This is a genomic window from Desulfolithobacter sp., assembly GCF_054025815.1.
In genome coordinates this window covers 57,672-114,135 of record NZ_JBPMMS010000010.1, presented here as the reverse complement: position 1 = coordinate 114,135, position 56,464 = coordinate 57,672, and the positions used below count along the sequence as shown (strand labels likewise).

General features: G+C 52.9%; 58 protein-coding genes and 4 tRNA genes (2 of these 62 only partly in view). 39 read left to right on the top strand and 23 right to left on the bottom strand.

Going from position 1 to position 56,464, the window contains the following annotated elements; all coding sequences use genetic code 11:
• From ACXJJY_RS02160 to bioD, 3 genes are all read left to right on the top strand, one after another.
• A protein-coding gene (locus tag ACXJJY_RS02160; protein ID WP_456385060.1) for an OmpA family protein crosses the window boundary here: on the top strand, positions 1-928 show its 3' portion. Its footprint begins 356 nt before the window's first position; the window shows 928 of its 1,284 coding nt (coding positions 357-1,284); its start codon lies off the left edge, out of view; the stop codon is at positions 926-928.
• A 114-nt stretch (positions 929-1,042) separates the two neighbouring features.
• Positions 1,043-1,858: a malonyl-ACP O-methyltransferase BioC gene (gene bioC / locus ACXJJY_RS02155; RefSeq protein WP_456385115.1), complete on the top strand. Its 816-nt coding sequence runs from the start codon at positions 1,043-1,045 to the stop codon at positions 1,856-1,858.
• 34 nt (positions 1,859-1,892) lie between these two features.
• Positions 1,893-2,582, top strand: a complete 690-nt coding sequence (bioD, locus tag ACXJJY_RS02150) for a dethiobiotin synthase (RefSeq protein ID WP_456385059.1) — start codon at positions 1,893-1,895, stop codon at positions 2,580-2,582.
• Positions 2,583-2,795: 213 nt separating this feature from the next.
• Here the strand turns inward: bioD and ACXJJY_RS02145 are convergent, their stop codons facing one another.
• Complete coding sequence (locus tag ACXJJY_RS02145; protein ID WP_456385058.1) at positions 2,796-3,116, bottom strand: nitroreductase family protein; 321 nt, start codon at positions 3,114-3,116, stop codon at positions 2,796-2,798.
• A gap of 193 nt (positions 3,117-3,309) precedes the next feature.
• On the opposite strand from ACXJJY_RS02145, the gene ACXJJY_RS02140 reads away from it, so the two are divergent.
• Entirely contained in the window at positions 3,310-3,708 is a 399-nt protein-coding gene (locus ACXJJY_RS02140) for a hypothetical protein (protein WP_456385057.1), read from the top strand.
• Positions 3,709-3,951: 243 nt separating this feature from the next.
• Complete coding sequence (locus ACXJJY_RS02135) at positions 3,952-5,397, top strand: DNA integrity scanning protein DisA nucleotide-binding domain protein (protein WP_456385056.1); 1,446 nt, start codon at positions 3,952-3,954, stop codon at positions 5,395-5,397.
• A gap of 39 nt (positions 5,398-5,436) precedes the next feature.
• On the opposite strand, the gene ACXJJY_RS02130 is transcribed toward ACXJJY_RS02135, so the two are convergent.
• The 3 genes from ACXJJY_RS02130 to ACXJJY_RS02120 form a co-directional block, all read right to left on the bottom strand.
• Positions 5,437-6,177 (bottom strand): amino acid ABC transporter ATP-binding protein, encoded by a 741-nt coding sequence (locus ACXJJY_RS02130; protein ID WP_456385055.1) that lies wholly within the window; start codon positions 6,175-6,177, stop codon positions 5,437-5,439.
• On the bottom strand, positions 6,164-6,952 hold the full coding sequence (locus ACXJJY_RS02125) for an amino acid ABC transporter permease (protein WP_456385054.1): 789 nt from the start codon (positions 6,950-6,952) through the stop codon (positions 6,164-6,166). The genes ACXJJY_RS02130 and ACXJJY_RS02125 overlap by 14 nt, the downstream gene beginning before the upstream one ends.
• Before the next feature lie 140 nt (positions 6,953-7,092).
• Positions 7,093-7,827 (bottom strand): basic amino acid ABC transporter substrate-binding protein, encoded by a 735-nt coding sequence (locus ACXJJY_RS02120; RefSeq protein ID WP_456385053.1) that lies wholly within the window; start codon positions 7,825-7,827, stop codon positions 7,093-7,095.
• A 368-nt stretch (positions 7,828-8,195) separates the two neighbouring features.
• Between ACXJJY_RS02120 and pal the strand changes: the two genes are divergently transcribed.
• The 22 genes from pal to ACXJJY_RS02010 all read left to right on the top strand — a co-directional run bounded on the left by pal (position 8,196) and on the right by ACXJJY_RS02010 (position 27,352).
• Entirely contained in the window at positions 8,196-8,825 is a 630-nt protein-coding gene (gene pal, locus ACXJJY_RS02115; protein ID WP_456385052.1) for a peptidoglycan-associated lipoprotein Pal, read from the top strand.
• Positions 8,826-9,008: 183 nt separating this feature from the next.
• Complete coding sequence (locus ACXJJY_RS02110; RefSeq protein WP_456385051.1) at positions 9,009-9,659, top strand: transcriptional repressor; 651 nt, start codon at positions 9,009-9,011, stop codon at positions 9,657-9,659.
• 17 nt (positions 9,660-9,676) lie between these two features.
• Entirely contained in the window at positions 9,677-10,252 is a 576-nt protein-coding gene (gene rbr / locus ACXJJY_RS02105) for a rubrerythrin (RefSeq protein ID WP_456385050.1), read from the top strand.
• 88 nt (positions 10,253-10,340) lie between these two features.
• Positions 10,341-10,940 carry a peroxiredoxin gene (locus ACXJJY_RS02100; protein WP_456385114.1) on the top strand — a complete coding sequence of 200 codons (600 nt, stop codon included), beginning with the start codon at positions 10,341-10,343 and terminating at the stop codon, positions 10,938-10,940.
• 127 nt (positions 10,941-11,067) lie between these two features.
• The gene (locus ACXJJY_RS02095) at positions 11,068-11,442 is read left to right on the top strand and encodes a desulfoferrodoxin (protein WP_456385049.1); all 375 of its coding nucleotides are present in this window, start codon (positions 11,068-11,070) and stop codon (positions 11,440-11,442) included.
• Between the two features lie 68 nt (positions 11,443-11,510).
• Positions 11,511-11,669: a rubredoxin gene (gene rd / locus ACXJJY_RS02090; RefSeq protein ID WP_456385048.1), complete on the top strand. Its 159-nt coding sequence runs from the start codon at positions 11,511-11,513 to the stop codon at positions 11,667-11,669.
• A gap of 161 nt (positions 11,670-11,830) precedes the next feature.
• Positions 11,831-12,181, top strand: a complete 351-nt coding sequence (locus ACXJJY_RS02085) for a cytoplasmic protein (protein ID WP_456385047.1) — start codon at positions 11,831-11,833, stop codon at positions 12,179-12,181.
• A gap of 23 nt (positions 12,182-12,204) precedes the next feature.
• Positions 12,205-13,425: an FprA family A-type flavoprotein gene (locus tag ACXJJY_RS02080; RefSeq protein WP_456385046.1), complete on the top strand. Its 1,221-nt coding sequence runs from the start codon at positions 12,205-12,207 to the stop codon at positions 13,423-13,425.
• A gap of 58 nt (positions 13,426-13,483) precedes the next feature.
• Complete coding sequence (locus ACXJJY_RS02075) at positions 13,484-13,807, top strand: hypothetical protein (protein WP_456385045.1); 324 nt, start codon at positions 13,484-13,486, stop codon at positions 13,805-13,807.
• 584 nt (positions 13,808-14,391) lie between these two features.
• Entirely contained in the window at positions 14,392-16,497 is a 2,106-nt protein-coding gene (locus tag ACXJJY_RS02070) for a molybdopterin-containing oxidoreductase family protein (protein WP_456385044.1), read from the top strand.
• Between the two features lie 58 nt (positions 16,498-16,555).
• On the top strand, positions 16,556-17,062 hold the full coding sequence (locus tag ACXJJY_RS02065) for a 4Fe-4S dicluster domain-containing protein (protein WP_456385043.1): 507 nt from the start codon (positions 16,556-16,558) through the stop codon (positions 17,060-17,062).
• 12 nt (positions 17,063-17,074) lie between these two features.
• Positions 17,075-17,449 carry an NADH-quinone oxidoreductase subunit A gene (locus tag ACXJJY_RS02060; RefSeq protein WP_456385042.1) on the top strand — a complete coding sequence of 125 codons (375 nt, stop codon included), beginning with the start codon at positions 17,075-17,077 and terminating at the stop codon, positions 17,447-17,449.
• The gene (locus ACXJJY_RS02055) at positions 17,437-17,958 is read left to right on the top strand and encodes an NADH-quinone oxidoreductase subunit B (RefSeq protein ID WP_456385041.1); all 522 of its coding nucleotides are present in this window, start codon (positions 17,437-17,439) and stop codon (positions 17,956-17,958) included. Before ACXJJY_RS02060 ends, ACXJJY_RS02055 begins: the two co-directional genes overlap by 13 nt.
• Positions 17,940-18,521 carry an NADH-quinone oxidoreductase subunit C gene (locus ACXJJY_RS02050; RefSeq protein WP_456385040.1) on the top strand — a complete coding sequence of 194 codons (582 nt, stop codon included), beginning with the start codon at positions 17,940-17,942 and terminating at the stop codon, positions 18,519-18,521. The genes ACXJJY_RS02055 and ACXJJY_RS02050 overlap by 19 nt, the downstream gene beginning before the upstream one ends.
• On the top strand, positions 18,518-19,744 hold the full coding sequence (locus ACXJJY_RS02045; RefSeq protein ID WP_456385039.1) for an NADH-quinone oxidoreductase subunit D: 1,227 nt from the start codon (positions 18,518-18,520) through the stop codon (positions 19,742-19,744). The genes ACXJJY_RS02050 and ACXJJY_RS02045 overlap by 4 nt, the downstream gene beginning before the upstream one ends.
• A gap of 139 nt (positions 19,745-19,883) precedes the next feature.
• The gene (gene nuoH, locus ACXJJY_RS02040; protein ID WP_456385038.1) at positions 19,884-20,852 is read left to right on the top strand and encodes an NADH-quinone oxidoreductase subunit NuoH; all 969 of its coding nucleotides are present in this window, start codon (positions 19,884-19,886) and stop codon (positions 20,850-20,852) included.
• Positions 20,853-20,865: 13 nt separating this feature from the next.
• Complete coding sequence (gene nuoI / locus ACXJJY_RS02035) at positions 20,866-21,477, top strand: NADH-quinone oxidoreductase subunit NuoI (RefSeq protein WP_456385037.1); 612 nt, start codon at positions 20,866-20,868, stop codon at positions 21,475-21,477.
• 5 nt (positions 21,478-21,482) lie between these two features.
• Positions 21,483-22,055, top strand: a complete 573-nt coding sequence (locus tag ACXJJY_RS02030) for an NADH-quinone oxidoreductase subunit J family protein (protein WP_456385036.1) — start codon at positions 21,483-21,485, stop codon at positions 22,053-22,055.
• Positions 22,052-22,354 carry an NADH-quinone oxidoreductase subunit NuoK gene (gene nuoK, locus ACXJJY_RS02025; RefSeq protein ID WP_456385035.1) on the top strand — a complete coding sequence of 101 codons (303 nt, stop codon included), beginning with the start codon at positions 22,052-22,054 and terminating at the stop codon, positions 22,352-22,354. Before ACXJJY_RS02030 ends, nuoK begins: the two co-directional genes overlap by 4 nt.
• Before the next feature lie 2 nt (positions 22,355-22,356).
• A complete protein-coding gene (gene nuoL / locus ACXJJY_RS02020; protein WP_456385034.1) occupies positions 22,357-24,276 on the top strand; it encodes an NADH-quinone oxidoreductase subunit L in 1,920 nt (639 codons plus the stop codon).
• Between the two features lie 71 nt (positions 24,277-24,347).
• Positions 24,348-25,859, top strand: a complete 1,512-nt coding sequence (locus tag ACXJJY_RS02015; protein ID WP_456385033.1) for an NADH-quinone oxidoreductase subunit M — start codon at positions 24,348-24,350, stop codon at positions 25,857-25,859.
• Positions 25,860-25,909: 50 nt separating this feature from the next.
• Positions 25,910-27,352 (top strand): NADH-quinone oxidoreductase subunit N, encoded by a 1,443-nt coding sequence (locus ACXJJY_RS02010; protein WP_456385032.1) that lies wholly within the window; start codon positions 25,910-25,912, stop codon positions 27,350-27,352.
• Positions 27,353-27,489: 137 nt separating this feature from the next.
• Here ACXJJY_RS02010 and cmk read toward each other — a convergent pair whose 3' ends face one another.
• The 8 genes from cmk to ACXJJY_RS01970 form a co-directional block, all read right to left on the bottom strand.
• The gene (gene cmk, locus ACXJJY_RS02005) at positions 27,490-28,224 is read right to left on the bottom strand and encodes a (d)CMP kinase (RefSeq protein WP_456385031.1); all 735 of its coding nucleotides are present in this window, start codon (positions 28,222-28,224) and stop codon (positions 27,490-27,492) included.
• The gene (hisC, locus tag ACXJJY_RS02000) at positions 28,211-29,329 is read right to left on the bottom strand and encodes a histidinol-phosphate transaminase (protein ID WP_456385030.1); all 1,119 of its coding nucleotides are present in this window, start codon (positions 29,327-29,329) and stop codon (positions 28,211-28,213) included. The genes cmk and hisC overlap by 14 nt, the downstream gene beginning before the upstream one ends.
• 150 nt (positions 29,330-29,479) lie before the next feature.
• Positions 29,480-30,937, bottom strand: a complete 1,458-nt coding sequence (gene gatA, locus ACXJJY_RS01995; protein ID WP_456385029.1) for an Asp-tRNA(Asn)/Glu-tRNA(Gln) amidotransferase subunit GatA — start codon at positions 30,935-30,937, stop codon at positions 29,480-29,482.
• A gap of 94 nt (positions 30,938-31,031) precedes the next feature.
• Positions 31,032-31,319 carry an Asp-tRNA(Asn)/Glu-tRNA(Gln) amidotransferase subunit GatC gene (gene gatC, locus ACXJJY_RS01990; protein WP_456385028.1) on the bottom strand — a complete coding sequence of 96 codons (288 nt, stop codon included), beginning with the start codon at positions 31,317-31,319 and terminating at the stop codon, positions 31,032-31,034.
• A gap of 76 nt (positions 31,320-31,395) precedes the next feature.
• Positions 31,396-32,451 (bottom strand): HD-GYP domain-containing protein, encoded by a 1,056-nt coding sequence (locus ACXJJY_RS01985; protein WP_456385027.1) that lies wholly within the window; start codon positions 32,449-32,451, stop codon positions 31,396-31,398.
• Positions 32,452-32,707: 256 nt separating this feature from the next.
• Positions 32,708-33,784: a histone deacetylase family protein gene (locus ACXJJY_RS01980; RefSeq protein WP_456385026.1), complete on the bottom strand. Its 1,077-nt coding sequence runs from the start codon at positions 33,782-33,784 to the stop codon at positions 32,708-32,710.
• Positions 33,772-34,368: a 5-formyltetrahydrofolate cyclo-ligase gene (locus ACXJJY_RS01975; protein WP_456385025.1), complete on the bottom strand. Its 597-nt coding sequence runs from the start codon at positions 34,366-34,368 to the stop codon at positions 33,772-33,774. Before ACXJJY_RS01975 ends, ACXJJY_RS01980 begins: the two co-directional genes overlap by 13 nt.
• A gap of 134 nt (positions 34,369-34,502) precedes the next feature.
• Positions 34,503-35,726 carry a YeeE/YedE thiosulfate transporter family protein gene (locus tag ACXJJY_RS01970; protein WP_456385024.1) on the bottom strand — a complete coding sequence of 408 codons (1,224 nt, stop codon included), beginning with the start codon at positions 35,724-35,726 and terminating at the stop codon, positions 34,503-34,505.
• 452 nt (positions 35,727-36,178) lie between these two features.
• Here ACXJJY_RS01970 and ACXJJY_RS01965 point away from each other — a divergent pair, with 452 nt between their 5' ends.
• The 4 genes from ACXJJY_RS01965 to ACXJJY_RS01950 are packed head-to-tail and all read left to right on the top strand — an operon-like array spanning position 36,179 to position 37,374.
• On the top strand, positions 36,179-36,436 hold the full coding sequence (locus tag ACXJJY_RS01965; RefSeq protein WP_456385023.1) for a sulfurtransferase TusA family protein: 258 nt from the start codon (positions 36,179-36,181) through the stop codon (positions 36,434-36,436).
• 40 nt (positions 36,437-36,476) lie between these two features.
• Positions 36,477-36,809 carry a hypothetical protein gene (locus ACXJJY_RS01960; protein WP_456385022.1) on the top strand — a complete coding sequence of 111 codons (333 nt, stop codon included), beginning with the start codon at positions 36,477-36,479 and terminating at the stop codon, positions 36,807-36,809.
• Positions 36,810-36,819: 10 nt separating this feature from the next.
• Positions 36,820-37,167, top strand: a complete 348-nt coding sequence (locus ACXJJY_RS01955) for a hypothetical protein (protein ID WP_456385021.1) — start codon at positions 36,820-36,822, stop codon at positions 37,165-37,167.
• Between the two features lie 15 nt (positions 37,168-37,182).
• Complete coding sequence (locus ACXJJY_RS01950; RefSeq protein ID WP_456385118.1) at positions 37,183-37,374, top strand: hypothetical protein; 192 nt, start codon at positions 37,183-37,185, stop codon at positions 37,372-37,374.
• 117 nt (positions 37,375-37,491) lie between these two features.
• On the opposite strand, the gene ACXJJY_RS01945 is transcribed toward ACXJJY_RS01950, so the two are convergent.
• On the bottom strand, positions 37,492-38,622 hold the full coding sequence (locus ACXJJY_RS01945) for a serine hydrolase domain-containing protein (protein ID WP_456385020.1): 1,131 nt from the start codon (positions 38,620-38,622) through the stop codon (positions 37,492-37,494).
• Positions 38,623-38,903: 281 nt separating this feature from the next.
• Between ACXJJY_RS01945 and dnaN the strand changes: the two genes are divergently transcribed.
• From dnaN to ACXJJY_RS01925, 4 genes are all read left to right on the top strand, one after another.
• Positions 38,904-40,037 carry a DNA polymerase III subunit beta gene (gene dnaN, locus ACXJJY_RS01940; protein ID WP_456385019.1) on the top strand — a complete coding sequence of 378 codons (1,134 nt, stop codon included), beginning with the start codon at positions 38,904-38,906 and terminating at the stop codon, positions 40,035-40,037.
• A 209-nt stretch (positions 40,038-40,246) separates the two neighbouring features.
• Entirely contained in the window at positions 40,247-42,658 is a 2,412-nt protein-coding gene (gyrB, locus tag ACXJJY_RS01935; RefSeq protein WP_456385018.1) for a DNA topoisomerase (ATP-hydrolyzing) subunit B, read from the top strand.
• 235 nt (positions 42,659-42,893) lie between these two features.
• Positions 42,894-45,383, top strand: coding sequence for a DNA gyrase subunit A (gyrA, locus tag ACXJJY_RS01930; protein ID WP_456385017.1), 2,490 nt, complete (start codon positions 42,894-42,896; stop codon positions 45,381-45,383).
• Positions 45,364-46,395, top strand: coding sequence for an NAD(P)H-dependent glycerol-3-phosphate dehydrogenase (locus ACXJJY_RS01925; RefSeq protein ID WP_456385016.1), 1,032 nt, complete (start codon positions 45,364-45,366; stop codon positions 46,393-46,395). The genes gyrA and ACXJJY_RS01925 overlap by 20 nt, the downstream gene beginning before the upstream one ends.
• Positions 46,396-46,451: 56 nt before the next feature.
• On the opposite strand, the gene ACXJJY_RS01920 is transcribed toward ACXJJY_RS01925, so the two are convergent.
• Genes ACXJJY_RS01920 through ACXJJY_RS01910 form a run of 3 tightly spaced genes read right to left on the bottom strand, consistent with a single transcriptional unit; the run spans position 46,452 to position 49,258 of the window.
• Positions 46,452-47,114 carry an XTP/dITP diphosphatase gene (locus ACXJJY_RS01920; protein WP_456385015.1) on the bottom strand — a complete coding sequence of 221 codons (663 nt, stop codon included), beginning with the start codon at positions 47,112-47,114 and terminating at the stop codon, positions 46,452-46,454.
• 21 nt (positions 47,115-47,135) lie between these two features.
• Positions 47,136-47,687: an epoxyqueuosine reductase QueH gene (locus tag ACXJJY_RS01915; RefSeq protein ID WP_456385014.1), complete on the bottom strand. Its 552-nt coding sequence runs from the start codon at positions 47,685-47,687 to the stop codon at positions 47,136-47,138.
• Positions 47,687-49,258 carry a sigma 54-interacting transcriptional regulator gene (locus ACXJJY_RS01910; protein ID WP_456385013.1) on the bottom strand — a complete coding sequence of 524 codons (1,572 nt, stop codon included), beginning with the start codon at positions 49,256-49,258 and terminating at the stop codon, positions 47,687-47,689. Before ACXJJY_RS01910 ends, ACXJJY_RS01915 begins: the two co-directional genes overlap by 1 nt.
• Positions 49,259-49,322: 64 nt before the next feature.
• On the opposite strand from ACXJJY_RS01910, the gene ACXJJY_RS01905 reads away from it, so the two are divergent.
• Both ACXJJY_RS01905 and ACXJJY_RS01900 read left to right on the top strand, forming a co-directional pair.
• A tRNA-Ser gene (locus ACXJJY_RS01905) sits at positions 49,323-49,408 on the top strand.
• A gap of 20 nt (positions 49,409-49,428) precedes the next feature.
• Positions 49,429-49,521: transfer RNA gene (locus tag ACXJJY_RS01900), tRNA-Ser, on the top strand.
• A 95-nt stretch (positions 49,522-49,616) separates the two neighbouring features.
• On the opposite strand, the gene ACXJJY_RS01895 is transcribed toward ACXJJY_RS01900, so the two are convergent.
• From ACXJJY_RS01895 to ACXJJY_RS01875, 5 genes are all read right to left on the bottom strand, one after another.
• A complete protein-coding gene (locus ACXJJY_RS01895) occupies positions 49,617-50,072 on the bottom strand; it encodes an SH3 domain-containing protein (protein ID WP_456385012.1) in 456 nt (151 codons plus the stop codon).
• 120 nt (positions 50,073-50,192) lie between these two features.
• A complete protein-coding gene (locus tag ACXJJY_RS01890; protein WP_456385011.1) occupies positions 50,193-51,101 on the bottom strand; it encodes a 4Fe-4S binding protein in 909 nt (302 codons plus the stop codon).
• Between the two features lie 150 nt (positions 51,102-51,251).
• Entirely contained in the window at positions 51,252-51,563 is a 312-nt protein-coding gene (locus tag ACXJJY_RS01885) for an MTH1187 family thiamine-binding protein (RefSeq protein ID WP_456385010.1), read from the bottom strand.
• Positions 51,564-51,848: 285 nt separating this feature from the next.
• Positions 51,849-52,727 carry a ParB/RepB/Spo0J family partition protein gene (locus ACXJJY_RS01880; protein ID WP_456385009.1) on the bottom strand — a complete coding sequence of 293 codons (879 nt, stop codon included), beginning with the start codon at positions 52,725-52,727 and terminating at the stop codon, positions 51,849-51,851.
• A gap of 3 nt (positions 52,728-52,730) precedes the next feature.
• Positions 52,731-53,498, bottom strand: a complete 768-nt coding sequence (locus tag ACXJJY_RS01875) for a ParA family protein (RefSeq protein ID WP_456385113.1) — start codon at positions 53,496-53,498, stop codon at positions 52,731-52,733.
• A 139-nt stretch (positions 53,499-53,637) separates the two neighbouring features.
• Between ACXJJY_RS01875 and nadB the strand changes: the two genes are divergently transcribed.
• Entirely contained in the window at positions 53,638-55,263 is a 1,626-nt protein-coding gene (nadB, locus tag ACXJJY_RS01870; RefSeq protein ID WP_456385008.1) for an L-aspartate oxidase, read from the top strand.
• A 171-nt stretch (positions 55,264-55,434) separates the two neighbouring features.
• On the opposite strand, the gene ACXJJY_RS01865 is transcribed toward nadB, so the two are convergent.
• Positions 55,435-55,512: transfer RNA gene (locus ACXJJY_RS01865), tRNA-Glu, on the bottom strand.
• Positions 55,513-55,530: 18 nt separating this feature from the next.
• Positions 55,531-55,606, bottom strand: a tRNA-Lys gene (locus tag ACXJJY_RS01860).
• A gap of 299 nt (positions 55,607-55,905) precedes the next feature.
• Here ACXJJY_RS01860 and rdgC point away from each other — a divergent pair.
• On the top strand, positions 55,906-56,464 hold the 5' portion of the coding sequence (gene rdgC, locus ACXJJY_RS01855; protein WP_456385007.1) for a recombination-associated protein RdgC. The gene runs 20 nt beyond the window's last position; the window shows 559 of its 579 coding nt (coding positions 1-559); it begins with the start codon at positions 55,906-55,908; its stop codon lies off the right edge, out of view.

Genomic DNA, 56,464 nt, shown 5'->3' with positions numbered 1-56,464 from the left:
CATCCAGGCCCTGGAAAAGGGACTGTCCATCGAGCCGGCCAACATCTGGGCCCGGCGCTCGCTGAAGCAGGCGCAACAAGAGGCCCTGGAGAGAGAGAAGAGTTCCCGGCCATCCCTTGCTGTCGGCAGGGGATCTGAAGAGGGTGCGGGACCACTGACCGGGGCAAACGGAGAAGAAAAAACCGTTTCCCGGACTCCGACCGGTTTGCCCCGGGAGCAAATCCGGCCCCCGGAAGAAAAAGAGCCTCCCCCTCCGGCAGGGCAGGACACCTATACGGATCCGGACCAGGTCGCCGTTGATGATCAGGTCCCAGCTCTACAATCCCCCCCTGCTTTGGCAGACCTCCCGCCGGCCGCTGCAACCGGAAGCGGGATACAGCGCGGGGACAAGGAAAAACCTCTGCCTCCCCACCAGGCAAAGGCGACGACTCCGACCCCGAAGACCGCTCCGGACACACCGGAAAGGAAAGAGCCGGAAAAAATGAACCGGATCGTGGTCCGGAGCCTGACCGAGGAGGAAATCGTCGGCTTCATGGAGATGCATCCGAGCCAGGAAAACAGTGACTTGACCGCAGATAACGCGAGTCTGCGCATGCCCATCCAGTTCGAACGAAACTCCGGAGAGTTGACCGATGAGGCCCGCAAAATAATCGACCAGGTTATCTGTCCGGCACTCAAGAACGACAGACTGGCCGGCGCTGTTTACGAACTCTCCGGACACACCGATGACCGGGGCGATTTTGACACCAACATGTACCTTTCCCGGATCCGGGTCAACGCAGTTCGGGACTACCTCGTCGCCGACTGCGGCATCCATCCGGCCCGGCTGCGGGTAGTCTATTACGGACCCACAAGACCCCTGGTCCCCAACACCAGTACGGTCAACCGGCGACTCAACCGGCGGGTGGAAATCCGGCGCCTGCAGTAACACGTCAACCTTTCTCCTGTCCTTATCTTTCCGGTTCGATTATTATCTTTTCTTCAAAACAATACCTGACCCGGACAGAAACCTCATTGTAGCAGTACACCCCTGTTGACTTATATGCTCACAGACAAAAAACAGATAGGCCGCCGCTTTGCCCGGGCCGCGGCCACTTATGACAGCCAGGCCCACATCCAGTACCGGGTGGCGGACCGTCTGCTCGACCTGGTCGAGGAATCAGGCTGCACCCGGCCCCGGGATGTGCTGGAAATAGGCTGTTGCACCGGCCTGCTCTCCCGGAGGTTGGCAACCCGGTTTCCCTCCATCCAGACTCTCTATTGCAACGATCTGGTCGATTTTTCCGTTCCCATCCGGGAAAAACTTGACGGGTACGCCATAACTTCTGTTTTCATACCCGGAGATATCGAAACCATAGAACTGCCTGCCCACTTCGACCTGATCATCTCCTCGTCCACTTTCCACTGGCTCCATGACCTGCCGACTCTACTGAGTAAACTGCACAACCACCTGCAGACGGGCGGTTTTCTCGCCTTCTCCATGTATGGGCCACAAAACCTGCGCGAAGTTCGGGAAGTAAGCGGTGTCGGCCTGGAGTACCCTGACCTGACAACGGTCGAAGAGATGCTGGCCGACCACTACCAGGTTCTGCACTCCAGTCAGCATCTGGAGGAATTCTTTTTTCCCGACCCCATGGCCATACTTCAGCACCTGCGCCAGACCGGGGTCAACAGCGTATGTTCAACTCACTGGAGCAAGGGCAGGATACAGCGATTTATCGAGGCCTACCGCCAACGGTTCACTGGCGACCAGGGGGTTTGCCTGACGTATCATCCGATGTACCTTGTGGCCAGACAGTGCACCGGCCAGGCACCAGAGGTCCGGACAAACGGACGTAACCAGTACGGTAACACATGAAAATTATTCTGATTGCAATCACAGAGAACGGATTATGGCCAAGACAGCTGTCTGCGCAATAGATACCGATATCGGCAAATCAGTGGTAACGGGCCTTCTGGCCAGGTTTATCAAAACAAGTGGTGCCACTGTGACCACCATGAAACCGGTCCAGACCGGCTGTCTCGGCAAGCCGGAGGACATTCTCATGCACCGGCGAATCATGGAGTCCGAATGGGACCAGTGGGACGAACAGGGGCTGACCTGCCCCTACTGCTTTCCCTTTCCCGGCTCCCCCCATCTCGCGGCCCGGCTGGCGGATACAGTCATTGATCCGCAACGGCTGGACCGGGCAATGGAAGAGCTCCAGGCTCACCACCAGTGGCTTGTGATCGAAGGTGCCGGCGGCCTGCTGGTCCCGCTTGGCGAAAAACTGACCTGGCTGGAGTATCTCCAGGGGCACCGGATCCCGGTGATCCTGGTCACCTCGCCCCGGTTGGGCTCCATCAACCATACCCTGCTCAGCCTGGAGGCCATCAGAGCCCGCAATGTCCTCCTGGCAGGGATGGTCTACAATCTCCACGGCAACCATCCAAAAGAGATCGTTCTTGATTCCCTGAAGGTCTTCCGCCGGGCACTTGGCCAATACGGTTTCCCCCCAAAGGTGATTATCCTGCCCGATACCCGGGAGAGCCAGTCCACCAACTGGGAGCCCCTGCTGGAAGAGATTGAAAAAAAGGAGTGACCGGAAGGATATTCAGGAACCCTGTTGCCGCCCTTTCCAGCCCCGCTGTTCGTAAAAGACCAGCTCATCCAGGTTGAGACGGGGCAGCCACCCGGGCGGCGAGCCACAGATTCTGCACCGCGCAGACCGTAGAGTAAACATCCATTTCCGACTGAACGGTTCGCCCCATCACCACCGGTCCGGTGCGCGAACGGTCACAGGTAATCAGAAAGTTTACCCGCGCCTCGAGAATCCCTTCAAGTTTGAAGCTGCGGTATTTTTCCGCCGCTTCTCATCAAACATCTCCGCTGACTTCTCGTTTGCACGCTTGAATGCCCGGTGAACTCTCTCCTTCCGGGACCGGTCCCGGATCACCAGAAAATTCCATGGCTGCATAAAACCCACCGAAGGCGCATGATGGGCGCCCCGAAGTAGCTTTTCAATTAGATCATCGGGTACAGGTTTGTCGATGAACTGGGCCCTGATATCCCGGCGCTGGAAAATAGCCTGGTAGACCCCCTCTTTGTGAAATTCTGAAAACTCATGTTTATCCATGCAGTTATTCCTACTCAACCATCATAGTGTACGAGAAAATGTCGCTCCATAGAACATTCCATAAAATTCCCGAAAATAAAATCCTTGATTTGTCCAGGAAAAAGTTATAGTATTGATTATCAATAACAGATCACCCCTGGAGAAAATCATGTGCCTTGAAATACGAAAAACATGCCAATGCGGGAAAAAAACCGTGCAGTTTCACATGCGCGATAATGTCATGAGCCAGGAAGTCCTGGTCGCACTCTACTGCCCGGAATGTGCCGCATCCGTGCAACTGAACGTGGATACCATGCTCTCGGACAACGGTTGGATCATTGAATACGATATGGAACTGGCCACTTTTTTAGCGGTCACCAAGTTGCAGGTTGATCCGGACCTGGTCCGACCCGGATTTCTGTTTGACGAGGGATTTGCCACCTGGCTGGAAATGTATCCAGGTGAACAGCAAGACATCCTGGCAGAGCGTAAGGATATCATGGACATGCTCAAGGAAAATCCCAAAAAATACCTTGAAACGATTAACTCCTGGAATATTGCCCGGATTGAACAGCTCAAAGCTGACGGCTGGCGCAAGGCTCAGGCTGCCTGATTTTCACTCTCTCTTTCTTCTTCGTCCCTGCTCTCTCTCTCCCCGGCTGCGTCTTTGGCGCAGCCATTTTTTTTCTTTCTTCCACTGTTTTTTGTAAGACAAATACCGTAGTGGTAGTATTTTTATTCAGTGCCTGTCCAGGCACTGAATAAAGAATCCAATGATCTTGATTCGCGCTGCAACGCAACTGGAACAGTATGCAGCAAACTTCCCGCGTAAATGGAGTCCGCCCCGGAGATACGAATGGAACACCAGCAGGACGAAACCTTTATTTCCCGCTGTCTCAGCGAAACCCTGGATGGGCTGAATGACGGAATGTCGCATTTTTCCGGACCCAGCAGAACGGCCGTAATCTACTGTATATCCAGGGATGGGGAGATGATGATCTGTGACCCGCAGAATCTGCTTCAGGAACATAAACCAAAGCTCGACGCTCTGTTTGTACAGAATGATTCCTGGCGCACCAAAGTTCCACTGCAAGCTGACCGGTCAAAATTCAACCAGATTCACCCCCTGAAAGACCCGGAACTGACCGGTGTGATTTCCTACGGAGGGTGTTCCGGGTCGGTATTTTTCCAAATGTGGTTTACCGATCATCACCCGGACCTCTGCTCGACCGGGCCTACCCTGCGCTGGCTCGAGCATGCGGTGTGGCGCTTTTCCCACGACATGGCCAACGACAAGGAACTGTACACAGGCATTTCAGGGTCATTTTTGCGTGAATATGCGGTTCATGCTGTGCACGACCACATTATCGACGAGATGAATATCCATCTCGGCTGGGATTCTCAGGTGCGGATTTATCCGGTACTGGATGCTGTCCTGGGAATCTCCCGAACGCGAGAGGAAGGGGACTGGCCGGTAGGAGAGCTTGTCATCATTGACCCGCAGCTCCTGGAGAAAATTCTCTTTGTCGCCAGGTTTATCAAAGAGGAGCGACCGCAGCTCGAAAACTTCAAACACGTGCGCAAGCTGCTCCTGACCGTTGAAGGATCAGATTACAAACTGGTTTCAGACGGAAAATCCATCCTGGGTATATGCGACAACATCATGCCTCATTTTTTTATCTGCGCTGATTTTCGAGGAAGACACGGTTATTTGAAGATAAACAGGGAAAAGATATGCAGCTTTTCTGAGGGCCATTTCAGCTCGACAACACGTCGGGCCAAACTGGTCCAGGTGGAAGAAGCACTGCTGGAATCATCTCTTCACCCGCAAGCCAGAGACAATATCTTCAGAATTGTTGCCAGCCTGGCGCACCACGCTCAGCAGAAAAAGCATGGCTGCACCCTGGTGATTGACCTGAATCCTGACCCTGTAACCATTTCAGGGCAGTCGCTCGACCCGCCTCTGGACCTGCGTCAACCGAATTTTCTTGCGCTGAGCAAAGCCCTGGCCAAGGTTGATGGCGCCCTGCACATAGGGGCGGACCAGCACCTTCACGGTTTCGCCTGCCTGCTGGATGGCCGAACCATCCCGGGAGAAGATCGGGCCCGGGGCGCACGCTACAACTCGGCCCTGCGTTTTACGGCAGAGCATAACAATATTATTGTGGTAGTGGTTTCTTCTGACCGACCGGTTGCTGTCATTCAGGAGGGCGTGGAAATCAGCGGCATCTGCCAGTGGAAACCAGAACACAGCTGCATCTTTGCCACAGAACCGCTGAACCTGTGGTGCAGCAGAAGTTAGAGAGTCCCCTCAAAAAACCAGGATATCTCTGAATGATCATTAGAGAATCTGCTCCAGAAATTTCCTGGTTCGTCTATGCTCGGGATTCTCGAAAAAACGGTCCGGTGGCGCCATCTCCACAATCTTTCCCTCGTCCATGAATACCACCTTATCTGCCACCTCGCGGGCAAAACCCATCTCGTGGGTTACCACCACCATGGTCATGCCCTCCCGGGCCAGGTTGATCATGACATCGAGCACCTCACCGATCATCTCGGGATCAAGGGCTGAAGTCGGTTCATCGAAAAGCATGATCTTTGGCTCCATGGCAAGGGCTCTGGCGATGGCTACCCGCTGCTGCTGACCGCCGGATAGCTGCACCGGATACCAATTGGCCTTCTCCCGGATACCGACCTTGTCCAGCAGCTTGAGCCCCAGGTCTTCCGCCTGAGATTTGGGCATTTTCTTCAACTTGATGGGTGCCAGGGTCAGATTTTCCAGCACGGTCTTGTGGCGGAACAGGTTGAAACTCTGGAAGACCATTCCCAGTTCCATCCGGATACGGTTGATGTCCTGGGATGGATCGTAGAGATTGCGTCCATCGACAATGATGGTACCGGAGTCAATGGTCTCCAGCCGGTTAATAGCCCGCAGCAGAGTGGACTTTCCGGAACCGGACGGCCCCAGGACCACCACCCTTTCGCCCACGGACACATCAAGGCTCACATCATCAAGAGCCTTGAAGGTACCAAAAGTCTTGTTGATGTTCTTGATCTGGATAATCGGTTCAGCGGCGTTCATAATGACTGAGGCGGTGCTCCATGTTGGAAATCAGCTTGGACAGAACCAGGGTGATCAGGAGATAGATCAAAGCGATCATTGTGTAGGTTTCAAAATAGTTAAAACTTTCCGAGGCGTACTCCCGGCCGCGGCGGAGAATGTCGGAGACAGCCAGAATGGATACCAGGGAGGTATCCTTGAGCAGGGCGATAAACTCGTTACCCACCGGAGGCAGGATGGTTCGCCACGCCTGGGGAAGAATGACATACGTCATTGTCTGGCGTTGGTTGAAGCCCAGGGAAAGCGAAGCCTCGGTCTGCCCGAAATCGATGGACTTGATCCCCGCCCGGAAGACCTCTCCCATGTAGGCTCCGTAGCAGACCGACATGGCGATCACCGCGGCGACAATATCGGGTACCCGTACGAAGCGGCCCAGGGCAAAGTAGATATAGAAGAGCTGCACCAGCAGGGGCACCCCGCGGACAACCTCCACGTAAAGCGAGGCCATCAGGTTGATGAACCGGTTTCTCGATATCCTGCCAAGACCGGTGAGGAGGCCGATAACCATTGCCAGGGAGATGGACATGACGGTTACCTTGAAGGTAACCAGGATTCCATCGGGAATGAAACGGAGGATGTTGGCGTACGGATCCGGCTTGACAACGGGCAGGAGGACTATCAGCCCGATGGTACCGACAAAGGCTATCCACCAGGCCGACAACAACCCCCTGTCTTCCGGCTTGGGGATCGCGGCACCGTCACCGATTTCAATGACTGTGGGTTTATGCTCTGCCATTTCAAAGTCTTCTCGTTTACAGGTCCGAAAGCAGGAAGGATCGGCAAGGAACCGGTCCATTGCGCAGCGGAACCCGGCATGATGAAACGAAATGGCCGGTCCTCACGGCCCGGCCCGAAAAACTGCCCGGCAACCAGACATTACTGGCCGATCCACTTCCTCTTGAGCTCCTCGTCAATACCCTTGGCCTTGACGGCGCGGATACCCTTGTTGATCAGATCCAGAACCTTTTTGTTGCCCTTGCGTACGGCGATACCGTAATTCTCCACCGTGCCGGTCTCGATAACCGAGGCAATCTTGAGAGTGTCCTTGTACTTGATCATGGCGTAGTTGGCAGCCACAGGATCATCACAAACCACCGCATCGATACGGCCTACATTGAGATCTTCCATGGCCAGGCCGATCTCGTCATAGGACTTGGGAACCACGCCTTTTGCTGCCTTGATGGCAAAGTAACCAGTGGTTCCGATCTGACCGCCGACCTTCTTGCCCTTGAGATCGGCCAGAGTCTTGACCGGCTCACCCCTGCGGACGATCAGGGCCTGGCGAACCGTGTAATAAGGCTCGCTGAAATCCATGGCTTTCCTGCGCTCCTCGGTAATGGAAACCGAGGAACAGATGGCATCGTACTTACCGGCAGCCAGACCGGCAAAGATACCATCCCAGGCAGTGTTTTTGAAGACAGGCTTGAATCCTGCCTCTTTGCCTACCGCGGTCATGTAGTCAATGGAATAGCCGACAAGCTCCTTGTCGGAGTTTATGAACTCCATGGGGGGCCAGGTGGCGTCGGTGGCAAAAACAATTGTGGTCTCGGCCCAGGCCGATCCGTACATGACAGCCAGCGTCACAAGGGCAAAAACAGCGCGTTTCAACATGGTTTCCTCCTGAAATATGAGTAACACTGAAAACAACCAGAAACTTCCTCTACCACTCTCCGTCAATCCAGGCAATAAAAACTGACCCTGCAGCCTGTACTTTTTCCCTGGCTGAAAAACCCGCCCGTTCAGCGCAAACTTTTCCTTCTCATGGCAGAACCAGGCCGGAGCAACATGTCTGCAAAGTTCAGAGGACGTGTTACCAAATATTTGAAAAATTCAAATAATTCCAGGCAGCCAAGTTTGTATTCCTGTTCCCGCCTCCCCCTGGATTTTTCTTGACGGTCGCTTAAGCAAACAGGTACTATGACCCTGATTCAAACAACAGTTCTTCCATTTCCACTTCCCACTCACCAGGAGGTACCCTGATGCACCCCTTTCGGATTATCCCGGCTCTTCTGCTGGGCCTGCTGCTGACTATGGCCGGTGGTTGCAGTAAAAAAACCATCATGCCCTACCCGACAGGTAACGGTGCCGGTGCCCCGGAGGCCAAGTCCATTGACTATCCTGCCGGCCAGGAAGCCGGAACCATCACCGAGGAAGATATGGCAGCACCCCGGATCGATACCCTGGACACTGCCACGGCCACCGGTGAATCCCTGGGTGGTTTTGCCATCAGCGGTGATCAGAACAGCGAAGAGTACAAGAAGCTTCACGGGCGCTCCTCGCCACAGATGCAGCCCATCTATTTCAATTTTGACCAGGCGACCATCCGGGCCGACCAGATCCCGCGACTGGAGGCCAATGCCGACTACCTGAAAAACAACCCCGGAGTCAGGGTTGTGATCGAGGGGAACTGCGATGAACGGGGGACCAACGAGTACAACCTGGCCCTGGGAGAGCGGCGGGCCCTGAACGCCAAGAAATACCTGGTGGAGCTGGGCATTGAGCCGCAGAGGATTCGGACGGTGAGTTATGGCGAGGAACGACCTCTGTTCACCGGTGACGACGAATTCTCCTGGTCGCAGAACCGGAGGGACGATTTCATCGTCGAATAATCCACAGACTTTTTTATATCATCCCTCTGAAGGGAGAAGGCAGTTCAACTGCCCTCTCCCTTTTTTTATGCAGTTTTTACGAACATATAAAACATAAGAGAAAAAAATATCATTTTCTGTTGACACGGTAATAGTTATCAACTACATTTGCAATTAATAAAAATAATCATAAAAAAACAAACTATGAAAAAACAGCTGCGCATGACCCATCAGCGGGAAGTAATTCTCGATGAGCTGAGAAAATGCAAAACACATCCCACGGCCGACGAGCTGTATGAACGGGTCAAAAAAAAACTTCCCAGGATCAGCCTGGCAACCGTTTACCGGAACCTGGAAGTTCTCTCCGGAGCAGGAATGATCCGCAAGCTGGAGATCAGCGGCAGACAGAAACGATACGACTGGGAACTTGAGGAGCATGACCATATCTACTGCATCCACTGCCAGCGGGTCGAGAATATCGACCTGAAAAGGGACCGGGACTTTGAAATCCTGCCCGAAAACGCCAAAGGATACCAGGTGGAGGGATGCAGGGTTGAATTCTTCGGAATCTGTCCGAAGTGCAGACAAACCAACAAGATGCAAGAGAAAGGAGAAACGACAATGGGTTGCAAGACATGTGGAACCGGAACATTGAGTGACAAACAGCGCGAAGTGCTCGAGGCACTGGCAAATTGCAATGAGCCGTGCGGCAGCAAGGACATTTCCGCCTCGACCAGCCTGGAACCCAAGCAGGTCAGCTGCCAGATCACTGCCCTGAAGAAAAAAGGCTATGTGGCGAGCCCGGCCCGCTGCAAGTATGAAATAACCGACGAAGGTAAAAAAGCAATCGCATAAAGGAGAAGAAAAAGATTATGGGCTCTTTAAAAGGAACACAAACGGAAAAAAACATCCTGACCGCATTTGCCGGAGAATCTCAGGCCCGCAACCGCTACTCGTTCTACGCCAAACAGGCCAAAAAAGAGGGGTATGAGCAGATTTCAGCCATCTTTGAGCGCACAGCAGAACAGGAGCGGGCCCACGCCAAGGCGCTTTTCAAGATGCTTGAAGGAGGCGAAGTGGAAGTGACCGCTGCCTTTCCCGCCGGTGTCATCGGCACCACCATGGAAAATCTGGAGGCCGCAGCAGCCGGCGAGGAACACGAGTTCGAGGAGATGTATCCAGAATTCGCCAAGGTTGCCGAGGAAGAGGGCTTTTCCGAGATAGCCTGTGTTTTCCGGGCTATTGCCACATCCGAAAAACAGCATGCCAAACAGTACCGGGACTTTATCGACAACCTCAAGTCCGGCAAGGTATTCAAGCGCGCAGACACCGTTGTCTGGTACTGCCGCAAATGCGGATACATCCACGAGGGTACAGAACCACCGAAAAAATGCCCGGCCTGCGCCCATCCGCAAAGCTATTACGAGCTTCTGGGTGAAAACTGGTAATCCAGTCCGGAAAACAGGACATACCGCCGAACCAGCAGTAGTCCTGCATAAACCATCTAAACCAACAATACCAAACCATATCGAGGATATAACAATGAGCACGCTTGTAGCCAAACAGGCCCCTGATTTTACTGCTGTCGCCGTCATGGGCGACAACTCTTTCAAGGAGGACTTCTCCCTTTCCGATTACCGCGGAAAATACGTGATCCTCTTTTTCTATCCCCTGGACTTCACTTTTGTCTGTCCGTCCGAGATCATCGCCTTTGACAGGGAACTGGACAAGTTCAAGGCTTTGAACTGTGAAGTGATCGGGGTTTCCGTCGACTCCCAGTTCAGTCACTGGGCATGGAAAAACACCCCGGTCGATCAGGGTGGCATTGGCCAGATCCAGTATCCGCTGGTGGCTGATCTCGATAAGTCCATCTCCCGTCGATACGGCGTACTGCTGGATGCAGGAGTGGCCCTTCGCGGTACCTTCCTCATCGACAAGGAGGGTGTTGTCCGCCACTGTGTCATCAACGACCTGCCGCTGGGGCGCAGCGTAGAGGAAGCCCTGAGGATGGTCAAGGCCCTTCAGTTCCATGAGGAGCACGGTGATGTCTGTCCTGCCAACTGGAAAGAGGGTGACGAGGCCATGAAGCCCACCGCCGAGGGCGTGGCTGAATACCTTGCCAAGCATTCCAAATAAAGAACCGGCGAAAATGTACGGGAAAACCCCACAGACCCTCTCTCGGCTCCGTGCCGGTTCTTTCCATCCACGGTGCTGGAACCCTGTTTCAGCACCGTTTAAGTAAAAATACGTAAGAGGTATTGCCATGACAAAAAAAAACGAAGTCTACAAATGCGCCCTTTGTGGTAATATTGTGGAAGTCCTGCATACAGGTGCCGGTGAGCTGGTCTGCTGCGGCCAGCCCATGGACCTGGTCAGCGAGAATACCGTTGACGCGGCCCTGGAAAAACATGTTCCGGTGGTTGAAAAAACTGACAAGGGATACAAGGTCACTGTCGGATCGGTCGCCCATCCCATGGACGAAAAACACTGGATCGAGTGGATCGAGCTTGTGGCTGACTCCATTGTGTACCGCCAGGTTCTCACCCCGGGGGATGCACCGGAGGCCACTTTCTGTGTCGATGCGACCGAGATATCTGCCCGTGCCTACTGTAACCTGCACGGACTGTGGAAAGGATGAGCAACCATCTCCCTGGACCGGAACCGGACAGGGATACCAGGTAAATACCATCTTCAGGAGGCATTGCGGTGAAGAAATACAGATGCGTAATCTGCGGTTATGAATATGATCCCGAAACTGGAGATCCGGCAAATGGAGTGGAGCCGGGAACCAGCTTCGAGGATGTTCCCGAAGACTGGACCTGCCCGGTCTGCGGCGCAGGCAAGGACGATTTCTCAGAGGTCTGATCCAGAGGCCTCAACACTACGCCCCCCCCGGGCCGCTGGAGGCCCGGGGCTTTCGTGCCCTGCAAGTCTTCTCTGGTCATCCGAACGGCTTCCAGGGCAAGGAAGTTCAAAAAAGCATTCCGCACCACTCCACCTGAACAAAAAACTGACCCAAACGGACCATGGAAAAAAAAACAGTCATTTTTGCCTTCCGCGGTGATCCCATGTGTTTTGTCCATGTCCTTCTCAATGGCCTGGATCTTTCGTCCAGGGAAATGGGAGGAAAAATCATCGTCGAGGGTGACGCGGTTAAACTGATTCCAGAAATCGCCAACACGAATCACTTTCTGCACCAGCTCTACAACAGGGCTCGGGAAGCAGAGCTGTTTATTGGTGCCTGCCGGGCCTGCTCCACTAAGCTGGGGGTTGCCGGGGAAATCGAGGCTCTCGGCGTCGAACTGATCGGAGAAATGTCCGGCCATCCGGCGATGTCAAAATATATTGAACAGGGCTACACCATTGTTACTTTTTAAAAATACTCGAGGAGGATCCAACAGTGCAAGCGGTTGAAATAGTAAAAAATATTTACTGGGTTGGAGCTATTGACTGGATCACCCGTGATTTCCACGGCTACTCCACCTATCGGGGGACCACCTACAACGCATTTTTGATAATCGATGAAAAAGTAACCCTCATCGACACAGTCAAGGCCGAATACCGCAGCGAGCTGATGCACCGCATCCGCAGTATCATCGACCCGGAAAAAATTGATTACATAGTGGTCAACCACGTGGAAATGGATCACTCCGGATCCCTGCCCGAAGTCATCAGGGAAATCAACCCGGAAAAAATCATCTGCTCGAAAATGGGGCACAAGGCCCTGCTCCAGCATTTTCACCAGGAAGAATGGCCCTACCACGTGGTCACCCCCGGTGAAGAGCTGAATCTCGGGCAGCGCACCCTCTCCTTTCTCGAAACCAGGATGCTCCACTGGCCGGATTCCATGTTCACCTATGTCAAGGAAGATGAGCTGCTTTTTTCAAGTGATGCTTTCGGTCAGCACCTGGCCACCAGCGAACGGTTTGACGACGAGGTCAACCAGGATGTGCTGATGCACGAATGTGCAAAGTACTATGCCAATATCCTGACCCTGTACTCACCCCTGGTCAAAAAGCTGCTCGCCAAGGTAGCCGAAATGAACCTGCCGATCAAAATGATCGCCCCGGATCATGGTGTGATCTGGCGCGGAAATCCAGGCAAGGTACTGGAGGCTTACTCCAAATGGTGTGTGCACGAAGGGCAGGGAAATGCCCTGATCATCTACGATACCATGTGGCATTCGACCGAGAAAATGGCCAAAGCCATAGCCGGTGGACTGCTGAAAGAAGGAATCAGTTATAAACTTCTCGACCTCCAGGTCAATCACCGCAGTGATGTTATGACCGAGGTCCTCAATGCCAGTGCCATCATCCTCGGCTGTCCGACCCTGAACAACGGCATGCTGCCGCGGATGGCCGGCTTTCTCATGTACATGCGCGGCCTGCGCCCGACAAACAAGATCGGGGCCGCCTTTGGTTCCTATGGCTGGTCCGGAGAAGCTGTCAAGCTGATGAACCAGGCCATGAAAGAGATGAAGTTCACCATCTGTCACCAAGGATTGAGAGTTCAATATGTGCCCGAGCATGACAACCTCAAAGAGTGCGTCGAACTCGGTCGTCATGTGGGCAGAACCCTCAAGGATTTCATGGCCGGCAAGGAAGTTGAATCGGTTATCTGAGCAATCCATTCAATAAACAACAGACAACGTACCGGCTACCCGGTTGAAGGAGAATATCGTGAAAATTGCCATTGACAAGAACATCATCGAATTTCAGCCTGAAACACCCCAGGAAACCACTGATATGGAAACGCTGTGGCGCTTGCTGGTGGACTGCGTACAGGACAACAAGCGCATCGAACCCATAGGGGAATTCATCCCTGCCAAGTCCAACGTGGCCCGCTTCATCATCGAAGGGATCAGCTCCAAGACCGAGTTCACCGATGATCAGGTCCAGGAAGAGTGTACCGTTATCTGTACAACCTGTAACAAGTACATGCACCTGAAAGCCGGAGACAATGTGCCGGTCTGCTGTGGCAGAGCCATGGAAGAGGTTGAGTAAGCCCTGTCCCTCTCCGCCTGCCCTCCCCGGGCCGGGGTGTCCACCGGACCCCCGGCTCTTTTTTTCTCCCTGCACCACTTTTCATTTTTTCACCTCCCGCCCACGTGCCCCCCACCCCACTCAACAGCCTGTTTTTACGATATTCCCCCACTCTATTCAAAAAAACTGATACTTTACAACTCAATAATAGATTTTTCTTTCCCGATCAATCTCGTTACAACTAAAACCATCAACTTTTGATCAACTACGCCTTTCAACGTTATATCAAAAAGTTACACAGGATAAACAATATGGCTCCGTAGTCTTTTTCATATCAAGATCAAAGAAACCACCGAGGGAGTTGATGGGAACAGAAAAACCCATTCAACATTCCTGATGGTAACTATGTGGTTCTCTGACAATACCTTCGCAAAGCACGACACATGAATTTAACGAGACAAAAAACCAGCAGTATTCAAAAAAACTGATTTATACCTGTTGTTTTTGAAAAGTTTCTCCGTCTATTGGCCCCCAAAGAGGACTCAACCCTGGAGACCGGAGATGCCGGTAACAGACCTGCAAGAAGAACAGCTGGAGGAAAGTTTATGAAAAAATCGGTCTACAGCTTGTGTGGAATGTGTGCAGTCCGCTGTCCACTGCGGGCTGAAGTCGAAGGAGATGAAGTGACCTGGCTTGAGGGAAACCCGCACATTCTCGGAGGTGCACTCTGTGCCAAGGGATCAGCAGGTATAGCCAGGTACCGTGACGATGAGCGGCCCCATGGGCCATTGATCCGGGAAGGAGAACGTGGCGAGGGCCGGTGGCGCCAGGTGAGCTGGGACGAGGCAATCACCCATGTGACAGACAAACTCAAGGCCATTCAGAAAAAATATGGCAAGGAATCGGTCATGGTCACCTCCCGGGGTGGCCCTTTCCAGAACCAGTACAAGACCTTCTGCCACGCCATCGGCTCACCCAACTACACCAACCACGACTGCACCTGCGGCCGCAACACCCACCATGCAAGCAAGAGCCTCTATGGCCTGGGACGAAAAGGCCTGGCCTATGACTACAAAAATGCCCGGCATCTCGTCCTGTTCGGGCGCAACATCCTCACATCCCTGAAAGTGGCCGAGGCCTCCGCGGTGGTCGAGATGCTGCGCCGCGGCGGCAAAATCACAGCCGTGGATGTCAGGGTCACTCCTACATCGGGCAAGGCAAGCCGGTTCTTCCTGGTCCGGCCGGGAACCGATTATGCCCTGGCACTGGGTATGGTCAACGAGATACTCAAACAGAAGGCCTATGACCAGAAGTTCATCAAGAAGTACGTCAAGGACTTCAGTAAGCTGCAGTCGTTTGTCAAGCCCTACACCGCGGCCTGGGCTGCCATGGAATGCGGGGTGGACGCGGCGGCCATCAAGGCCTTTGTCACGGACATCAAGCAGGACATGCCCAGGGTCATTTTCCATCCCGGCTGGAACCTGGCCAGGTACAAGGATTCCTTCTATGTCTCGCGGATGCTCCACATCATGAACATACTCATGGGCAACATCGAGGTCGAGGGCGGCCAGTTCTTTCCCAAGGGTCCGGCCGACTGCGGCAAAAAGGGGCTCAGGAATGTCGACTGCCCCAAGCCCGATATCGAGCGGGCCGACGGCTGCGGCTCCACCTATCCGCACCTGGACAAGGGTCCGGGACTGGAGCACCTGCTCCTGCCGCCCATGAAGACCGGCAAGCCCTACCCCATCAAGGCGCTCATTTCCAACCGGCATGATCTCATAGCTGCCCTGCCGGACAAGGAGCAGCTCCTCGACTATTTCAACCACTGTGAACTCCTGGTCTCCATGGACGCCCTTTGGGGAGAGTTTACCTGGTATTGCGACGTGGTACTTCCGGAATCCACCTTTCTCGAGCGATCCAACCAACTGGTCACCCAGAAAGGTCTCAAACCACGATTTGCCATCCGCCAGCAGGCAGTCAGCCCGCGCTACGACACCAAGCCTTCCTGGGAAATATACAAGATGCTGGCTGACAAGATGGGCGTGGGCGAATACTTCCCCTACGAGACCATCGCGGATTACTGGAACTGGCAACTGGAGCCCACCGGGTACTCCATCGAGGATCTCCAGGAAAAAGGCTTCGTCGAGCTCACCGACAAGCCGGTCTGGTACGACCGCGACAAGCTGGACGGTAAGTTCAAGACCCCGTCCGGCAAGATCGAGATCATCTCCAAGATGCTCGAAGATGCAGGGATCGAGTCGCTCAAACCCTACGAGCCGCCCCAGGCCCCTGAAAAGGGCAAATTCCGCCTGGTCTACGGCCGACCGGCCTGGCTGGCCCATAACCAGTCTACCAATAACCCGATACTCAGCCAGTTGACTCCGGGCAATCGCAACAATATCTGGATCAACAAAGAGGTTGCCGAGAGCCTGGGTATCAGGAATGGCGACTGGGTCGAGGTCAAGTCAGCCGGTGAATACGGAGGCCCTCTCCAGGCCTTTGTCACCGACTATATCCATCCAGAGGCTGTGTACACCGACCACGGATTTGGCAAGGAAGTTCCTGTACAGTCCAGGGCCTACAACAAAGGTGTCAGTGACGCCAAGCTGATGACCGGCCTGCTCGATGTCTGGGACAGGGCTGGCGGCGCAGTGGCTTTGTGTGAATCCTTTGTCACCCTGAGCCCGTGCGAGCCACCCGCAGACGCGTAGCAACCGCACGTTCAAACCAACAGCCCTTCATGAATCGGGAACAAGCGGAGAGAAGGAAATGAGTAAATATATCGTGACCCATGATGTGAACAGTTGTATCGGCTGCCGGGCCTGTGAAGTGCATTGCAAGGAAAAAAACGACTCTCCTCCCGGAGCGAACCACTGCAGGATAGTAACCGTCGGACCTTATGAACGCCAGGGAATACCCCGGTTCGACTTTGTCTACCTGTCGTGTTTCCACTGCGAAAAACCGTGGTGTGTGGACGCCTGTCCCACTGGAGCCATGCGGCGCCGGGAAAAGGATGGCATCGTCTTTGTGGACCAGGACTCCTGTGTGGGATGCAAGGCCTGCATCTCCGCCTGTCCCTGGGGCGTTCCGCAATGGAATGGTGATACCGGCAAGGTATCCAAATGTGATCTCTGCAAGGATCGGATCGATGAGGGCCTGCAGCCGGCCTGTGTTTCCAAGTGCGTTACGGGCTGCCTGGAATTCACCACTCCCGCCAAAGCCTCAGAAAACAGGCGCCAACATTTCGCCGAGCAGATGCTCAGGGTCCAGGGTTAAGGAGCAATTGCCATGACACCGGCAAACCCTTTATCGGAATACGTCGGGATCCTGATCCTGCTTCTCTTCGGCATCGTTTTCGGGGTGGTCACCCTGTGGATCGGCAGGTTTTTCCGGCTCCAGCGACCCTACAGAGAAAAGCTGGTGGCCTACGAGTCGGGTAACCCACCCACCGAGGCACCCAGGATGCGTTTTTCGGTCAAGTTCTACCTGATTGCCATCCTGTTCGTGGTCTTTGACGTGGAAGCGATCTACCTCTACCCCTGGGCCGTAATCTACGACGAACTGGGGCTGTTTGGACTGGTGGAGATGCTGATCTTCATCTTCATGCTCCTGGTCGGCTACATATATGCCTGGAAAAAAGAGGACCTTCAATGGGAGAAGTAAAGGAAAAGCCACATGTTATCGAGCGGGACGGGGTGCAGATTTTCCCTGGGGCCAATGCCATAATCGGCCCGCTCAACAAGCTGGTCAACTGGGGCCGTACCGGTTCCATCTGGCCGGTAACTTTCGGGCTTGCCTGCTGCGCCATAGAGATGATGGACGCCGGGGCCTCGACCAACGACCTGGACCGGTTCGGAGTTATCTTCCGGGCCAGCCCCAGACAGGCGGACTGTATGGTGGTGGCCGGCACCCTGACCAAAAAGATGGCCCCGGTGTTGCGGCGGGTCTATGACCAGATGCCCGAACCGCGCTATGTGATCGCCATGGGCAGCTGTGCCTGCAGTGGTGGCGTCTTTGATACCTACAGCGTCACCCAGGGAGTGGACCAGATCGTACCGGTGGATGTCTTGGTCCCCGGCTGCCCGCCCCGTCCGGAGGCACTGCTGCAGGGATTCATCCGCTTGCAGGAAAAGATAATGCAGGAGCAGTTTCGATGGAGCAAATGGAGATAGCCAGACAACTGGAACAGAGGTTTCCCGAGGAAATCCTTAAGGTCTACGAATACCAGGGGCAGGTGGGTGTCCTTGTCCGCCGGCAGCGAATAGTCGAAATCTGCCGCTATCTCAAAGAGACCCCTAAACTCCGCCTGGACCACCTGATGTGTCTGTGCGGAGTGGACAACCTCAAGCGGCCCGGTAACGAAAACCTGCACCGCTTTGAAGTAGTGTACAACCTCTACTCCGTCGGACACCGCCACAGCATCAAGCTGCGAGCCCAGGTTCCGGCAGACGATCCGGTTATCGATTCGGTCATACCGGTATGGTGCGGGGCCGATTGGCCCGAGCGGGAGTGTTACGACCTGATGGGAATCCGGTTCAACGGCCACCCGGACATGAGGCGCATCCTTCTGCCCGACACCTGGGAGGGCCACCCTTTGCGTAAAGAGTACCCGTTGCGCGGAGAGACTGAATGGCCGGAATTCGATTCCTTGCGCCAGAAGGTCGTGGAACTGAAAAAGTATGAATTCCATCCCGGTGACCAGGATGGTTTTTGCAGCAGGGGAGACAGACAATGACCAGGCCCATGACAACAACCATGGAAATCCCGGTCGCCGATGGTGAGTCGGAGCGTTACAAAGTACGCATGGGTCCACAGCATCCCGCAACCCACGGTGTTTTGCGTGTGGACCTGGAACTGGACGGTGAAACCATCATCAACTGCACTCCGCATGTGGGCTATCTCCACCGGGGTTTCGACAAGCTGGCCGAACACCGCACCTACGCCCAGGCCCTGATCCTCACCGACCGTCTCGACTATATCGCGGCCATGGCCAACAATGTGGGCTACTGTGTCGCGGTCGAGCAGCTGCTCGACATCCCGGTTCCGTTGCGGGCCAAATACATCCGCACCATGGTCTGCGAGATGTCGCGTATCTGCTCCCATCTCCTCTGGCTTGCCACCCATGCCCTGGATATCGGGGCCATGACAGTGTTCCTCTGGTGTTTCCGCGAGCGGGAAATCCTGCTGGAACTCTTCGAAGAACTCTGTGGTGCCAGGTTGACTTTCTCCTATCCTCGCCTCGGTGGTGTCCGCCAGGACGTCACCCCGCATTTCATGGAAAAGCTGCAGCGATTCGTCAACGAATTCCCGGGTCGAATAGAGGAGTATGAAACCCTTATCGACAGGAACCGGATCTGGCTCAAGCGAACCGTAGGCGTGGGCGTGGTATCCGGAGAAAAGGCCCTGGAACTTGGTCTCACCGGGGCCAGCCTCCGGGGATCGGGCATTGATTACGACATCCGCAAGCACCGGCCCTACGATGCCTACGATCTGGTGGAGTTCGAGGTACCCCTTGGGACGGAAGGCGATATCTATGCTCGCTACCGGTGCCGGATGGAAGAGATGCGGCAGGCCAACCGAATCCTCCAGCAATGCCTGGACCAGCTGGTGCCCGGACCCATTGTCAGCAGGGAGGCTCCCGATCTGGTCATGCCCCTCAAGGGACACCGCAAGCAGGAAGCCGGCGCCACCCGCTTCGGTTCCGGCCTGGTCAGGCTACTCGATGAATACGACCTGTTTCCGGTGGGTGATCTCTACGTCTCCACCGAAGTCCCAAAAGGCGAACTTGGGTTTTACTTTATCAGCGATGGCAGCGGCAGGCCATACCGCATGCATATACGCTCACCCTCCTTCATTCATGTCGGTGCTCTGCCGACCATCACCGCGGGAGGGCTCATAGCCGATCTCATCGCCAATATCGGAACCCTGGACGTGGTTCTTGGCGAGTGTGACAGGTAAAAGGTTTACGGTCCATGCAGCACTTCTCCTACCTGCAAACCACCATTGTCCCGCGCTCTATGGACCGTAAACCCCATACCTTATCTAGTGTGTCGAAGACAGACGTCTGTGTCGAAGACAGACGAAAGGATAAAAAAGGATGCAGGTTCTGATAATACTCATTGAAATTCTGGTTCTGTTTGCCATCGTCATGCTGCACGTGGCCTATGCCACCTATTTCGAGCGCAAGATCATCGGTCACATGCAGGTACGGATGGGACCGATGCGGGTGGGATGGCACGGCCTGCTCCAACCCATTGCCGATGGTATCAAAAGCTTTTTCAAGGAGGATATCATCCCGGAGCAGGCGGACCGGTTCACCTTTCTCGGGGCCCCGATTATCTGCCTGGTTGCGATGATGACTTCGCTGGCGGTCCTCCCGTTTGCCCCCGGCTGGGTGATTGCCGACATCAACATTGGCCTGCTGCTGGTCTTTGCCATGAGTTCCCTGGCCAGTTACGGGGTGGTACTCGCTGGCTGGGCCTCCAACTCCAAGTTCACCTTCCTGGGGGGGTTGCGTTCCATGGCCCAGGTAATCAGCTATGAAATCGCCATGGGCATGAGCCTGGTGGGAGTGATGATGCTGTCCGGCACCCTGAACCTGAGCAAGATCGTCGAAGCCCAGGGCAACTCCTTGTGGGGAATGTATATCTTTCCGCAGATCATCGGCTTCTTTGTTTTCTTCATCGCCATGCTGGCGGAGACCAACCGGGTTCCCTTTGATCTGCCGGAGGCGGAAACCGAACTGGTGTCGGGCTACTGCACGGAATATTCGGGCATGCGCTATGCCATGTTCTTCATGGCCGAGTACATCGGCATGATGGTCATGGCCTCCATCGGTACCATCTGTTTTCTCGGGGGCTGGAACGGGCCGTTCACTGTCTCAATTTTCCCGCCCTTCTGGTTCGTGGCCAAGGTGTACATCTTCATGTTTCTCTTCATCTGGATCCGGGCCACCATGCCCCGGTACCGGTATGATCAGCTGATGGAGCTGGGCTGGAAGGTGCTCATCCCCCTGGCCCTTGCAAACATTGTACTCACCGGCATCGTCAAGGCCTTCACCGGCTGATCCGGAGGTATCCATGCGCGTACAGTATGATCTGAAAAAAAGTTTCTTTGAAACCATCTTCCTGACCGAGCTGGCCAGGGGCATGATGCTGACCCTGAAACGGCTCTTCTCGAGGCCGATCACCAGACAGTACCCGGACGAATCGCCGCCAATTGCCCTGGGGTTCCGCGGTCAGCATGCCCTGGTCCGTGATCCACAAACCGGCGGTTCCAGATGTGTGGCCTGCATGCGGTGCGCCACTGTCTGCCCGTCGCGCTGTATCCATATCCGCTTCCACGAAGAAGACGGCCGCCGGGTGGTGGACAGATACGATATCGATGCCCTGCGCTGTGTCTACTGCGGGTACTGCGAGGAAGTGTGTCCGGTCAACGCCCTGGTGCTGACCGAGGTGTTTGATTACTGCGAATATGACAAAGAATCCCTGTATTTCACCCGGGAGGATCTGCTGGCCAACTGGGACAGCTTCCTGAAAAGCAGCGGACACCGGGGAGAGACCTATGTCAACCCGTTCTGGCGTCCACGGGGACTGCCCGAATCCATGCTGCCGGCCGGCAAACGCCTCAAGGTGCCGGACAGCTGGACTGTGGATGGACAGGTCGTGGGAACCCGTTACCGGAGGAGTTAGAAACCATGTTCATACAGCTCTTCTTTCTCTACTGTGCCGTGATGATTCTGGGTTGCGGTCTACTGGCCGTGACCATGAAGAACCCGGTCCATTGCCTGCTCATGGTCCTGGTCCTGTTCTTTCACATGGCTGCAATCTACCTGACGCTCAGTGCCGAGTTTCTCGCTGCGGTTCAGGTTATCGTCTATGCCGGCGCCATCCTGGTTCTCTATCTCTTTGTCCTCTTCCTGGTCTCTGTCCGGGAGGAACTGGCCGTGGAACGGTTTGTTGACTCGGCCTTTTTCGGCCGCACCATAGCCGGCGGGCTGGCCGTGATCCTGGTTGGCATGCTGCCGGCATTCACCCTGGGAGCCAGGGGACTGTGGCCCCTGGAGCGGGTCATTGAGGCGACCCACACCAAGGCCCTGGCCATGGAGCTCTACACCACCAACATCCTGCCATTTGAGATTGCCGGCCTGATCCTGCTCATCGCGGTCATCGGCGGGTTGACTCTGGCAAGAAAAAACAGTGTACACCTCAACCAGAACGACGCTGCAGGCAGCGTGAGCGACGAGGCGGAAAAGGAGGTGACCCGGTGATTCCCCTAAGCTGGTACATGACGCTCTCGGCCCTTCTTTTTGCCATAGGCGTCCTGGGTTTTCTGACCCGGCGAAACATCATCATCATGTTTCTATCCATCGAGCTGATGCTGAATGCGGTCAACCTGAACCTGGTTGCCCTGAGCCGTTATCTGGACTCCATGCAGGGCCAGGTGTTCACCTTTTTCATCATCACCGTTGCTGCTGCCGAAGCAGCCATTGGCCTGGGTATAGCTATTTCACTCTTTCGCAACCGGCGCACAGTCTACGTGGACAGTGCCAATCAGTTGAAGGGATAATCATGCCAAGTTATCTGCTCCTCATACCGTTTCTGCCGCTTGCCTCGTTTGTCGTCACCTTTCTCTTTGGCAAACGGATGGGCGCACGGTGTCACTGGATACCGATTCTCACCGTGCTGACTTCGTTTGTCTGCGCGCTCAAAGCCTTTTTCATGGTCAAGTCCGGGACCATCATCGACCATGACATCTACACCTGGATCAGTTCCGGAAACCTCAAGGTGTCAATGGGCTTTCTGGTCGACCAACTCACCGTGGTCATGCTCATCGTGGTGACCAGCGTCAGCTCGCTGGTCCATATCTACTCGGCCGGCTACATGAAAGGCGAAGACGGATACTACCGCTTTTACGCCTACTTGAGCCTGTTCACCTTTTCCATGCTCATGTTGGTGCTTGGCAACAACTTCCTCCAGCTCTTCTTCGGCTGGGAGGCGGTGGGTCTGTCCTCCTACCTGCTCATCGGTTTTTACTATGAAAAGATCTCTGCGGCAGACGCAGGAAAAAAAGCTTTTATTGTCAATCGGTTCGGTGACTTTGGATTCAGCCTGGGCCTGTTCCTTCTCTTTCTCAGCTTCGACACCCTCCATTACGGTTCGATCTTCTCCCAGGCTGAATCCATTATTGGCGAAACATTTTCCATCTTCGGCATGCAGCTTGACCTGCCGACTACCATCGCCATGCTGCTCTTCTGCGGGGCTATCGGCAAATCGGCCCAGCTACCGCTTCATGTGTGGCTGCCCGACGCCATGGAAGGCCCGACACCGGTCTCGGCCCTGATCCACGCCGCTACCATGGTTACCGCCGGTGTCTTTCTGGTGGCCCGCTGCAACCCGCTTTTCGAACTTTCCACCTTTGCCCTGAACGTGGTCACCATCGTCGGCACCATCACCTGCCTGTTCGCGGCCACCATTGCCCTGGTGCAGACCGATATCAAGCGGGTGGTCGCCTACTCCACGGTGAGCCAGCTAGCCTACATGTTCATCGGCTGCGGCGTGGGGGCCTACTCAGCCGGTATCTTCCACCTGTTTACCCATGCCTTCTTCAAGGCGCTCCTCTTCTTGGGCTGCGGCTCGATCATCATCGCCATGCACCATGAACAGGACGTCAAGTACATGGGCGGGCTCAAGAAGTACATGCCGGTCACCTACTGGACCTTTCTCCTGGCCTCACTCTCCATCTCCGGCGTACCGGGACTGGCCGGATTCTTCAGCAAGGACGAGATCCTGACCATGGCCTTCGCCTCTCACATCGGGGCCGGAAAATTCGCCTGGTTCATCGGCACCTTTGTCGCTTTCCTCACCGCCTTCTACTCCTTCAGGCTTTTCTTCCTCATCTTCCACGGAGAATTCCGCGGCACCGAAGAGCAGAAGGCGCACCTGCACGAGACACCACTGGTCATGACCGGGCCCCTGATGATACTGGCCGTGGGTGCCGTGGCAGCTGGCTGGCTGGGCATCCCGGCCATCCTCGGCGGCCATAACAAGTGGGCCCATTTCCTGACCCCGGTTCTGGGTCATCCCGAGGTACACCTCTCCAGCTACGCCGAGTCCCTTCTCATGGGATCGTCCATCCTGGCCGGTGGAACCGGTATCTTCCTGGCCTGGCATATGTACGTCTTCCACCCGGAGATGCCAGCGAAGATAGCCGCCCGCTGGAACCGGTTCTACACCCTGCTCAAGAACAAGTACTACATGGACGAAATCTACATCAACTATCTGGTGGAGCCAACCAAGGCCTTCAGCAGCAACGTGCTGCTCCGGATCGTTGATCTCGGGATCATCGAGAACATCGTCAACGGCATTCCCCGGGGTATTGGTTTCCTGTCGAAAAAGATCCAGAGACTGCAGGACGGGCAGGTCTCCCATTACCTGGCCTGGATGGGTGGCAGCGCTCTGTTCATCGTTGTCTGGATGTTTACCCGGTAGACGGACGTAGCGGGATATGACCGCGACCCCTGGCCCGTGCAACCCAAAACTGAACATATGGAACCTGCATCATGTCAGTACCACTTTTAAGCGCACTCATATTTTTCCCGATCATCGGCAGCCTGTCGCTGCTGTTCGTGCGGCGCGAAAACAGCCACACCATCCGGCTCATGGCGTTGATAATCAGCCTCATCGAGCTTCTGCTTTCGCTGCCTCTGTGGTTTCTGTTCGACAAGTCCACATACAGGATGCAGTTTACGGAATTCCATCCGTGGATCTCCACCTTCAACATCAACTACCACCTGGGCATCGATGGGATTTCGATCCTTTTCATTCTCCTCTCGACCCTGATCACCACCCTGTCGATCCTGGTATCCTGGAACTCCATCCAGGATAAGGTCAAGGTGTTCTTTGTCTCCCTGCTGTTCCTGGAAGGGGCGATGATCGGCGTTTTCTGCGCCCTGGACTTTTTTCTCTTCTATATCTTCTGGGAGGCCATGCTGATTCCCATGTTCCTGATCATCGGAATCTGGGGCGGTCCCAAACGGCTCTATGCCACGGTCAAGTTCTTCCTCTACACCCTGATCGGTTCACTGCTGATGCTGATCGGCATCATCACCCTCTACAGGGCGGGGGGCAACACCTTCGACATCCTGAAACTGGCCGGACAGAGCTACTCCTTTAAACTGCAGATGATCCTGTTCTGGGCCTTTTTCGCCGCCTTTGCGGTCAAGGTACCCATGTGGCCGGTCCACACTTGGCTGCCTGACGCCCACACCGAGGCTCCTGCCGCCGGTTCGGTCATCCTGGCCGGGGTTTTGATCAAGATGGGAGCCTACGGGTTCCTGCGTTTCTCCATGCCCATTCTCCCTGAGGCCACCAAGGAGATGATGATCCCCATGGTGGTTCTCTCTCTCATCGGCATTATCTACGGAGCCATCATCTGTGTGGCCCAGACCGACCTCAAACGGCTCATTGCCTATTCCTCGGTGAGCCACATGGGCTTTGTCACCCTTGGTCTCTATTCACTCAACACCCAGGGCATGGAGGGCGGCATCCTCCAGATGATCAATCACGGGGTGGTCACCGGGGCCATGTTTCTGGCCATCGGCATGATCTACGAACGGACCCACACCAGGGCCATTGCAGATTACGGCGGGTTGGCCACCACCATGCCTGTCTTTGCCTCCTTTTTCCTGCTTTTTACCCTGGCTTCGATAGGTTTACCCGGAACCAACGGTTTTGTCGGCGAATTTCTCATCCTGCTGGGCGGGTTCCTCAACCGGCCGTGGACCGCCTTTTTCGCAGCCACTGGGCTTATCCTGGGGGCATGGTACATGCTGTGGCTCTACCAGCGGATCTTTTTCAATCCAGTCAATGACAAGGTTGTCGGCCTGCCGGCAATGACCGGCCGGGAAATAGCCATCCTGGTCCCCATGGTAGTGCTTATCTTCTGGATCGGACTCTATCCGAACTCCATGCTCAGTTTCATGCATGTGTCGGTGGCCCACCTGCTCGATCAGGTTCACGGCACCACCACGGTGGCCGACGCAGTGGAAAAGGTCCGCCAGCTTTCGATGTAGGAACGAGGCAGGATATAGAACCATTTTTTCTGGCTGAGGAATAACATATCATGACACAAACAGTTGTCACCTGGGCGGCTTTTGAACCGGTCCTGCCTGAAATGCTGCTGGTGGGGATCGGAATCGGACTGGTCTTCCTGGATCTGTTTTTCAGAAAACAGCGGGTGCTTTTGCCCTGGCTGACCATTCTCGGCAGCCTGACCGTGCTGGGTATGGTACTGGGTGAACGGTACACCATCGGCTTTGGCGGGATGTTTCTCACCGACTCCTATGGCGCCTTTTTCAAGGTAATCTGCCTGATGGGGCTGATCATGACCGCCCTGATGAGCGAACACCATAACCGGGTCAAGGGTCTCCATCAGGGCGAGTTCTACAGCCTGATGGTTTTTTCCGCCGTGGGCATGATGATCATGGCCTCGGCCGGCGACCTGATGGTCCTCTACCTGGGCCTGGAACTGATGGCCCTGTCGGTCTACTGTCTGGTAGGTATGGTCAAGGGAGACCTGCGGGCCAGCGAGGCAGCGGTGAAATATTTTCTCATGGGCGGATTTTCCTCGGCGATCCTGCTCTACGGCATGTCCCTGCTCTACGGATTGACCGGGACCACCAGTATCTCTGGAATCGCCGACTATATCAACAATTCCGGCGTGATCGCCAACCCGGTCCTTCTTGGCGCCCTTGGCCTTATGATCGTCGGCTTCTGTTTCAAGACCGCGGTGGCCCCGTTCCATTTCTGGACCCCGGATGTGTACGAAGGGGCCCCGACAGCGGTGACCGCCTTCATGTCGGTGGGACCAAAGGCGGCCGGGTTTGCAGTTTTTGGCCGGGTCCTGGTTCATGGTTTTCCGGAACTGCATGACCAGTGGGGCACTCTGCTCGCCTTTCTCGCCCTGCTGACCATGGCGGTGGGAAACATCACAGCCCTGTCCCAGACCTCGATCAAGCGGATGCTGGCCTATTCGGCCATTGCCCATGCCGGTTACGCCCTGCTCGGAGTCCTGGCCGGTACCCCGGAGGGACTGTCCGCCACCATGAATTACCTCCTCATCTACGGCTTCATGAACATGGGCGCCTTTGCCATCCTGGTCCTGCTTGCCGGTAAGGATAACCAGCGGGAATCGCTCGACGATTACCGTGGCCTTGCCAAAAGCAATCCCCTTGCCGCCATGCTGATGCTCATCTTCATGTTTTCTCTCACCGGTATTCCGCCCCTGGCAGGATTCATCGGCAAGTTCTATCTCGTCAAGACGGCTCTGGACGCTGGCTATACCGGAACAGTCATGGGTGCTGTTATCTTCAGCACCATCTCGGCCTACTATTACCTGCGGGTGGTGCGTTACATGTACATGAGTGATCCGCAGGAAACCATCAAACTCACCTACTCTCCGGGTATTTCAGCCGTACTAGGATTGGCATTGCTTGGGGTTATAGGTCTTGGCCTGGCCCCAGGCACAGTGATTGGCCGGGCAGCGATGTCGCTGCTTGGTCAATAGGGGTGTGGATGCGTCTTGCCAGCGAGTCCACCTCTCCTTTTCCTTCTTGGGAAGCGGCCAGCCATAGGGGCTGGCCGCATTTTTTGCAACAGAAAGTGAGGAGCAGAAAACGGTCCGGAAGGACAGAACAGAGATCGTTATCCGCGGTAAGGCGGACCAAGGGGAGCTAAGACCTGCCCCGGTACTGACCGGCGGATATGTTCCAGCATGGTTTCGACCACCATCCCGGCGTCCATGGTCGAGCAGTTTATCACCACTGCGTCCAGAGCCGGTTTCAGAGGGGCTATGGGTCGTTGCCGGTCGTCGCGGTCCCGCTGGATAATCTGTTCAAGGATCTCCTTTTCGCCAACCTCAACTCCCCGGGCTTTAAGCTGACCGATACGCCGCCTGGCCCGTTCTTCAGGGCTCGCATCGAGAAAAAACTTCCAGGCTGCGTCGGGAAAGACCACAGTCCCGGTATCCCGTCCCTCGGCAACAATTTTTCCCTGGCGGCCGATCTCCTGCTGCATACGGGTCAGTCTGTCCCGTACCGGCCGCAGTGCCGAAACCCTCGAGGCAAGCATCCCGGTTTCCGGGCTGCGCAGTTCCTGTCCCAGTTCTTCGCCGTTGAGCAGAACCCGCACATCCCCGTCCTCTTCGTCCGGAGGAAGGAGCTTGATAACCATGGTATCGAGTAACCGGGCCACTGTTTCTTCGTCCCGAACATCCACTCCGGCCCGCCCGCAGGCCAGGCCCACGGCCCGATACATGGCGCCGGTGTCAAGATAGGTGTAACCCAGCCGGGAGGCCAGCAGACGACTGACCGTGGATTTACCGACCCCGGAAGGTCCATCGATGGTGACGATCTCCAGTTTCCGCTCAGCCTGCGACATAGCCAAGCTCCTTGAGAGAACAGGCCAGGGCAGCGACAAAGCGTTGGTTTTCCGCTTCAGTGCCCACGGTGATCCGGATAAAATCAGGAAAACCGTAGGCCTTCATGGAACGAACAATTACTCCCTGACGAAGCATGGATTCATAGAGAACTGTCGCATCACCGCCCACATCGATGAGAAAAAAATTGGTGTGCGAGGGGTAAGCCCGACAGCCGAGTTCCTCCACCTGCTCACTGAGCCACTGCCGTCCCTCCCTGGTCAGGTTCAGGGTTTTTTCGTAATGGTCCTTGTCCTTGAGGGCGGCCAGAGCCCCCACCTGTGCCGGCAGATTGATATTGAACGGCTGACGGACCCGGTGGAGCAGGCCGGCAATGTCCCGGTGCATTATCCCAAACCCGACCCGCAGCCCAGCCAGCCCAAAGGCCTTGCTGAAGGTCCGCAGGGCCACCACTGCCGGAAGAGATTCGGGTTTCCGTATACAAGACAAAACGTCTATCCGCTCGGCGGGATCGACAAAATCCACGTAGGCCTCATCCAGCACCACTATCACTGACTCTGGCAGGGTGCAGAGAAAATCTCCAAAACGTTTCCGGGTAATCAGCGTGCCGCAGGGATTATTCGGGTTATCAAGAAAGATAAGCCGGGTACGCTCTGAAACCGCCCGCTTTATGGCCTCCAGATCATGGGTCATGTCCCGCAGGGGTATGATCCTGTTTGCCCCGCCCCGGACCTGGACAAACTTCTGGTACATGAGGAAGGATGGATGACTGGTGATTACCTCGTCCCCGGCCTCGACAAAGGCCTTGACAAGGAATTCAATCACCTCGTTGGAGCCGTTACCAAGAACGATCTCTTCCGGGGCGCAACCCACCCGGTCGGCCACGGCCCTGGTCAGGTAATAACTGGAACCGTCGGGATAGCGATGCAGACCGGTGAGACAACCCTGAATCGCCTCCACGGCCAGAGGTGAAGGACCCCATGGATTTTCATTGGAGGCAAGCTTGATGGAATCGGTTATCCCATATTCCCGCTCCAGCTCATCCAGGGGCTTTCCAGGTGGATAGGGAACTATGGCCTTAATATTTTCCGCAATGTGGAGTTTCATACAAAATCATTTCACCCCTGAATCCAGCTGTTGTCCGGCATTCGAATATCGAGACAGGCAACTCTTCCGCGTCTGCTTCACCATTCAGGTATTCATGGTTGCAGCCACTTTCATCATTTTGGACAGACACCAGCTATGGTCAAATTTTTTCTACAGCTCAGGTTTCTTCTCTCTGACACCGGCCCTCTGTTCCAGGTTCCAGGCTGCCCGAAGCAGCACTTCCTCGTTGAAATGGGCCGCCTGCATCTGGATGCCGATTGGCAGTCCGTCACCGGAAAACCCGGCCGGGACTGAAACACCTGGAATTCCTGCCAGGTTAGCGGAGATGGTCAAAATATCCGAGAGGTAGTGGGCCAGGGGATCGTCGCTCTTATAGCCAATCTTCCAGGCCGGTGTCGGAGTAACCGGTGATACCAACAGATCGCAGCTGGAAAAGACTTTCTGATAATCCTCCATGATCAGTGTCCTGACCTGAGATGCCTTCTTGTAATAGGCATCATAATAGCCAGCAGAGAGGGCATAGGTTCCGATCAGAATGCGCCGCTTGACTTCATCTCCAAACCCTTCGGAACGGCTGCGGCTGTACATGTCGACAAGGGAATCAGCCTCCATGTTGCGGTAGCCGTACCGGACCCCGTCAAAGCGGGCCAGGTTGGAGCTGGCTTCGGCCGGGGCTATCAGGTAATAGACAGCAACGCAGTACTGGGTATGGGGCAGCGACACCTCGACGATTTCAGCCCCGGCCTCCCGGAGCATATCGATACCGGCCCGGACCGTCTTTTCCACCTCAGAGTCCAGCCCTTCGCCAAAATACTCAACCGGTACACCGATACGGATTCCCCCGAGTCCCTCTTTGAGACTGGCTGTGTAGTCGGGTACCGGACGCTTGACCGAGGTGGAATCCCCGGGATCATATCCACTGATAACGTTCATCAGCAAAGCGCAGTCGGCCACATCCCGGGTCAGGGGACCCACCTGGTCCAGGGAGGAGGCAAAGGCCACCAGCCCGAAACGGGACACCCGGCCATAGGTGGGCTTCATCCCGACCACAGAACAGAGAGAGGCCGGCTGGCGGATTGAACCGCCCGTATCCGAACCAAGGGAGGCCAGGCATTCTCCTGCAGATACCGAAGCGGCAGATCCACCACTTGATCCACCTGCAATGTATCCTGGTTTCCACGGATTTTCAGGTGTTTTGAAGGCGCAGTTTTCACTGGTTGAGCCCATGGCAAACTCATCCATGGCCACCTTGCCAAGCAGCACAGCCCCTTCCTCTTTCAAGCGCCTTATGACAGTGGCGTCATATGGTGGAATGAAATTTTCCAGCATCCTGGAGCCGCAGGTGGTGGGCAACCCTTTAGTACAGAGCACATCCTTGATGGAAAGGGGCAGACCGCATAGGACGCCTGCCCTGCCCTCCCTGCGTTCCCTGTCCGCCTCAGCGGCCCGGGACAGTGCCCCGTCCCGGTCCAGATACAGATAGGCCTTGACCCGGTCTTCCACCGCATCGATCCGCTCAAGCAGAGCTTCCGTGAGCTGCAGGGCTGTTATATCCCCCTGTTCCAGCAGTTTTCTGGCCTGGAACAGAGTCAGCGTATGTAGTTCCATAATCTATCCGGATTGAACGTTTCGTTTATCTGAAAATCACCGGGTAGCGGGGGTTCCAGATATTTTTCATGGTTGGTCGGATTTTGTCCTGGATTCAGGTGATAACCTTGGGCACGACAAAACATTCGCCATTGTCTCTGGGCGCATTGGCCAGGGCCTTTTCCCGGGGCAGAGAGGGCTTTATCTTATCGTCGCGAAAGGCATTGACCAACTGCTGGGTATGGGTGGTGGGAACCACGCTCCCGGTATCCAGCTCATCGAGCTTGGCCACGTAGCCAAGGATGGAGTCAAGCTGTCGGGTCACGCGATCCATCTCCGCATCGGACAGCTCCAGCCGTGCAAGCCGGGCCACTTTTTTAACTTCCTTTTTTGTAATATTCATGGCATCGAACAGCACATCTCGGGTTTCAGGTGCCACAGCACCCGGTAACTGATGGTCGTATACCACCTTGTCTGGATTACTGTTTATACAGCGACTGGGCAGAAAGGACAACCTCGGCAAACTCTTCGACCAGTTCCGGATCAAACTGGGTTCCAGCACAGTTTCGAAGTTCGGCCACAGCTTCCACCCTGGTAAGGTTGCGACGGTAATTTCGGCGAGAGGTCATTGCATCGTAACTGTCGGCAATGGTGATGATCCGGGTGAGGGTATCAAGATCTTTTCCACCTATGCCATCGGGATAACCCTTGCCGTCGAGACGCTCGTGGTGGTGTCTGATTGTTTGGCGTTCCCGCTCCATGAAAGTAAGCGGTTCGATGATACTGGCCCCCACTTCCGGGTGTTTGCGGATAAGCTCCCATTCCTCGGCCGTAAGGCGTCCCGGCTTCTGGATACAGGAAAGGTCGATGACCAGCTTGCCTATATCATGGAACTGGGAGGCCCGCCGCAGAATCACATGCTCCTCTTCGGGGAGCTGTATCTTTTCGGCCAGCATCATCGCGTATTCGGTGACCCGGCGGGTATGACCGGCGGTATATTCGTCCTTTTCTTCCATTGCAGCCTGGAGACTGGACATTATCTGGACGGTGGCGTTTTCCAGGTGATGGCTGTACTTTTCAAGAAGAATATTCTTTTCGGCCAGTTCCCTGGTCTTGTCACGGACCTCTTTTTCCAGATTCTGACGGTAAATCTTTTCCTGGCGGACATAGTTGCGCTTTTCGATGGCCCGGCGGATCTTGACGTGGAACAGTTCCAGGTCTTCGATGGGTTTGGTCATGAAATCATAAGCTCCCAGGTTGATCGCCTTGACCGCATAATCCATGGAACCGGCCCCGGTCAGGAAAAGGACCGGTATATCCAGTTTTTTATTGTTCAGTCCCTCGAGAGTTTCAAAGCCGTCCATATCCGGCATATTGATGTCGAGCAGGATCACATCGAAATCATCGTTGACCTTTTCAAGAACCTCGCGCCCGGATGAAACGGCAACCACTTCATGCCTGAACATGGTGAGGATCTTCTCCACCGCCATACGGACAAGATCATCGTCATCAGCTATGAGAATTTTTGAACCCATTTTTATCGGTCACGTCATATGGTCATCAGAACCGGAATACCGGTACATTTCCAGGAGTGTGTGGAATTCCCTGCCCTGCAACGTATTGGTTCGAGCTTTCTGCAATGTCATCACTGCCTGAAAAGACGTCTTTTTTCATCTGAATCCAGATGTGCTGAACTTGCAGCTGCGCAGAGTCACTTTCAATACCCGTCAGGTGCAGTGTCGCATAAATTTGTCCCGGTGCAAAACAAAAAAACTCCGAACGGCTCCCCTCTTATATTTTCCAGTATGACCTGGTTACATTCATGGCCTGATCAAGAGCAGATAACTGGACCGTCGAACTCGACATATTTCCGGCCGTGGCCGAATCGAGCCATGGCTTTACTCCGAGTTGCTCACCGCAAAGTTCCTCAAGGACAGCCAGGGCACCGTCCCGCATCCCACGCAGATTGTAACCTCCCTCCAGGGTAATCAGCAGCCGGCCATTGCAGATTTTTTCAGCAAGGCTGACCATAACCCTGGTCAGGTAGGCAAAACCGGCCGGAGTCACTTCCATGGCTCCCAGGGGGTCGCCGTTATAGATATCAAATCCGCAGGAGACAAGAATGAGCTCAGGCTCGAACTGTTGCCCCACCGGTACTATCAGCTCGTTGAATATACGGGCATACTCCATGTCTCCCTGCCCTCCGGACAGGGGAACGTTGACAGTAAAGCCCTCGCCCTTCCCCCGCCCGGTCTCCATCACTGTCCCTGTTCCGGGATAATAAGGAAACTGGTGGGTAGAGCAGTACAGGACATTGTCTGTTTCATAAAAGCTGTGCTGAGTACCGTTGCCGTGATGCAGATCCCAGTCGATAATAAATATCCGCTTCAGGCCCAGGTTGGCCAATGCCCAGCGGGCACCAACCGCCACGTTGTTGAACAGGCAAAAGCCCATGGAACGGTCCTTTTCCGCATGATGGCCCGGCGGACGTACCAGGCAGAACCCGTTATCCATCTCACCGGCGTGCAGCCGCCTGATACCATCGATCACCGCCCCGGCAGCCAACATTGCCGCGTCATAAGAGCGGGCCGAGGTCTGGGTGTCGGCGTCCAGAAAATCGTGGCTGCGCCCGGAAGTCTGAAGCACCCTGTCATAAAGCTCCCGGTCATGGTTGCGGGTAATATCAGCGGCCGACGCCGGTGTAAACTCTGGAAAGAAGAAACGCGAGCCTATCTCGCCCCCATCCAGTTGTTCATAGATGACCCGCAGACGATCTGGTGATTCCGGATGGCTTATTCCCGGTTCGTGTTCCAGAAAGAGATCATCTCTATAAATAGCTGTTTTGCGCATGAAATCTATCTCCTGCATGTAAGAATCCGCTTTTCGGTAATCACCATGTCCATCTGTTGATCATGGGATTCCACCGGAACTTCGTCCACCAGCTGCAATTCATAGGCTAAACCAATACGTTTCGCGGCAGGGGCATGGTTGCAGAGAAACCGGTCATAGAAACCACCTCCATAACCAAGCCTCCCACCCCGGCAGTCGAAAACAGAACCAGGAACCAGAACCAGGTCAATGGTAGCCGGGTCAACCTTCCGGCGTGCTGCCAGTTCCGGTAAAGGCTCTGGAATTCCGCAGTAACCGGCCCGGAGATCCTTTTCCGGATCAGTTATCCGGACTGCAAGCAATCCAGGTGGATGAACGATAGTGAGTGGTACCGATACCAACCTGCCCTCGTCCAGGCAACGGTTTATAAATCCGATAGTACGAACCTCATCCCGGAAATTGACATAGGCAAAGATGCTTTCTGCTTCATCTGTTACCCGCAAACTGATGAGATTTTTCTCGATACGGCGGCTTTTCTCTTCCTGTTCCACCGGACTCAGAGAACTGCGTTTTTCGAGAATCCGCCTGCGCAGATTCTTTCGATCAAGGCCCGTATGGTTCACGGATATTGCTCCTTTTTTTTCCTTATCTCCCAATTGTAACTTTTTTTAACCCATAGGAGAAAAAAAATCGCGGTACCCTGAAAAACCGGGCACCGCGATTCTTTCGTTTTCGTTATTGTTTATCTGTATGCGGATCACATGGGAACGATCAATTTATTGCTGTCTTCGTTCCAGGTAACAATCACATACCACAGGGCCATCAAGAGTCCGATCAGAAGCAGGGTTGGCCCGTATCCCATGACGTCAGGGAGGTAGACATACTTTCCAAGCACACCATCTGCCTCAAAGTCCATATCCCTGAACCAGGCTGTCATGATGGAGTTTGATATACCGAAAAAAGGAACAACCAGCCACAACTTGATCTGACCTTCACCAACACGCCAAAGAGTTCCTGAACCGCAGCCTCCGGCAAACATGGCTCCGAGACCGAAAATAAAGCCACCGACAACGCCGCCCCAGCCAAAAGTGCCGCGAACATAGTTCATGGGATCGAGTACCGGATCACCATCAAAACGCGTGGCCACCCCATACTTGAGAACGACAGCGCCCACAGCGACAATGCAAATTGACAAGGCAACTGATTTAGCGAGGGTACAGTCTCCGGTCATGTGCGGCTCCCTGAACCCCTGAACCATGCACCAGCGTCCGCGCTGCATGGCATAACCAAGGCCGGCGGATATGATAAGAATACCGGAAAGGGAGTTGATGTAATCGGTGTAGTCGTCTCCGTCGAAATTGGTGTAGTTGTATGCACCCCAAACCAGAACCGCCAGAGCGATAAGACCGAGAATAAACTGTACAGCCATGGGAAATTCAATGGTTTTGGCTCCACCTGAACCCCAGGTTATGTACTCCATCTCCTTGTATAAAAGCCAAAGTCCAAGGACTACACCAAAAACAAGACCAACAAACATGGCAAAACCGCTGGCGGACAAATTACCTATGGCGTTGTACATGCCTCCAACATTACAGCCGCCGGCAAGTGCGGAACCTATACCCATCAGGATACCGGCAATGACAGCTTTTACAAGTTCACGTACTGGCGGAAAACGAAGGGCAAATTGACCACCCAGACAAGCCGAGAGGAAAGCACCGCCCACAAATCCAAGACCAATAACTGATCCTGAATTGTACCACACGGATTTTGTCAGAATTCTTGTTCCTTCATCGTTTATGAAACCGACAATTTCCTGCATGTCGGTGTCTGAATACCATCCCACAATGTAGAGCAGCCAATCTCCCCAGTTACGGATGGCGCCAACAGCTCCCCACGGTCTCCACCATGCCATGATCATGACACTCAGAAAGGCGACTATGATCCCTGTGACTGTGGGATTCCATTCATCTTTGCATAGCACATTATATAACTGTTTGATTTTACTACCAAATAAATTCTCTCCACTCATAAACTCCCCTCCTCTCTGTTCCTTGAATTTCCGATGAAGACCGAAGAGATCAGGGAACCTGAAATCCCTTTCAGCTCATCGTTTTTCCGACATGAGATCCTCTCGATACTCTCTTCCTGGAATAATTCTTTACCGTTGCCCGGTATATTTGTCAAGGCAGTTGACTATAAAGGCCACAAATCCGCAAATTTTTATCTAATTTTGTTTAAAGAAATTGACACGTTAACATCAATTACAATTTTGAATCACGGTTCAATTATAACTTGACAGACAAAGTGGTTTTCTGTATACAAAGCAATACCGTATTGTCTCTATAGTCCATCCAGAGAAAAAAATACGGTAATTCAATGAAAACATTCCTGTTTTCATCCCTTTCATCATTATTTCTTAGGTAGGAGGATCAAATGAGTGATTTCAAAGTAGCTCCTGAGGGACTGGAGGTAACATCTGTACTTGACGCCAAAGGACTTAGCTGTCCCATGCCCCTGCTTCGCACAAAAAAAGAAATCGGCAAGCTCAAGTCTGGTGAAATTCTGCAGGTCGATGGCACTGATCCTGGTTCCAGGAACGATATTCCAGGCTGGTGTGAGCGTGCAGGTCACGAGTACCTTGGAGAGAAAGAAGAATCAGGATATATCAGCTTTTTTATCAAAAAAGGCTGATTCCTTACGCTGTTAACTTCACCCAAGGAGGAAAAAGCCAATGGCTGCTGACCCGAATAAACTCGGTATATTTGTTACCTCTCCGCAAAACATGCGCCATATTCTCGGCCTGACAAAGGCTGCGAAACGTGCCGGAAAGAGCGTTAAGATATTTTTTACCTTCAAATCCATCCACCTCACCAAGAGCCCTGAATTCGTTGAACTTTCCGAACTCATTGATGTAGAGGATATGGCAATCTGCGCCGACAGTTACACCTGTGAGGGTTATGACACGGTCAAAGATATTCCCCGGGGTCTCACTGACAAGCAGATGCGCACACAGGCCTTCCATGGCGCCATTCTTGAAGAATGCGGCAAGTACATCGTAATGTAAGGAGAGAACAATGGAATCATTGAAAGTATACATCCTGATAGCCAACCGGACCTATAACGACGGCATCCGTTCCGGTCTTGGTCTTGCGGTTGAAAATCATTATGCCTATCCGGTCGTCATGAATGGTGAGTTCCCAAACATGTCAGAGTATATGGCTGATAACATAGCCTGGATCTATGACATGGAAGGAGAAGTCCTGACCTGCGGTGCCCCTGCTCCAGAAAACCTGCCCGAGGGTGTTGAATTCAAGGAAGTAAGCCTTGAAGAGCTTGGAGAGAGAATGCGGGAAGCCGATGTGATCATTCCCTACGGCCTGCCCAAGCAGACCAACGAACCGCCGCCATCCTGTGCTGAATAGGAAAGGAGACCAGTCATGAGTGATGAAGCAAAAATGAAGATACTGCAGGTATATCGTTCCGAGCCCAACGACGATGTCAAAAAGCTGGTTGAGATCCTCAACCGCGACCGGGATGCCGATGAGTTCAAACTCTATATTGACAATCCCAATTACGATATCCTGGTACAGAAAATTTTTGACGCAGACAAAACCGTTTGCTGGTGGTAATCTGACGGAAGCAGATGTTGTTTATATAAAAACCTCTGTCCTTATGGCAGGGGTTTTTTTTTACCCTTCATTCTTCTATTATAAATAAAAGGCCCGGCAGTAGTCCTGACCTCATAATCAGTGCCCAAACTCCTGCAGAGCAGTGATGATCCGGTCGTGAAACCAGGGTCTGAACTCCTTTATCTTTTGGTTTTTCCTCGAAGGATGCACCCTGTTGGTGAGCAGAACTATAATTGTCTCCTTTTCCGGATCTATCCAGAAGGAGGTCCCTGTAAAACCCAGGTGCCCCACACTGTCAGGAGAAAGTAATCTGCCACCTGAAGATCTTCCCGGGGTCGGAGTATCAAAACCAAGACACCAGGTTGTCTTCTTCCCTGTCCTTTTTAAGGCCCCCTGTAACAGTTCAGGATCAAAGGGCAACATGGCCCGGCCGCGCCAGTGGTTCAGGATCGCCATACATAGCCCCAGCACCCCCCTGACGGTTCCAAAGAGACCGGCATGTCCCGCGACCCCCCCCATGAGATAACAATGCTCATCATGGACTTCTCCCCGCACCACCCTGCCCCGCCAGAGACATTTTTCCGTGGCTGCAAAACGCTCTCTGTCTTTCACTTGCTGTCGGAATGGCTGAGGACGAAAAAACAGATCTCTTTCCAGACCCAAGGATCTGCTCAGTCTTTTGCGAAAGAAATTATCAAGGGAACTGGAACTGCACTGTTCAACCACTTCGCCAAGGAGTATGAAGCCAAGATCCGAATAGCAAAAATATTCTCCCGGTGTATGAAGGAGCGGTTCACTGGCAACGAGGCTCAATAGTTTTTTTCGCCCCTCCCGGCTGCAATATGGTCTGAAACTTTTAAAAAATGGTCTGTAGGGAGACATTCCTGAACAATGGGATACCAGATACCTCAAGGGTATGTTTTTTTTATCAGACCCTATTCCAGCCCCCAAATGGTCGCCTAGCGAAGTATCCCAAGTGGTCCTCTGTTCACCGATGAGTGTAAGTAAACTCAGGGTAGTAACCAGTGGTTTGGTTAGCGAGGCCAGATCAAAAACTGTGTTCTGATTCACCTCTTGCTCCCTTTCTCCATATCCTGTGGAACCTGAAAAAGAAAATACCTTTATATTTCCATTAGTTAATTTTCTGTAGATTCCTCCTGCCGCGCCAGGAAACACTCCCTTGGCAACACCGCTGTCAAGCAGGTCTTTCAACAGGTCAGAAATCTTTCTATCTGGTCGATTTTCCATTTTTTTAAAAATGTTTAAGTGTTGTAAAAAAGGCTTTTTTCTGCTATAATATTCTCACTTTCAAAAAACATGTTTAAAATAGTGTGCACAGTCTGTTCAAACCTGTGTTGAAAACATGTACAAAGAAAGGAAAAGTCGTTTATACACAAAATGCCAATAAATTATCCAAACGATGCTGTTAATATAAACTTACAATAATTCCAGTATATTATAATAAATATCCACAAATTAACACCGCTAATAAAAACAACAAATTTTAGAATATAATAAAGGAATTTATTATGGCGTTTCATTTTAACATCTCCAGGACTGATCTCCTCAGAGCCATTGGCGCCCAGCAGAACATAACGAGCAAGAAAGGTACACTGGCTATCTTGTCCAATGTTCTGATTAAAGTAGAGAAAAATCGCATAATCTTTACTGGTACAGATCTGGAAATAGGTCTTAAACAGACTGTCCCTGCCGAAGTTTTCGAGGAAGGAGAACTGACCCTGCCGGCTAAAAAACTTTTTGAAATAACCAGAGAATCTGCCTCTGACACCCTCAGTTTTATCGAAAAAGAGAATAACTGGGTTGAGATCAGCGCCGGTCCTGCCCATTATAAACTGGCCGGTATGGTTTCTGATGAATTTCCTGATTTTCCTGGATTCAATGAAGACCTACTGGTGGATATGGAAGGAGATATTCTCGGTGATTTGATTGATAAAACCATATTTTCCATAGCCCATGACAAGGAAAATATGTACAGCCTCACGGCCGGACTTCTGGAAAAAGAAGAGATCGACGGGAAAAAATATCTGAAAATGATTTCTTCTGATGGACATCGCCTCACCATCATGACCAAAGAGGTGGATGGAAATGCATTTGAGGGTCTGACTCTCAATCCTGTCACTCTTATTCCTCGTAAAGGTGTGCAGGAAATACGTAAATTCTGTGAAGAAAATTCGGCCTTCAAGATAGGAATCGAGGAAAAACAGGCTGTACTCAAAAGTGATGAATCCTTGCTTATTGTCCGTCTCATGGAAGGAGATTTTCCAGATTACCGTAGTATTCTCAATGTGATAAGCAGAGATAACATTATTAATATAAACAGGGTACGATTTCTTGATTCATTAAAGAGAATAAATCTCTTTACCGAAGACATGTTTCATGCCATCAAGATGGAAATACAGAATAACCACCTGGTGGTCACCTCACAGAATGCGGATTTCGGCTCGGCCAAGGATGAATTTGAAGTTGACTATGCCGGAGAACCTCTCTTTCTCGGTTTCAACTGCCGTTACTTCATCGATACCCTGCAGGTCATGGAGGGCGATGTAGTTCAAGCAGCCATCAGCTCCGATGAAAGTCCCTGCCTGATAACGTCACCCGATGATGAAGGGTTTTTATCCATCATCATGCCAATGAAGCTGTAACCTGCCAGTGCCCTTGAACAGGGACGGATGATCCTACACAGCACAGGTAGTGCCTCTGACGGGATACTGTGTTGGCGAAAAGATGGATGGGAGAGTATAACTGTTTGTTTTTCGGATAATATCCGATTGACTTATATTTTTTAAAGGGAACTCCTTCAAAAGGAGATTTCAGAATAATTCTGTAGGTTAGGAATTACATAAAGGATTTTATGAGCGAGCAACAGAAGTCGTCCTACGGGGCGGAACAGATCAAGGTTCTTGACGGTCTTGAGGCGGTTCGGAAACGGCCTTCCATGTATATAGGCAATACTGCGGAGGAAGGACTGCATCATCTCATCTACGAGGTGGTGGACAACTCCATTGACGAGGCCCTGGCAGGTTACTGCAACCGAATCCGGGTCGTTATCCACGAAGATAACTCCGTTTCGGTGGAAGATAACGGCCGGGGTATCCCGGTGGATATGCATCCAACGGAAAAAATGTCAGCCCTGGAACTGGTCATGACCACTCTCCATGCGGGCGGCAAGTTTGATCACTCCACCTACAAGGTATCAGGCGGTCTGCACGGAGTGGGTGTGTCGGTGGTCAATGCCCTTAGTGAATATGCCATGGCCAGGGTCCGCCGCAACGGCAAAGTTTACCGTCAGACATATGAAAAGGGTGTACGTACCAGTGATCTGGAAGTGGTGGGTGAATCCGAGAAGACCGGTACCATGATCGTTTTCAAGCCTGATCCGGAGATATTTACCGAAACCACGGTTTTCAAATACGAAATTGTCCGTAACCGGCTCCGGGAGCTGGCCTTTTTGAATCGTGGGGTCCGCATCTATCTCAAGGATGAACGATCCGGTGCCGAGGACAAGTTTCATTTCGAAGGTGGGATCGTCTCCTACGTGGAGCATCTCAACCGCAAACGGACCCCTGTTCATCCGGAACCAATCTTTATATCCGGTGAAAAAGATCAAGTCCAGGTTGAGATATGTTTCCAGTATTTCGACGGTTACTCAGAACGCCTTTTCTCCTTTGTCAACAACATCAACACCAGGGAAGGTGGTACCCATGTGGCCGGATTCCGGGCTGCCCTGACCAAATGCATCAACCGCTATGCCAGTGACGACATGGTGCCCAAAAATCTGCGGGCCAAAATGGGTGGCGATGACGTGCGTGAGGGATTGACCTGTGTGGTTTCGGTCCGGGTGCCCAATCCCCAGTTCGAAGGCCAGACCAAGACCAAACTTGGTAATTCGGAAGTAAAATCCATTGTCGAATCTATCTGTAATGAAAAACTGGGCGCGTACCTGGAACAGCATCCAGGCGATGCCAAGAAAATTCTTTCCAAGGCTGTGGATGCAGCCCGGGCACGGGAGGCGGCCCGGAGGGCCAAGGAACTTTCACGCAAAAAAGGCGGATTGTCAGTGATGATGGCCGGCAAGCTGGCCGAATGCCAGTCCAAGGACCCGGCCAAAAGGGAAATATTTATAGTCGAGGGAGATTCGGCAGGCGGCTCGGCCAAACAGGGTCGTGACCGGTCCATCCAGGCTATTCTTCCTCTGCGCGGCAAGATAATGAACGTGGAAAAAGCCCGCTTTGACAAGATACTGGGCAGTGAAGAGATCAAACATCTTATCGCCGCTCTTGGAACCGGAATCGGCCGGGATGAATTTGACATAGAAAAACTGCGCTATCATAAGATCATCATCATGACCGATGCCGACGTGGACGGGGCCCATATCCGGACCCTCCTTTTAACTTTCTTTTACCGGCAAATGTTGCCTCTTATCGAAAAAGGCCATGTGTATATTGGTCAGCCTCCCCTTTACCGGCTGGGCCGGGGCAAGAAAGAACTCTACTTTCTCGATGATGATTCCCTCAATGATTATCTCTATGACCAGGCAAGTCAGTTCATCCGTATTCGGAGCCAGAACAACGAAGAGATCGAGGGCGGGAAAATGGTGGCCATGCTGCGCCAGCTCTCTTTGTTTGAGCGACTGTCCGCGTACCTGGAAAGGCTCAATATCCAGGAAGAGATGACCATTTTTCTTCTGGAAAACAACGTCCATTCCGCAGATCAGTTCGTCGAACGGCAGTTTATCGCAGATCTGGTAGACAAACTGAAAGTGCTCAATCCGGTGATAGGAAATATTCGCTCCTGCCGCTGGCGGCCGAGCTGTTATGAGGTGGATGTGGCCTTTCGCGGTCGTTCCCATGCCATGACCACTCTGGGTCCAAATATTCCCCTGATTGCCGAATACAGGCATGGACTGGAAATTTATCCCCGGATCCGTGACTACCTGAGAGGAAGTTTTACCATTATCCGTACCACGGCTTCCGGAACTGAAAAGGAGATCCAGGCCGACAACTGGCATGATCTGATAAGAATGGTACGGGAGGAGACTTTCAAGGGCAGTCATCTGCAGCGCTATAAGGGTCTGGGTGAAATGAACCCCGAACAGCTCTGGGAGACAACCATGAACCCGGAAAACCGTTCCCTGGTTCAGGTCACCATCGATGACGCAGAAATGGCCGACGACATGTTCACTACCCTCATGGGTGATAAGGTGGAACCAAGGCGCGAATTTATCCAGAATCACGCCCTGGAGGTATCGGAACTTGATATCTGATATGACTTGGTGGGTCGGTGGATTTTGTCCAGGATTGCCGTTCAGAAGCGGCAGATGAACATATTATTGATGACCACCGAAACTCGACACCGGTGCTAAAAAGGAAACATAGCTACGCCTTGGAAAAACCACTTGTCCGTGGGAATGGTGATGTTATCTTCCGGGCAAAGCCATCTTCTGAGTTTTGATGGTAATAAGAAAATCCTTCTTTTATATGTGTAATTAGCGTACTGATATGACGACTGAAATAGAACAAAATCAACAAAAGAATCCTACCATTTCCATTGAAAAAGAACTGCGCAAATCCTACCTGGATTATGCCATGTCGGTCATTGTAGGTCGGGCCCTGCCTGATGTGCGTGATGGCCTCAAACCGGTGCACAGGCGCACTCTTTTTGCCATGCGTGAGCTGGGAGTCACCCATAACCGGCCCTTTGTCAAATCAGCCCGGATTGTCGGTGATGTCATAGGTAAGTATCATCCCCATGGAGATACAGCGGTCTATGACACCCTGGTCCGTATGGCCCAGGATTTTTCCCTGCGCTATCCCCTGGTGGATGGTCAGGGTAACTTCGGTTCCATGGACGGGGATGCACCGGCGGCCATGCGATATACCGAAGCACGCATGACCAAGCTCGACCAGGAGATAGTTGCCGATCTGGACAAGGAAACCGTTGACTTTATACCCAACTATGACAACTCCCTTCTGGAGCCGTCTGTTTTACCTTCCAGAATACCCAATATACTCGTCAACGGTGCTGAAGGTATTGCGGTGGGGATGGCCACAAAGATTCCACCCCATAACCTGACAGAGGTTATTGATGGCCTCATTGCCCTGATTGAAGATCCCAATATCACGGTTCACCGGTTGATGGACATCATCACTGGTCCGGACTTTCCCACCGGTGGTTTTATCTGCGGCCGGGCCGGGATCCGGGAGGCCTACGAGACCGGACGCGGTGTGGTGATCATGCGTTCTCGCACCCACGTCGAACAGCGTAAAAATGGCCATGAATCCATAGTAATAACTGAAATTCCTTACCAGCAGAACAAAGCATCGCTGGTAGAAAAGATTGCCCTGCTGATCAAGGAAAAGAGAATCACCTCCATTTCCGAGGTTCGGGATGAATCCGACCGCCACGGGATGCGGATCGTACTGGAGCTGAAAAAGGATGAAATACCGGAAATAGTCATTAATCAGCTCTACAAGATGACACCACTGCAAAAGAGTTTTGGTATCATCCTGCTCTGTATTGTCAATAACAGGCCGGAGATTCTCAATCTCAAGCAGATGCTCGAGCATTTTATAGCGCACCGCAAAACAGTGGTTTACCGTCGTACAGCCTATGAGCTGCGCAAGGCTGAAGAAAAAGCCCATCTTCTGGAAGGACTTAAGATAGCCATATCCAATCTCGACGAGGTGGTCCAGCTTATCAAATCATCGGCAAGCCCGGCCGAGGCAAAGGGCGAACTGATTCGCCGTTTTGAACTGTCCGAGCTGCAGGCCCAGGTTATTCTTGATATGCGTCTGCAACGGCTCACCGGCCTGGAACGTGACAAGATAATTAAAGATTACGAAGAGATTCTTGAGCGAATCGCATGGTATAGAAAGGTATTAGCCGACGATAACCTGGTGATACAGATAATCCGGGAAGAATTTGAAAAAATTCGGGAAGAATATGGCGATGAGCGGAGGACAGAGATAATAGACGCGCCGGATGAGATCCTCCCCGAAGACCTGATTACACCTGAGGAAATGGTGGTTACCGTATCCCATGCCGGATATATAAAGCGTAATCCAATTACCCTGTACCGGGCCCAGAGGCGTGGCGGTAAAGGTGTCAAGGGAATGACAACACTGGAAGAGGATTTTGTCACCAGACTCTATATTGCCTCCACACTTGATACCTTTCTCTTTTTTACAAATTACGGCAAGGTGTTCTGGCGCAAGGTATATGAGCTTCCTCTGGCAGGACGTACAGCCCGGGGGAAAGCCATTGTCAATCTGCTGGAACTGGCTGAAGGAGAAAAAGTCATGGCAATTCTGCCGGTATCCAATCTGGCAGAAGCCGATGAATCCCAGACAGTCTTCATGGTCACCAGAAAGGGAAGGATCAAGAAAACCAGCCTGGCCGAATTCAAGCGTCCGCTCAGAAAAGGAAAGATAGCGCTGACAATCCGTGAAGATGACGAAATCCTGTCTGCTGCAATTACTTCCGGTGAAGATGAGATATTCCTGGTCACCAGAAACGGTATGTCTATCCGCTTCCATGAATCTGACGTACGGACCATGGGCCGGACAGCAGCCGGTGTCAAAGGTATCACCCTTGGTGAAGGAGACGAAGTGGTTGGCATGGTGGTGCTGCAGGGTGACGAGTCCATCCTCACCGTGACGGAAAACGGATATGGAAAACGCACGGCAGTTTCTGAATACAAGCTCCAGAACCGAGGGGGCAAGGGTGTCTTTGCCATCAAGACCAGTGAGAGGAACGGAATGGTCGTTGGCGCGCTTCAGGTTGAAGATACAGACCAGGTTATGATGATTGCCAATTCAGGCAAGGTTATCCGTATCCCGGTGGACACTATCCGCATTATCGGGCGAAATACCCAGGGTGTGCGCCTGATCAACCTGGATAATGGTGAAAAGGTTGTTGCCATGTCCATGCTGGCCCGGGAAGAAGAAGTGGATGAAGCGGACGGGACAGATGGGGATAAAGAAGATTGAAAAAACCGCTGTAATCGGGGCTGGAAGCTGGGGTACTGCCCTGGCCAAGCTGCTTGGAGACAAGGGTGAAGAGGTATATCTCTGGTCGCATCGCTCCGAGCATGCTGAAGCACTTCTCCGTGACCGGGAAAACAAAAAATACCTGCCAGGCGCGAGGTTACCGGAAAACGTACAGCCTACAGATGATATCAGTGTGGTCAGCCGGTGTCAATGTGTGCTCATGGTCGTGCCTTCACATGGTTACAGGGAGGTTTTCTCCCTGCTGGCTCCCCTGCTCGTTGAGGACACCTGCCTTGTTTCGGCGGTTAAAGGTATTGAAATAGATACACACCATACCATGACTCAAGTCATGGCCGATGAACTGCAAAAGATTGGAAAGGAAAAAAAACTCTATTTAGGAGTTCTTTCAGGACCGAGTTTTGCCGAAGAGGTGGCGGCTGGGCAACCCACAGCGGTTACAGTGGCCTTTAAAGAGCAGTATGCAGCTCGTGCTGTACAGCACCTGCTTTCCACTACATTTTTCCGTGTTTATTCCAGCATCGATGTGATCGGGCTGGAAATTTCCGCGTCCATGAAAAATGTCATCGCCATTGCCGCCGGTATCGCCGATGGACTGGGTTATGGCCTGAACACAAGAGCTGCGCTTATAACCCGTGGCCTGGCTGAGATAACCCGTCTTGGAGTCAAATTGGGCGCCCACCCTCTCACTTTTTCCGGGCTTGGAGGGCTTGGCGACCTGGTTTTGACTTGTACGGGCAGTTTGAGCCGCAACCGGACAGTTGGTTTGAAACTTGGCCAGGGAAAGAGTTTGGACCAGGCACTGGCCGAAATGACCATGGTGGCTGAAGGTGTGAAAACCACAAAATCCTGCTTTAATCTGGCAAAAAAAACAGGCGTGGAAATGCCTATCCTGGAACAGACCTACCAGGTTCTGTATGAGGGCAGAGACTGTAAATTGGCGGTGGAAGAGCTCTTTAAACGTAGTCTCAAGGAAGAAATGGAAATAGGGTGAAGGTGGGCGACAGAGAATACCGTCGCCACATACCCATCCTGATATTTCTTTTCTACCTACTCTTCTTTTTCCCATTCCGAGTGATCCGGTTTTGGGGGCTTTTGTTCCATGAGACGCTGCTTCAGCCAGACCAGAACCTTGTCAAACTCGGCAACAAATTCGGCCATGGCCTTGCCCCGGTGACTGACCTTGTTTTTCTCCTCCATGGGAATTTCGGCAAAGGTCTTGCCCAATGGCGGATAGAAAAATACCGGATCATAACCAAAACCCGATTCACCTCGCCGCGCCGTGGTAATCTCCCCCTCGCAGCTTGCTTCCCAGGTCAAGGCCGGACCGCCCGGTGTGGCCAGGGACAGCACACACATGAACCTGGCACTGCGGTCTTTTTTTCCTTCCATTTCCTTGAGCAGCTTTTCGCAGTTATCCCGGTCCGTGGCATCTTCCCCGGCCCAGCGGGCGGAATAAACACCTGGTTTTCCGTTCAGGGCATCTACCACAAGACCGGAATCATCGGCAAGACAGGGCAGTCCGAGTACCCTGGCGTAATGGGATGATTTCTTGTATGCATTGTCGTCAAAGGTTACTCCATCTTCCACCACCCCTGGCAACGACCCGTAATCCTTGAGACATTTTATCTCCACCGGAAAATCCTTGAGCAATTCCTTAAATTCCCTGACTTTATTCTGGTTGCTGGTTGCCAGGACAATGATATTGACCATCTTGCTGTAACTCCTGCGTGGTTATCTTCGTTTCTTTTTGCGCAATTTTTTGTCATACCGTTCCTGCTCACTGTAGATACATCCGCAGTATGGCTGTCGGTATAACCCCATATCTATGGAGCCGTCAATGCCTGCCTGCCATCCTTCCCGGAAATCTTCATAATAAAAAAGTACTCCGTATTTTTCAGCCAGGGCTTCGCATTTCTTTTTCAAAAGATCATGGTTTTGATATCGGGAATACAACAGGGTTGTGGTAAATGCGTCAGCACCCTGCTCCACCGTTTTTTTCACCGTCGGCTCCAGGCGCATGTCGTAACATATCTGACATCGCTGCTGTTCATGGAAAACCACCTGGCGCAGATAATGGATGAGGCCGTAATTACGGTCGATTTCGACCGTAAATCCTGTTTTATCGGCCAGCTCTACCAGGGACGCGATTCGTCGCTTGAACTCCCGGTAGGGATGAATATTCGGGTTAAAAAAATAACCTTTGACAACATGTCCCTCTTCCCTGAGCCTTGAAAGCGGATAGATCGTACAGGGACCGCAGCATACATGAAGCAGGATATCCATTATCTGGTCTTGAATTGTTTGGGATCGATCCTGTAATTGTGGATCTTGTAGTTGATGATGCGCAGGCTGGTGTCCAGATATTTTGCTGCCCGGGTCTGGTTGCCCCTGCATTTTTTAAGGGCGTCGATAATGAGCTCACGTTCAAAATTTTCCACAGCCGTGGCCAGGGAAAGAGGTTTGTCCGAGCTGACCGTCTCGGCACTCTGGAGAGTGGGAGGAAGGTGGATGGACTTGATGGTCTCGCCGTCGCAGATGAGAACGGCCCGTTCCATGCAGTTCTGCAGTTCCCGGACATTTCCAGGCCAGTGGTACTGAATGAGCAGGTCGATGGCCGAGGTGGAAATCCGGCGAATAACCTTGTTGTTTTCCTTGGCATATTTGTCGAGAAAATACTCGGCCAGTAACAGGATATCAGTGCGTCGTTCCCTTAAAGGTGGAAGATAGACCGGAAAGACGTTGAGACGGTAGTAGAGATCTTCGCGGAAATGACCTTCCTGAACCGCTTTCTCCAGATCCCGGTTGGTAGCAGCTACCAGCCGGATGTTCGCCTTGAGGATCTCGCTGCCCCCGAGACGCTGAAAGGTGCGCTCCTGGATCACCCCCAGTAACTTTACCTGTACAGCCGGGCTTATTTCACCGATTTCATCCAGAAACAGTGTTCCCCCCTTGGCCACCTCAAATCGTCCTTTCTTGCGCGAATTTGCTCCGGTAAATGCCCCTTTTTCGTGCCCGAAGAGTTCACTTTCCAGCAATGTTTCCGGCAGGGCTGAACAGTTGACCACCACAAAGGGTCCGTTGCGGCGTCTCGAGTTATAATGCAGTGCCTTTGCAACCAGGGTCTTGCCTGTACCGGATTCGCCCCGCAACAGCACGGTGGCTCCGGAATCAGCGACCCGGTGCACCATGTCAAAAACCTCCTGCATACGAGAGGAATTGCCAATGATTTCTTCAATTCGGTTTCGGGCCGAAAGCTCTCGTCTCAGTTTTGAATTTTCCTGACGCAGGGCCTCTTTTTCCTCGTTGACCTTCTGTACCCGCTGAACGGTCTGGGCAATGAGTCCGGAAACCACGGTCAGAAAACGCAGGTCATTTTCCGACTGGCTGCCAAACCCGTCCGGATATTCCCGATCGATTGACAGGGCGCCTATGGACTGGCCGTTGACCTTGATGGGAACACAGAGAAAAGAAGCCTTTTTCTTACGTTCATCTCCCCTGGTCCTGGTCCGGTTGAGAAAGAGAGGTTCATCACCTATCTGCGGGACGAGGATCGGTTCGCCGGTGGCCACAACCTTGCCGGTTATTCCCTCCCCCAGCTTGTAACGTCCGCGGCGACGAGCTTCGGCGGTGATATTATGGGCCACCTCAATCTCCAGTTCTCCGGTGGTCGGATTGACAATGGTCACCGTACCATTGTCCATATCTTTTTCCGCCGCCAAGGTGGCCACCACCTTCTCCAGGCAGTCCTGAAGGTTGGAAGCCGAGGCGAGATGTTTGGTAATTTCGTAGAGACAGCTCAGGTTTTTGAGCTCATTTTCCTGCTCTGTAACCGGTATTTGTTTATTCGTATTCATAAACCTTCAAACACGAGGAGAATATTGACAGTCTCCCTGTGAAATGGTATTTAGCACCCTATCCGGAGGGATGGCCGAGTGGTTTAAGGCGGCGGTCTTGAAAACCGTTGTACGAAAGTACCGTGGGTTCGAATCCTACTCCCTCCGCCAAATAAGTACAGCTGTCTTTCGGAGAGATGACCGAGTTGGCCGATGGTGCTCGCCTGCTAAGCGAGTGTGGGGGTTATACTCCACCGAGGGTTCGAATCCCTCTCTCTCCGCCACGATTCCCAACCCGCTCTTCGTCCTCGATGAGCGGGTTTTTTTGTTCGCTTTAAAACTCCTGCATAGACGATACAGCGCCCTTTTCTACGGAGCGTTAGAATCCCCACAACAGGGTGCGCTTTATCCACCCTGTCACCCCCCCGGGATGTTCGACCTTTACCCAGCCGTTTTTGCGCTCCAGTGTTTTAAATACCACTCCGTAGTAAGCTTTTGCAACAATTCGATACTTGGTACCCGGTCCGCTGCGGACATTGATCCTTTTTTTTGAATTCTTATGGACTTTGACAATCATGTGCGGGGTTCGATTGACCAGTTTTTTATTCACCCAGCCAATGGTGCCCTCAAAGTCTTTGACCCGGAGCCAGTTACCGGACCGCTTAAGTACTTTCAGGGGAAAACCTTCCCCAAGGATCCAGAGAACCCGGTACCTGGTACCCGGTCCGGACCGCATGTTCACATTGTCGCCGCTGATGGAAACCATCTCGGCAATGGCCGATGAGGTTCCTGAAAACACAAGAAGAAAGAGTATGATACAGATCAGTTGTCGCATGGGTATAAAAAGTGTCAGAGGATATTTTCCGGCCCGAAGAAATTTCTGAGAGCCTCTTTTAACCGGAGGTTTTCGACCTGTTTTTTATCTGATGTCTCTAATGCCCAGGCAAACTCTCTTTCAGTTTTCCCGGGCTGAGGAGTGGGTGGATGCCTTTTGCCGGATAGTTTTACCGGTCACCGGAAAGCCGGCCACTTCCAGATAAATCGCATTGAAACTGCACGCCCCGGTCAGGCATTTCATACAGCTGATACACTCAGGACTGTCCGGGGTCTCGTTGAACCGGATTTCAACCGGACACACAGTATGACAGGCACCGCATTTTGTACATGCATCCGGGTCTAATTGCAACTTAATCAGCCGGAAGCGGTTAAACAGGCCATAAAAGGCACCCAGGGGACAGGTGGTCCGGCAAAACGGACGCGAAGATATTACAGACCAGAAGATAAAGCCGGCAAGAATGGACATCTTGTTGACGTAGAGCCACCCCAATGTCGAACGCAGGTCTGGCTGCAGGATGATCATGGGAATCCCCGCCTCCAGCGACCCGGCCGGGCAGACGTATTTACAAAACCACGGTTGTCCAAGACCAAACTGATCGACCAGGATAAGGGGAAAAATGACGACAAAGAAAACGAGAAAGAGATATTTTGCCCAGTTGAGCAGGGGAGGAATACTGTATTTCGGTGAGGGTATTTTATGCAGCAGTTCCTGTATCATTCCGAACGGACATGCCCAACCGCATATAAATCGGCCAAAAACCGCTCCCAGAAGACCGATGGAGCCGATCACAAAGGTTCCCACATAGTACTGTCCGGTCTGTAATGAAAACCGCACTCCCAGCAGGAGCTGTTGAATACTGCCGATGGGACAGTATGTTGTGGCTGCAGGACAGGAATAACAGTTGAGCCCTGGAGAACAGATAACCTTGAGTGGTCCCTGATAAATATTTCCAGTACTTGGGAATCCCAGGAAACCATTTACCAGCATGGTCCAGAGCATCTGTACCCATATGCGAATCTTTTCCATAGGTCTACCCTATACCGATACATGCCAGGCAGATAGACCATGCCTGTTCCAGGACCCTTGTTGGTTCGCCGAGGCTGACTCCTATCAACCATATGAAAAGAAAAACAGTGATCAATACAAATGGAGTTTTGCGGAGTTGGGGTTTTTTATTCATTTTGATCCTTTTTCCAGTCTCCTGCGCACAGCCTGTGGTTTTTCGCCGAGTCCCTGTTTCTTGTCTCGCCTGTCATCAAGGACGATCTGGGTCACCACCCTTTCCACACCATTGATAAACGGCAGCTCATGGAGGTCCCGGGCCAGGGCCACAAGTTCATCCACCTCTCCTTCAATAACCGTCCCCATATCATTCAGCACGCAGGGTATCTCCCTGTCCTCCAGTAAGCGAACCACATCGGCTACATAATCGCCGACACTCGGGGTTCCTGTGCCAAGGGGGATAATGGTTATCTGCATGAGGGCCATAACATCACCTCATCGTCTTAAAGTTGATACCCGGAGGATTCAATCTGTTGGCCAATACCGCTCCCCGGTCGGATGGCGTAAAAAGTCCGATCTTCAACGTTGCAGCTGGCACGACCAATGCGCTCGAGCTATTCATTGTCCGCTGTCGCTTCACCTTGGACTCTCACACTGTTCCCTTGCCCGTATATCGATCTGTCACTGGTTTTGCTTCACCCTCTCCCGGCTCAGGACTGATCATGGTCTGGACGGGGACTATCCATTTTATCTTATCCCCTGCCCTTTTTATCAGCCGGTCAGCATGCTCACCAGTCTGTCCAGGTCATCGCTTGAATAATACTCGATTTCCAGTTTGCCCCTGGTCCCGTTCTGGATGATCCGGACCTTGGTATTGAGGCGGTTGGTCAACTGGGTCGCCAGGGCCTTGCAATAGGTTTGCGGCAGCTCATCAGCGGACCGACCTGTTTTTGCAGGAGATGGCCTTTGTGTCTTTTTGATCTTTTGTCGTTTGCATATCTTCTCGGATTCACGTACCGAGAGTTTCTCGGTAACAATACGGTTTCTGACTTCCTGCAGTTTTTCCGGGTCATCCTTGATCCGCAGCAGAACCCTGGCATGCCCTTCCGACAGTACGCCCCGGGCCACATCCAACTGGATCGTTTCCGGAAGGTTGAGCAGCCGCAGGACATTGCTGATGGTGGATCTCTTGCGTCCCACCTTTTTTGCCACCTCATCCTGGGTCAGGTTGAATTCGTCGATCAAGCGGTTATAAGCCGTAGCCTCTTCGATCGGGTTGAGGTCATGGCGCTGGATGTTTTCTATCAGGGCCAGTTCCAGGCTTTCGTTATCTGTTCCTGACTCCGTTACGACCACCGGAACCTCTTCCACCCCGGCCATTCGCGCTGCCCGCAGCCGTCGTTCGCCGGCGATCAGGGTGTACCTGTTGCCTTTGCCCTGGCTGACCAGCAGGGGTTGAATCACTCCCCTTTCCCGGATGGACTCGGCCAGGCTCTCCAGTTTTTCTTTGTCAAAATACTTGCGAGGTTGGTTTGGGTTTGGCTCTATCTTATCAATATCACACAAAAAAAACTTATCTGTCTCATCCTGGAGAGGGTCGTTGGACAACAGAGCCCCAACTCCCCTGCCAAGTCTGCTCTTGTTGCTCATGGTTTATTTACTCCGCCGAAGAAATTCATTCGCCAGTTTCATATAGGCTTTGGCCCCGGTGCTTGATTTATCATACTCAAGGATGGTCTTACCGTGGCTGGGACTTTCACTGAGACGTACATTTCTCGGGATCACAGTCTTGAAAACCAGATCCCCGAAATGTTTTTGTATCTCACTCGCTACCTGATGTGTGAGCCGGTTGCGGCGGTCATACATGGTCATAAGTAGGCCTTCGATAAACAGGCCCCGGTTCAGGCCTTTTTTGACCTTGCGGATGGTTTCGACCAACAGGGCCAGTCCTTCGAGGGCAAAGTATTCACATTGTAAAGGGATAAGAACCGAGTCCGCCGCTGTCAGACCATTAATGGTCAACAACCCGAGAGACGGCGGGCAATCAACAAAGATATAGTGGTACCTGTCTCGCACTGGCCTGAGGATTTTCGCCAGTTGTTTCTCACGGTTTTTCACCGAGATAAGTTCAATCTCCACTCCTACGAGGTCGATGGAGCCCGGCAGGATATCCATGTTTTTCAGGCCAGTGGCCATAATACAGTCTGTTGCTTCTCTGTCGTTCATGAAGCAGTGGTAGAGATGTTTGTCTTCATTCGACCTGAAGACGCCGACCCCACTTGAGGCATTACCTTGGGGATCGGAATCGACCAGCAAAACCTTTTTTCCCTTGGCAGCAACCGCCGCCCCAAGGTTCAAGGCCGTAGTGGTCTTCCCCACCCCACCCTTCTGATTGGCCAGGGCAACGATTTTCGTTTGCATCTTTTTCATGGACAGATACCGTAAGCTTGTTAACCGTGTTTGCCGGGAGTATACTATACTCTCTTTTTAGGGTGAACATTTTTCTTGATGTTTCACGTGAAACATTGGTTCTTTTTCTGAAACCATACGGGATATCCTTATGTGTCACTGGGCGGATGTATTGGTTGTAGGCAGTGGGGTGGCGGGTCTTTCTTTTGCTCTCAAGGTAGCGGGTCGCTGTCAGGTAACATTGATAACCAAGAAAGACAGGGTGGACACGGCGACCAACCTGGCTCAGGGCGGGGTGGCCGCTGTACTTTCGGGGAGGGATTCGACAGAGTTGCACTTGGCTGATACGCTGCGCTCAGGAGACGGGTTGTGTAACGAAGATGTTGTGCGGCTGGTGGTGGAAGAGGGTCCTGAACGGGTGCGGGAGTTGGTGGGTTTCGGGGTTGCGTTTCAGAAGGGGGAAGGTGGAGAGGAGTTTGATTTGGGTATGGAAGGGGGGCACTCAGCGCGTCGGGTGGCCCACGCTTTTGATCTTACAGGTAGGGAAATCGAGCGGGCCCTGTTGGCCAGGGTTGAGGAGAACCCTCATATTCGGGTACTGGAAGATCACTTGGCGATAGATCTTCTGTTGGAATCTAAAGCCAAAGGACGACCGGTAAATGGTCGAGATCGGTGCCTGGGAGCGTACGTGTTGAACAGGAGCACAATGGAGGTGGAGACCTGGCGGGCAACAGTGACCGTGCTTTGTACAGGTGGTTGTGGGAAGGTGTATCTTTATACTACTAATCCCGACATTGCCACAGGGGATGGTTTGGCTATGGCTTACCGCGCTGGGGCAGAGGTTGCAAATCTGGAGTTTGTTCAGTTTCATCCGACCTGTTTTTTTAATCGCGAGGCCAAAAACTTTCTTGTTTCTGAGGCAGTACGGGGGGAGGGAGGGGTTCTTGTTAACGAAAAAGGTGAACCCTTTATGCAGCGGTACGATCCCCGGGGCGATCTTGCCACCAGGGACGCTGTGGCCAGAGGTATTGATGCGGAGATGAAGTCCTCTGGAGCGGACTGCGTTTATCTGGATATTACACATAAACCGGCTGATTTTGTCCGTGAGAGGTTCCCTACCATCTATGCAACCTGTAAGAAGTATGGTGTGGATATAACCCGGGAACCAATACCAGTGGTTCCGGCTGCGCATTACATGTGCGGCGGCGTGCTTGTGGATGTGTGGGGGAGGAGTACGGTGGATAATCTTCTGGCCCTGGGGGAGGTTTCCTGCACAGGCCTGCATGGAGCAAACCGGCTGGCTTCCAATTCCCTGCTCGAGGCAGTGGTCTTTGCTCACCGCTCGGCTCTCTGGCTGCGAGACCATTGGGAAAATATTGTCCATGAGGGTCGCGATGTACAGGTCGCAGACTGGAGGACGGGCAAGGCTCGGTCCATAGAGGAAAATGTTCTCATCAGTCATAACTGGGATCAGATACGGCGCCTTATGTGGAATTACGTGGGAATTGTCAGGCGAGAAAAGAGGCTGCAATTGGTTCGCCGGCGTCTAGGCCCGGTTCTGGAAGAAATTCGTGAACATTTTCACGACTATCTCCTTACCCCTGATCTGGTGGAACTCCGCAATATTGCTGTGGTCGCGGAATTGATAATCCGCTGTGCCGGACGGCGAAAAGAATCCCGGGGCTTACACTATATGGTGGATTATCCCAAAAAGGATGATTTTAATTTTCGCAAGGATACAATCCTCCAGCGGGACCGGGACGGGACAGGATTCTAGCGTGTAACTTATTGATATTATAGCTTTTTTTGTAGATAGCTGATGAAATCCTTATTTCCAGGTGTTGGCGGTAATGTGGTGCAGGGGAAGATAAAGAAGATAGTTGGAAAGGCTTGGCTGGTGATAAGAAAAAAAGGAGTCTGCCACCTTGGCTGACTCCTTTTTCATGACTGGCGTCCCCAACCGGATTTGAACCGGTGTTGCCGGCGTGAAAGGCCGGTGTCCTGGACCTGACTAGACGATGGGGACGTGTTATACAGTATGTTTTGGTGGGTCGTGCTGGGCTCGAACCAGCGACTCTCTGCTTAAAAGGCAGATACTCTACCGACTGAGTTAACGACCCCCTGTTCAAGGAATAGACTCTGTACTCTTTTTTGTTAAAACTGTCAATAGAAAATGTTGTTTTTTTCTGTTTCGATCTGACCTGTGATCTCTGTTCCTTTGTATGGTCAATGCGGATTTGCCTTGTTGGCTGGACGGTCGTTTGCTATATCAGGTCTTCATGGTACAAAGTCTTTGCGAAATATGCAAATGGTTCGGTCTCCAGACTTGCTGCTGTTGTACTGGCAGGGTGGATGATGGTGTGACGTAACTTCACGGAGTGGTATAATTATGGGGCTAATGTCAGGATCCGCAACGTTTATGCGGTTTGCGGTTGAAGGAGAGCCACCGCCTGGGAATTTCTGGGATTTTGTCGCCGAAAGGGTGGCAGCCCATTCCTTTCGTGATATCGACGATACTCTGGATGAATATTCAATTGGCTGGGTATCGGTGGCCAACATGTTTGACAGTGATTTTGCCTATGGTTCCTATGCGGCCGGTGATTATGTGGTCCTTTCCATGAGGGTCGATGAACGTAAGGTGTCGTCGGCCGTACTGAAGAAGTATGTCCTCAAGGAGGAGGAGCGGGTGCGGACCGAACGCCAGGTTCCCAAGCTGAGCCGGTCGGTACGTCTGGAGATAAAGGAGCGGGTTCGCACCGAGCTGGTGCGAAAGTCCCCGCCTATTCCAGTGGTCTACGATCTTTGCTGGAGCCTGGCCGACTCAACCCTGCTGTTTTTTTCCACCTCCAAGAAGGCTATGGTTCTGCTTGAGGAGCTGTTCCGCGACACCTTTGATATGTCCATCGTTCTGCAGATCCCGTGGAATACGGCGCAGCACCTGCTCGATGAGGACCGGGCGGCAAAACTCGATGAGATCC

What these genes read in the sequence shown, in the direction of transcription:
- ACXJJY_RS02145 (WP_456385058.1), bottom strand. Translation starts at nt 3,116, where the DNA reads ATGGATAAACATGAGTTTTCAGAATTTCACAAAGAGGGGGTCTACCAG.
- ACXJJY_RS01920 (WP_456385015.1), bottom strand. Translation starts at nt 47,114, where the DNA reads ATGGTCAATATCATTGTCCTGGCAACCAGCAACCAGAATAAAGTCAGG.
- ACXJJY_RS01910 (WP_456385013.1), bottom strand. Translation starts at nt 49,258, where the DNA reads ATGAATACGAATAAACAAATACCGGTTACAGAGCAGGAAAATGAGCTC.
- ACXJJY_RS02015 (WP_456385033.1), top strand. Translation starts at nt 24,348, where the DNA reads ATGTCAGTACCACTTTTAAGCGCACTCATATTTTTCCCGATCATCGGC.
- nuoI (WP_456385037.1), top strand. Translation starts at nt 20,866, where the DNA reads ATGCGCGTACAGTATGATCTGAAAAAAAGTTTCTTTGAAACCATCTTC.
- ACXJJY_RS01980 (WP_456385026.1), bottom strand. Translation starts at nt 33,784, where the DNA reads ATGCAGGAGATAGATTTCATGCGCAAAACAGCTATTTATAGAGATGAT.
- ACXJJY_RS02050 (WP_456385040.1), top strand. Translation starts at nt 17,940, where the DNA reads ATGGAGCAAATGGAGATAGCCAGACAACTGGAACAGAGGTTTCCCGAG.
- gyrA (WP_456385017.1), top strand. Translation starts at nt 42,894, where the DNA reads ATGACGACTGAAATAGAACAAAATCAACAAAAGAATCCTACCATTTCC.
- ACXJJY_RS01885 (WP_456385010.1), bottom strand. Translation starts at nt 51,563, where the DNA reads ATGGCCCTCATGCAGATAACCATTATCCCCCTTGGCACAGGAACCCCG.
- ACXJJY_RS02060 (WP_456385042.1), top strand. Translation starts at nt 17,075, where the DNA reads ATGACACCGGCAAACCCTTTATCGGAATACGTCGGGATCCTGATCCTG.
- gatA (WP_456385029.1), bottom strand. Translation starts at nt 30,937, where the DNA reads ATGGAACTACATACGCTGACTCTGTTCCAGGCCAGAAAACTGCTGGAA.
- bioC (WP_456385115.1), top strand. Translation starts at nt 1,043, where the DNA reads ATGCTCACAGACAAAAAACAGATAGGCCGCCGCTTTGCCCGGGCCGCG.
- ACXJJY_RS01955 (WP_456385021.1), top strand. Translation starts at nt 36,820, where the DNA reads ATGGAATCATTGAAAGTATACATCCTGATAGCCAACCGGACCTATAAC.
- ACXJJY_RS01965 (WP_456385023.1), top strand. Translation starts at nt 36,179, where the DNA reads ATGAGTGATTTCAAAGTAGCTCCTGAGGGACTGGAGGTAACATCTGTA.
- ACXJJY_RS02065 (WP_456385043.1), top strand. Translation starts at nt 16,556, where the DNA reads ATGAGTAAATATATCGTGACCCATGATGTGAACAGTTGTATCGGCTGC.
- ACXJJY_RS02095 (WP_456385049.1), top strand. Translation starts at nt 11,068, where the DNA reads ATGACAAAAAAAAACGAAGTCTACAAATGCGCCCTTTGTGGTAATATT.
- ACXJJY_RS02120 (WP_456385053.1), bottom strand. Translation starts at nt 7,827, where the DNA reads ATGTTGAAACGCGCTGTTTTTGCCCTTGTGACGCTGGCTGTCATGTAC.
- gyrB (WP_456385018.1), top strand. Translation starts at nt 40,247, where the DNA reads ATGAGCGAGCAACAGAAGTCGTCCTACGGGGCGGAACAGATCAAGGTT.
- ACXJJY_RS02045 (WP_456385039.1), top strand. Translation starts at nt 18,518, where the DNA reads ATGACCAGGCCCATGACAACAACCATGGAAATCCCGGTCGCCGATGGT.
- ACXJJY_RS02130 (WP_456385055.1), bottom strand. Translation starts at nt 6,177, where the DNA reads ATGAACGCCGCTGAACCGATTATCCAGATCAAGAACATCAACAAGACT.
- nuoL (WP_456385034.1), top strand. Translation starts at nt 22,357, where the DNA reads ATGCCAAGTTATCTGCTCCTCATACCGTTTCTGCCGCTTGCCTCGTTT.
- ACXJJY_RS02085 (WP_456385047.1), top strand. Translation starts at nt 11,831, where the DNA reads ATGGAAAAAAAAACAGTCATTTTTGCCTTCCGCGGTGATCCCATGTGT.
- bioD (WP_456385059.1), top strand. Translation starts at nt 1,893, where the DNA reads ATGGCCAAGACAGCTGTCTGCGCAATAGATACCGATATCGGCAAATCA.
- pal (WP_456385052.1), top strand. Translation starts at nt 8,196, where the DNA reads ATGCACCCCTTTCGGATTATCCCGGCTCTTCTGCTGGGCCTGCTGCTG.
- nuoH (WP_456385038.1), top strand. Translation starts at nt 19,884, where the DNA reads ATGCAGGTTCTGATAATACTCATTGAAATTCTGGTTCTGTTTGCCATC.
- ACXJJY_RS02125 (WP_456385054.1), bottom strand. Translation starts at nt 6,952, where the DNA reads ATGGCAGAGCATAAACCCACAGTCATTGAAATCGGTGACGGTGCCGCG.
- ACXJJY_RS01915 (WP_456385014.1), bottom strand. Translation starts at nt 47,687, where the DNA reads ATGGATATCCTGCTTCATGTATGCTGCGGTCCCTGTACGATCTATCCG.
- nadB (WP_456385008.1), top strand. Translation starts at nt 53,638, where the DNA reads ATGTGTCACTGGGCGGATGTATTGGTTGTAGGCAGTGGGGTGGCGGGT.
- ACXJJY_RS01960 (WP_456385022.1), top strand. Translation starts at nt 36,477, where the DNA reads ATGGCTGCTGACCCGAATAAACTCGGTATATTTGTTACCTCTCCGCAA.
- ACXJJY_RS02070 (WP_456385044.1), top strand. Translation starts at nt 14,392, where the DNA reads ATGAAAAAATCGGTCTACAGCTTGTGTGGAATGTGTGCAGTCCGCTGT.
- ACXJJY_RS02135 (WP_456385056.1), top strand. Translation starts at nt 3,952, where the DNA reads ATGGAACACCAGCAGGACGAAACCTTTATTTCCCGCTGTCTCAGCGAA.
- ACXJJY_RS02030 (WP_456385036.1), top strand. Translation starts at nt 21,483, where the DNA reads ATGTTCATACAGCTCTTCTTTCTCTACTGTGCCGTGATGATTCTGGGT.
- dnaN (WP_456385019.1), top strand. Translation starts at nt 38,904, where the DNA reads ATGGCGTTTCATTTTAACATCTCCAGGACTGATCTCCTCAGAGCCATT.
- gatC (WP_456385028.1), bottom strand. Translation starts at nt 31,319, where the DNA reads ATGAATATTACAAAAAAGGAAGTTAAAAAAGTGGCCCGGCTTGCACGG.
- ACXJJY_RS01945 (WP_456385020.1), bottom strand. Translation starts at nt 38,622, where the DNA reads ATGGAAAATCGACCAGATAGAAAGATTTCTGACCTGTTGAAAGACCTG.
- ACXJJY_RS02055 (WP_456385041.1), top strand. Translation starts at nt 17,437, where the DNA reads ATGGGAGAAGTAAAGGAAAAGCCACATGTTATCGAGCGGGACGGGGTG.
- ACXJJY_RS01890 (WP_456385011.1), bottom strand. Translation starts at nt 51,101, where the DNA reads ATGGAAAAGATTCGCATATGGGTACAGATGCTCTGGACCATGCTGGTA.
- rbr (WP_456385050.1), top strand. Translation starts at nt 9,677, where the DNA reads ATGGGCTCTTTAAAAGGAACACAAACGGAAAAAAACATCCTGACCGCA.
- ACXJJY_RS01950 (WP_456385118.1), top strand. Translation starts at nt 37,183, where the DNA reads ATGAGTGATGAAGCAAAAATGAAGATACTGCAGGTATATCGTTCCGAG.
- ACXJJY_RS02010 (WP_456385032.1), top strand. Translation starts at nt 25,910, where the DNA reads ATGACACAAACAGTTGTCACCTGGGCGGCTTTTGAACCGGTCCTGCCT.
- ACXJJY_RS01985 (WP_456385027.1), bottom strand. Translation starts at nt 32,451, where the DNA reads ATGGGTTCAAAAATTCTCATAGCTGATGACGATGATCTTGTCCGTATG.
- ACXJJY_RS01880 (WP_456385009.1), bottom strand. Translation starts at nt 52,727, where the DNA reads ATGAGCAACAAGAGCAGACTTGGCAGGGGAGTTGGGGCTCTGTTGTCC.
- ACXJJY_RS01895 (WP_456385012.1), bottom strand. Translation starts at nt 50,072, where the DNA reads ATGCGACAACTGATCTGTATCATACTCTTTCTTCTTGTGTTTTCAGGA.
- ACXJJY_RS01875 (WP_456385113.1), bottom strand. Translation starts at nt 53,498, where the DNA reads ATGCAAACGAAAATCGTTGCCCTGGCCAATCAGAAGGGTGGGGTGGGG.
- ACXJJY_RS02110 (WP_456385051.1), top strand. Translation starts at nt 9,009, where the DNA reads ATGAAAAAACAGCTGCGCATGACCCATCAGCGGGAAGTAATTCTCGAT.
- cmk (WP_456385031.1), bottom strand. Translation starts at nt 28,224, where the DNA reads ATGTCGCAGGCTGAGCGGAAACTGGAGATCGTCACCATCGATGGACCT.
- ACXJJY_RS01925 (WP_456385016.1), top strand. Translation starts at nt 45,364, where the DNA reads ATGGGGATAAAGAAGATTGAAAAAACCGCTGTAATCGGGGCTGGAAGC.
- hisC (WP_456385030.1), bottom strand. Translation starts at nt 29,329, where the DNA reads ATGAAACTCCACATTGCGGAAAATATTAAGGCCATAGTTCCCTATCCA.